Origin of the sequence: Micromonospora sp. NPDC049230 (genome assembly GCF_040647875.1) — a bacterium.
Taxonomy (GTDB): Bacteria; Actinomycetota; Actinomycetes; order Mycobacteriales; family Micromonosporaceae; genus Micromonospora.
The window spans coordinates 1-56,534 of sequence record NZ_JBEZCZ010000027.1 but is presented as its reverse complement, the minus strand read 5'-3'; the positions used below and the strand labels follow the sequence as shown (position 1 = coordinate 56,534).

The 56,534-nt window shown below is 69.8% G+C and carries 51 protein-coding genes, 1 tRNA gene and 1 pseudogene (1 of these 53 running past the window's edge); 29 read left to right on the top strand and 24 right to left on the bottom strand.

Features of this window, described 5'->3' with window-relative positions; genetic code table 11:
• Positions 1–825 carry the 5' portion of an SDR family NAD(P)-dependent oxidoreductase gene (locus tag AB0A95_RS22015; RefSeq protein WP_357557624.1) on the bottom strand. The gene continues 81 nt to the left of window position 1, outside the view, so 825 of the gene's 906 nt are visible here — the first part of the coding sequence; its start codon is at positions 823–825; its stop codon lies beyond the left edge, outside the window.
• Between the two features lie 119 nt (positions 826–944).
• On the opposite strand from AB0A95_RS22015, the gene AB0A95_RS22010 reads away from it, so the two are divergent.
• Positions 945–1,469 (top strand): DUF4190 domain-containing protein, encoded by a 525-nt coding sequence (locus AB0A95_RS22010; protein ID WP_357557623.1) that lies wholly within the window; start codon positions 945–947, stop codon positions 1,467–1,469.
• 76 nt (positions 1,470–1,545) lie between these two features.
• Here the strand turns inward: AB0A95_RS22010 and AB0A95_RS22005 are convergent, their stop codons facing one another.
• On the bottom strand, positions 1,546–2,502 hold the full coding sequence (locus AB0A95_RS22005) for a CoA ester lyase (RefSeq protein ID WP_357557622.1): 957 nt from the start codon (positions 2,500–2,502) through the stop codon (positions 1,546–1,548).
• Positions 2,503–2,627: 125 nt separating this feature from the next.
• Here AB0A95_RS22005 and AB0A95_RS22000 point away from each other — a divergent pair, with 125 nt between their 5' ends.
• Complete coding sequence (locus AB0A95_RS22000) at positions 2,628–3,452, top strand: SDR family NAD(P)-dependent oxidoreductase (protein ID WP_357557670.1); 825 nt, start codon at positions 2,628–2,630, stop codon at positions 3,450–3,452.
• A 10-nt stretch (positions 3,453–3,462) separates the two neighbouring features.
• A complete protein-coding gene (locus tag AB0A95_RS21995) occupies positions 3,463–3,738 on the top strand; it encodes a hypothetical protein (RefSeq protein WP_357557621.1) in 276 nt (91 codons plus the stop codon).
• Between the two features lie 57 nt (positions 3,739–3,795).
• Here the strand turns inward: AB0A95_RS21995 and AB0A95_RS21990 are convergent, their stop codons facing one another.
• A complete protein-coding gene (locus AB0A95_RS21990) occupies positions 3,796–4,752 on the bottom strand; it encodes a DMT family transporter (protein ID WP_357557620.1) in 957 nt (318 codons plus the stop codon).
• 105 nt (positions 4,753–4,857) lie between these two features.
• On the opposite strand from AB0A95_RS21990, the gene AB0A95_RS21985 reads away from it, so the two are divergent.
• Entirely contained in the window at positions 4,858–5,577 is a 720-nt protein-coding gene (locus AB0A95_RS21985; protein ID WP_357557619.1) for an HAD family hydrolase, read from the top strand.
• A 147-nt stretch (positions 5,578–5,724) separates the two neighbouring features.
• Here AB0A95_RS21985 and AB0A95_RS21980 read toward each other — a convergent pair whose 3' ends face one another.
• Both AB0A95_RS21980 and AB0A95_RS21975 read right to left on the bottom strand, forming a co-directional pair.
• Entirely contained in the window at positions 5,725–6,255 is a 531-nt protein-coding gene (locus AB0A95_RS21980; protein WP_357557618.1) for a hypothetical protein, read from the bottom strand.
• A gap of 12 nt (positions 6,256–6,267) precedes the next feature.
• Positions 6,268–7,137, bottom strand: coding sequence for a PhzF family phenazine biosynthesis protein (locus AB0A95_RS21975; RefSeq protein WP_357557617.1), 870 nt, complete (start codon positions 7,135–7,137; stop codon positions 6,268–6,270).
• Positions 7,138–7,170: 33 nt separating this feature from the next.
• On the opposite strand from AB0A95_RS21975, the gene AB0A95_RS21970 reads away from it, so the two are divergent.
• The 3 genes from AB0A95_RS21970 to AB0A95_RS21960 all read left to right on the top strand — a co-directional run bounded on the left by AB0A95_RS21970 (position 7,171) and on the right by AB0A95_RS21960 (position 10,325).
• Positions 7,171–8,457 carry a CBS domain-containing protein gene (locus AB0A95_RS21970; RefSeq protein WP_357557616.1) on the top strand — a complete coding sequence of 429 codons (1,287 nt, stop codon included), beginning with the start codon at positions 7,171–7,173 and terminating at the stop codon, positions 8,455–8,457.
• On the top strand, positions 8,450–9,100 hold the full coding sequence (locus AB0A95_RS21965) for a DUF1003 domain-containing protein (protein ID WP_357557615.1): 651 nt from the start codon (positions 8,450–8,452) through the stop codon (positions 9,098–9,100). Before AB0A95_RS21970 ends, AB0A95_RS21965 begins: the two co-directional genes overlap by 8 nt.
• Positions 9,101–9,176: 76 nt before the next feature.
• The gene (locus AB0A95_RS21960; RefSeq protein ID WP_357557614.1) at positions 9,177–10,325 is read left to right on the top strand and encodes an Mrp/NBP35 family ATP-binding protein; all 1,149 of its coding nucleotides are present in this window, start codon (positions 9,177–9,179) and stop codon (positions 10,323–10,325) included.
• A gap of 224 nt (positions 10,326–10,549) precedes the next feature.
• On the opposite strand, the gene AB0A95_RS21955 is transcribed toward AB0A95_RS21960, so the two are convergent.
• Positions 10,550–10,975: a preprotein translocase subunit TatB gene (locus AB0A95_RS21955; RefSeq protein WP_357557613.1), complete on the bottom strand. Its 426-nt coding sequence runs from the start codon at positions 10,973–10,975 to the stop codon at positions 10,550–10,552.
• A gap of 76 nt (positions 10,976–11,051) precedes the next feature.
• Positions 11,052–12,311: a trypsin-like peptidase domain-containing protein gene (locus AB0A95_RS21950; protein ID WP_357557612.1), complete on the bottom strand. Its 1,260-nt coding sequence runs from the start codon at positions 12,309–12,311 to the stop codon at positions 11,052–11,054.
• Positions 12,312–12,843: 532 nt separating this feature from the next.
• Between AB0A95_RS21950 and AB0A95_RS21945 the strand changes: the two genes are divergently transcribed.
• Positions 12,844–13,494 carry an O-methyltransferase gene (locus tag AB0A95_RS21945; protein ID WP_357075974.1) on the top strand — a complete coding sequence of 217 codons (651 nt, stop codon included), beginning with the start codon at positions 12,844–12,846 and terminating at the stop codon, positions 13,492–13,494.
• A gap of 110 nt (positions 13,495–13,604) precedes the next feature.
• On the opposite strand, the gene AB0A95_RS21940 is transcribed toward AB0A95_RS21945, so the two are convergent.
• A complete protein-coding gene (locus tag AB0A95_RS21940; RefSeq protein ID WP_357557611.1) occupies positions 13,605–15,077 on the bottom strand; it encodes a leucyl aminopeptidase family protein in 1,473 nt (490 codons plus the stop codon).
• Positions 15,078–15,224: 147 nt separating this feature from the next.
• Positions 15,225–15,392, bottom strand: coding sequence for a DUF3117 domain-containing protein (locus tag AB0A95_RS21935; protein ID WP_007455245.1), 168 nt, complete (start codon positions 15,390–15,392; stop codon positions 15,225–15,227).
• 190 nt (positions 15,393–15,582) lie between these two features.
• On the opposite strand from AB0A95_RS21935, the gene AB0A95_RS21930 reads away from it, so the two are divergent.
• The 4 genes from AB0A95_RS21930 to AB0A95_RS21915 are packed head-to-tail and all read left to right on the top strand — an operon-like array spanning position 15,583 to position 19,811.
• Positions 15,583–16,401: a PaaX family transcriptional regulator C-terminal domain-containing protein gene (locus tag AB0A95_RS21930; protein ID WP_357557610.1), complete on the top strand. Its 819-nt coding sequence runs from the start codon at positions 15,583–15,585 to the stop codon at positions 16,399–16,401.
• A gap of 4 nt (positions 16,402–16,405) precedes the next feature.
• Positions 16,406–17,197 (top strand): enoyl-CoA hydratase-related protein, encoded by a 792-nt coding sequence (locus tag AB0A95_RS21925; RefSeq protein ID WP_357557609.1) that lies wholly within the window; start codon positions 16,406–16,408, stop codon positions 17,195–17,197.
• A gap of 59 nt (positions 17,198–17,256) precedes the next feature.
• On the top strand, positions 17,257–18,555 hold the full coding sequence (locus AB0A95_RS21920) for a DUF1800 domain-containing protein (RefSeq protein WP_357557608.1): 1,299 nt from the start codon (positions 17,257–17,259) through the stop codon (positions 18,553–18,555).
• A gap of 14 nt (positions 18,556–18,569) precedes the next feature.
• Positions 18,570–19,811, top strand: a complete 1,242-nt coding sequence (locus AB0A95_RS21915; RefSeq protein ID WP_357557607.1) for a DUF1501 domain-containing protein — start codon at positions 18,570–18,572, stop codon at positions 19,809–19,811.
• On the opposite strand, the gene AB0A95_RS21910 is transcribed toward AB0A95_RS21915, so the two are convergent.
• The 4 genes from AB0A95_RS21910 to AB0A95_RS21895 form a co-directional block, all read right to left on the bottom strand.
• The gene (locus tag AB0A95_RS21910; RefSeq protein WP_357557606.1) at positions 19,808–20,431 is read right to left on the bottom strand and encodes a hypothetical protein; all 624 of its coding nucleotides are present in this window, start codon (positions 20,429–20,431) and stop codon (positions 19,808–19,810) included. The two genes, AB0A95_RS21915 and AB0A95_RS21910, sit on opposite strands and share 4 nt — an antisense overlap.
• 25 nt (positions 20,432–20,456) lie before the next feature.
• On the bottom strand, positions 20,457–21,026 hold the full coding sequence (locus AB0A95_RS21905; RefSeq protein WP_357557605.1) for a DNA-3-methyladenine glycosylase I: 570 nt from the start codon (positions 21,024–21,026) through the stop codon (positions 20,457–20,459).
• A 69-nt stretch (positions 21,027–21,095) separates the two neighbouring features.
• Positions 21,096–21,593: an SRPBCC family protein gene (locus AB0A95_RS21900; protein ID WP_357557604.1), complete on the bottom strand. Its 498-nt coding sequence runs from the start codon at positions 21,591–21,593 to the stop codon at positions 21,096–21,098.
• The gene (locus AB0A95_RS21895; RefSeq protein ID WP_357557603.1) at positions 21,590–22,279 is read right to left on the bottom strand and encodes a DivIVA domain-containing protein; all 690 of its coding nucleotides are present in this window, start codon (positions 22,277–22,279) and stop codon (positions 21,590–21,592) included. Before AB0A95_RS21895 ends, AB0A95_RS21900 begins: the two co-directional genes overlap by 4 nt.
• 153 nt (positions 22,280–22,432) lie before the next feature.
• Between AB0A95_RS21895 and folP the strand changes: the two genes are divergently transcribed.
• Positions 22,433–23,302 carry a dihydropteroate synthase gene (gene folP, locus AB0A95_RS21890; RefSeq protein WP_357557602.1) on the top strand — a complete coding sequence of 290 codons (870 nt, stop codon included), beginning with the start codon at positions 22,433–22,435 and terminating at the stop codon, positions 23,300–23,302.
• Positions 23,303–23,369: 67 nt separating this feature from the next.
• Here folP and ndhC read toward each other — a convergent pair whose 3' ends face one another.
• Positions 23,370–23,747, bottom strand: coding sequence for an NADH-quinone oxidoreductase subunit A (gene ndhC / locus AB0A95_RS21885; RefSeq protein WP_088986508.1), 378 nt, complete (start codon positions 23,745–23,747; stop codon positions 23,370–23,372).
• Positions 23,748–23,875: 128 nt separating this feature from the next.
• Between ndhC and AB0A95_RS21880 the strand changes: the two genes are divergently transcribed.
• From AB0A95_RS21880 to AB0A95_RS21870, 3 genes are all read left to right on the top strand, one after another.
• On the top strand, positions 23,876–25,321 hold the full coding sequence (locus AB0A95_RS21880) for a hypothetical protein (RefSeq protein WP_357557601.1): 1,446 nt from the start codon (positions 23,876–23,878) through the stop codon (positions 25,319–25,321).
• Positions 25,322–25,680: 359 nt separating this feature from the next.
• Positions 25,681–27,528 (top strand): 2-oxoacid:acceptor oxidoreductase subunit alpha, encoded by a 1,848-nt coding sequence (locus tag AB0A95_RS21875; protein ID WP_357557600.1) that lies wholly within the window; start codon positions 25,681–25,683, stop codon positions 27,526–27,528.
• Positions 27,521–28,555 (top strand): 2-oxoacid:ferredoxin oxidoreductase subunit beta, encoded by a 1,035-nt coding sequence (locus AB0A95_RS21870; protein ID WP_357557599.1) that lies wholly within the window; start codon positions 27,521–27,523, stop codon positions 28,553–28,555. Before AB0A95_RS21875 ends, AB0A95_RS21870 begins: the two co-directional genes overlap by 8 nt.
• 71 nt (positions 28,556–28,626) lie before the next feature.
• On the opposite strand, the gene AB0A95_RS21865 is transcribed toward AB0A95_RS21870, so the two are convergent.
• On the bottom strand, positions 28,627–29,271 hold the full coding sequence (locus tag AB0A95_RS21865) for an NAD(P)H-dependent oxidoreductase (protein WP_357557598.1): 645 nt from the start codon (positions 29,269–29,271) through the stop codon (positions 28,627–28,629).
• A gap of 82 nt (positions 29,272–29,353) precedes the next feature.
• On the opposite strand from AB0A95_RS21865, the gene AB0A95_RS21860 reads away from it, so the two are divergent.
• Positions 29,354–29,833: a MarR family winged helix-turn-helix transcriptional regulator gene (locus AB0A95_RS21860; RefSeq protein WP_357557597.1), complete on the top strand. Its 480-nt coding sequence runs from the start codon at positions 29,354–29,356 to the stop codon at positions 29,831–29,833.
• An 86-nt stretch (positions 29,834–29,919) separates the two neighbouring features.
• Here the strand turns inward: AB0A95_RS21860 and AB0A95_RS21855 are convergent, their stop codons facing one another.
• Positions 29,920–30,933 carry a potassium channel family protein gene (locus tag AB0A95_RS21855; protein ID WP_357075897.1) on the bottom strand — a complete coding sequence of 338 codons (1,014 nt, stop codon included), beginning with the start codon at positions 30,931–30,933 and terminating at the stop codon, positions 29,920–29,922.
• Between the two features lie 187 nt (positions 30,934–31,120).
• Here AB0A95_RS21855 and AB0A95_RS21850 point away from each other — a divergent pair, with 187 nt between their 5' ends.
• From AB0A95_RS21850 to AB0A95_RS21835, 4 genes are all read left to right on the top strand, one after another.
• Entirely contained in the window at positions 31,121–31,606 is a 486-nt protein-coding gene (locus AB0A95_RS21850; protein ID WP_357557596.1) for a helix-turn-helix domain-containing protein, read from the top strand.
• 136 nt (positions 31,607–31,742) lie between these two features.
• Entirely contained in the window at positions 31,743–32,342 is a 600-nt protein-coding gene (locus AB0A95_RS21845) for an ATP-dependent Clp protease proteolytic subunit (RefSeq protein WP_357557595.1), read from the top strand.
• An 83-nt stretch (positions 32,343–32,425) separates the two neighbouring features.
• Complete coding sequence (locus tag AB0A95_RS21840; RefSeq protein ID WP_357557594.1) at positions 32,426–33,193, top strand: hypothetical protein; 768 nt, start codon at positions 32,426–32,428, stop codon at positions 33,191–33,193.
• Positions 33,194–33,368: 175 nt separating this feature from the next.
• Positions 33,369–33,719, top strand: a complete 351-nt coding sequence (locus tag AB0A95_RS21835) for a DoxX family protein (protein ID WP_357557593.1) — start codon at positions 33,369–33,371, stop codon at positions 33,717–33,719.
• 78 nt (positions 33,720–33,797) lie between these two features.
• Here AB0A95_RS21835 and AB0A95_RS21830 read toward each other — a convergent pair whose 3' ends face one another.
• The gene (locus AB0A95_RS21830; RefSeq protein ID WP_357557592.1) at positions 33,798–34,100 is read right to left on the bottom strand and encodes a hypothetical protein; all 303 of its coding nucleotides are present in this window, start codon (positions 34,098–34,100) and stop codon (positions 33,798–33,800) included.
• Between the two features lie 127 nt (positions 34,101–34,227).
• Between AB0A95_RS21830 and AB0A95_RS21825 the strand changes: the two genes are divergently transcribed.
• Entirely contained in the window at positions 34,228–35,649 is a 1,422-nt protein-coding gene (locus AB0A95_RS21825) for an MFS transporter (RefSeq protein ID WP_357557591.1), read from the top strand.
• A complete protein-coding gene (locus tag AB0A95_RS21820; RefSeq protein ID WP_357557590.1) occupies positions 35,646–36,599 on the top strand; it encodes a sigma-70 family RNA polymerase sigma factor in 954 nt (317 codons plus the stop codon). The genes AB0A95_RS21825 and AB0A95_RS21820 overlap by 4 nt, the downstream gene beginning before the upstream one ends.
• Before the next feature lie 225 nt (positions 36,600–36,824).
• On the opposite strand, the gene AB0A95_RS21815 is transcribed toward AB0A95_RS21820, so the two are convergent.
• Positions 36,825–37,157, bottom strand: a complete 333-nt coding sequence (locus tag AB0A95_RS21815; RefSeq protein ID WP_357557589.1) for a helix-turn-helix domain-containing protein — start codon at positions 37,155–37,157, stop codon at positions 36,825–36,827.
• Positions 37,158–37,231: 74 nt separating this feature from the next.
• Here AB0A95_RS21815 and AB0A95_RS21810 point away from each other — a divergent pair, with 74 nt between their 5' ends.
• Positions 37,232–38,116: an NAD(P)-binding domain-containing protein gene (locus tag AB0A95_RS21810; RefSeq protein WP_357557588.1), complete on the top strand. Its 885-nt coding sequence runs from the start codon at positions 37,232–37,234 to the stop codon at positions 38,114–38,116.
• Between the two features lie 59 nt (positions 38,117–38,175).
• Positions 38,176–38,517 (top strand): hypothetical protein, encoded by a 342-nt coding sequence (locus tag AB0A95_RS21805; protein ID WP_357557587.1) that lies wholly within the window; start codon positions 38,176–38,178, stop codon positions 38,515–38,517.
• A gap of 735 nt (positions 38,518–39,252) precedes the next feature.
• On the opposite strand, the gene AB0A95_RS21800 is transcribed toward AB0A95_RS21805, so the two are convergent.
• Genes AB0A95_RS21800 through AB0A95_RS21785 form a run of 4 tightly spaced genes read right to left on the bottom strand, consistent with a single transcriptional unit; the run spans position 39,253 to position 47,957 of the window.
• Positions 39,253–41,985 (bottom strand): DUF3962 domain-containing protein, encoded by a 2,733-nt coding sequence (locus AB0A95_RS21800; protein ID WP_357557586.1) that lies wholly within the window; start codon positions 41,983–41,985, stop codon positions 39,253–39,255.
• Positions 41,979–45,341, bottom strand: coding sequence for a hypothetical protein (locus AB0A95_RS21795; RefSeq protein ID WP_357557585.1), 3,363 nt, complete (start codon positions 45,339–45,341; stop codon positions 41,979–41,981). The genes AB0A95_RS21800 and AB0A95_RS21795 overlap by 7 nt, the downstream gene beginning before the upstream one ends.
• Positions 45,325–46,392, bottom strand: coding sequence for a hypothetical protein (locus tag AB0A95_RS21790; RefSeq protein WP_357557584.1), 1,068 nt, complete (start codon positions 46,390–46,392; stop codon positions 45,325–45,327). Before AB0A95_RS21790 ends, AB0A95_RS21795 begins: the two co-directional genes overlap by 17 nt.
• A complete protein-coding gene (locus AB0A95_RS21785) occupies positions 46,389–47,957 on the bottom strand; it encodes a PD-(D/E)XK nuclease family protein (protein ID WP_357557583.1) in 1,569 nt (522 codons plus the stop codon). The genes AB0A95_RS21790 and AB0A95_RS21785 overlap by 4 nt, the downstream gene beginning before the upstream one ends.
• 46 nt (positions 47,958–48,003) lie before the next feature.
• Between AB0A95_RS21785 and AB0A95_RS21780 the strand changes: the two genes are divergently transcribed.
• The gene (locus tag AB0A95_RS21780) at positions 48,004–48,882 is read left to right on the top strand and encodes a serine/threonine-protein kinase (RefSeq protein WP_357557582.1); all 879 of its coding nucleotides are present in this window, start codon (positions 48,004–48,006) and stop codon (positions 48,880–48,882) included.
• Positions 48,883–48,920: 38 nt separating this feature from the next.
• On the opposite strand, the gene AB0A95_RS21775 is transcribed toward AB0A95_RS21780, so the two are convergent.
• Complete coding sequence (locus AB0A95_RS21775) at positions 48,921–51,635, bottom strand: tetratricopeptide repeat protein (RefSeq protein WP_357557581.1); 2,715 nt, start codon at positions 51,633–51,635, stop codon at positions 48,921–48,923.
• Between the two features lie 810 nt (positions 51,636–52,445).
• Positions 52,446–52,521 (bottom strand) — tRNA-Arg (locus AB0A95_RS21770).
• Positions 52,522–53,604: 1,083 nt separating this feature from the next.
• On the opposite strand from AB0A95_RS21770, the gene AB0A95_RS21765 reads away from it, so the two are divergent.
• The 3 genes and pseudogenes from AB0A95_RS21765 to AB0A95_RS21755 all read left to right on the top strand — a co-directional run.
• Positions 53,605–53,886, top strand: coding sequence for a helix-turn-helix domain-containing protein (locus AB0A95_RS21765; RefSeq protein ID WP_357557580.1), 282 nt, complete (start codon positions 53,605–53,607; stop codon positions 53,884–53,886).
• Positions 53,887–54,082: 196 nt separating this feature from the next.
• Positions 54,083–55,543 carry a site-specific integrase gene (locus tag AB0A95_RS21760; RefSeq protein WP_357557579.1) on the top strand — a complete coding sequence of 487 codons (1,461 nt, stop codon included), beginning with the start codon at positions 54,083–54,085 and terminating at the stop codon, positions 55,541–55,543.
• A gap of 104 nt (positions 55,544–55,647) precedes the next feature.
• Positions 55,648–56,301, top strand: a pseudogene (locus AB0A95_RS21755) (transposase family protein); the annotation flags it as partial.
• Positions 56,302–56,534: the final 233 nt, after the last annotated feature.

The window sequence follows — 56,534 nt, the reverse complement described above, 5'->3', positions numbered from 1 at the left end:
GCAGAGGAAGCTGATCGCGGCGGCGACCTCGTCCGGAGTGCCCGGTCGGCCCACCGGCGTGCCCAGCCCCTGCTTGATCTCGGCCATCGTGGACGCGGCGGTGTAGATGGTGCCGGGGGCCACCGCGTTGACCGTCACCCCGTCCGCGATCATCTCCATGGCCAGTGCCCGGGTCAGCCCGACCACCCCGGCCTTCGCCGCCGCGTACGCGGCCTCGGTGGGCAGGGCGTTGACCGGGCCGGCCGTGGCCGCCAGGTTGACGATGCGACCCCAGCCCCGCTCGGCCATGCCACCGATGAACGCCCGACTGCACAGGAAGGCGGTGGACAGGTTGCGGTCGATCTCGCCGCGCCACTCGTCGTAGGTCAACTGCGCGACCGGCCGCAGCACCCCCTGGCTGGCTCGGCTGGCCAGGCCGGCGTTGTTGACGAGCACCTCGACGTCGCCCAACTGCTCGGCGACCGCGTCGGCCAGCGCGCCGACCTCGGACTCGTCGGTCAGATCCGCGACGAAACCGGTAACGCCCAACTCGCCGGCCCGCTCGTGGATGCGCCGGGTGGTGGAGACGATGGCCACCCGCGCGCCCAGGTCGGCGAGACGCCGGGCGGTGGCGTACCCGATGCCGTCCGGGCTGCCCGCCCCCGTCACCAGGGCGACCCGCCCGTCGAGCCGCATGGTCACCGGGTCGGTGAGCGCGACCGGCTCATCCGGGCCGGGGCTGCCCACCGGCGTGGCCGCGCGGGCACGTCGGGCCCCGCCCGGGCGGCTGACGTCCCGTCTGGGTCGGCTGCCGGAACGGTCCGCGGCGCGCGCGTCGAATGCCATGCCAGGATCCTGCCCGTTAGGACCGGCCCGAGCAACGCGGCACCCGGTAGTGGGGGCGTCGGGTTTGGGGTGTGCTGGCTACCCTGACAGCGCATCCCGACCTGACGAAGAGAGTTCGCATGACCAATCCCCCGCCACCCGGCAACTGGTCCGATCCCACGTGGTCGGCTCAGCCGTCGAGCCCCACACCGGATCCGACCCTCGTGGCCGGTCACTCGGTGCCCACCCAGCCCGGCCCGGCCGACCCGTACGCGCCCGTCGACCCGTACGCCGGGGGCCAGCCGGCGTTCGGTGAGCCGATGAAGGGTTACGCCCCGCCCGCCTACGGCCCGCCCGGTTATCCCCCGCAGTACCCCGGCTACGGCTACCCGGCCGCACAGAAGACCAACGGGATGGCGATCGCCGCGCTGGTCCTCGCGCTTGTCGGCATCGCGTCCTGCATCACCGCGCCGGTCGGCGCGATCCTCGGGCACGTGGCGCAGAAACAGATCCGGCTCAGCGGCGAGGGCGGTGCGGGGATGGCGAAGGCCGCCATCATCGTCGGCTGGATCCTCACCGGGCTGCTCGGGCTGCTGATCCTCTTCTACGTCGGCGCGATCATCCTCGCGGTCACCACTGGCGCGAGCAACGACAGCAGCTACTGACCCGCCGGGCGGGTCGGCGTACCGCCGGGTTTCGGGCCAGGTCGACAGCCGGCGGCGGTCGTCCCGGCCCGACCGGTCACTCGGCCGGTGGGGTGAACGACGAGGTACGGCTCATCCCGGCGGCCCGGCCCTTCGCGGCGACGACGAGCGCCATCTTGCGGGAGGCCTCGTCGATCATCTCGTCGCCGAGCATCACCGCGCCGAGCTTGCCGCCGGCCTCCGAGGTGTAGTGCTCGTACGCGTCGAGGATCAACTCGGCGTGGTCGTAGTCGGCCTGCGCCGGCTGGTAGACCTCGTTGGCGGCGTCGATCTGACCCGGGTGCAGCACCCACTTGCCGTCGAAGCCCAGCGCCGCCGAGCGCTTGGCGACCGCACGGAAACCGTCGACGTCCCGGATTTGCAGGAAGGGGCCGTCGATGGCCTGAAGGGCGTGCATCCGGGCGGCCATCAGGATCCGCATCAGGATGTAGTGGTACGGGTCGCCCGGGTAGTCCGGGATCAACGCGCCGACCACCAACGACCTCATGTTGATCGACGCCATGAAGTCGGCCGGCCCGAAGATGATGGTCTCCAGCCGCGGCGAGGCGGCGGCGATGGCGTCCACGTTGACCAGACCTGCCGCGTTCTCGATCTGCGCCTCGATGCCGATCCGGCCGACCTCCAGGCCGAGCGTCTTCTCGATCTGGGTGAGCAGCAGAGCCAGCCAGTGCACCTGCTCGGCGTTCTGCACCTTCGGCAGCATGAGGCAGTCCAGGTTCGCGCCGGCGCCCTCGACGACCTCGATGACGTCCCGGTAGGTCCACGGGGTGGTCAGGTCGTTGACCCGCACGACCCGGGTCTTGCCGGCCCAGTCACCCTCGTTGAGCGCGGCCACGATGTTCTTGCGCGCGTCCGGCTTGGCCAGTGGGGCGACGGCATCCTCCAGGTCCAGGAAGACCTGGTCGGCCGGGAGCCCCTGGGCCTTGCCGAGCATCTTGACGCTGGAACCCGGCACGGCGAGGCACGACCGGCGGGGACGACCGACTGCGGCCATGGATGCGCTCCTTCCAGCGGCCGGCGGGCATGCCGACGCCACCTGACTCCGCGGGAAACTTAACGATCCCAAAGGGCGTTGTGACGTCACGGTAACCTCGCGCCATGACCGGGGTGAATGGACCTGTGGAAGATCTCACTGGGCGTCGACTGGTGGTGGTGACCGGGGCCAGCTCCGGCATCGGTCTGGCCGCCGCCGTGCACCTGGCGTGCCGGGGCGACCGGGTGGTGCTGGTCGGGCGGGACCCGGCCCGCCTCCAGGCCGCGGCCGTTCGGGTACGGGAGAATTCCGGTGCACGCCCCGAGCTGTTCCGGGCCGACTTCGCCGTCCTCGACGACGTACGCCGACTGGCCGAGCAGCTCCGGGCCGCGTACGACCGGATCGACGTGCTCGCCAACAACGCCGGTGCGATCGCGCTGCAACCACTGCGCACCGTCGACGGCTTCGAGATGTCGATCCAGGCCAACCACCTGGCCCCGTTCCTGCTGACGAACCTGCTCGCCGACCGGGTGGGCCGGATCGTGGTGACCGCCTCCGGCGCGCACCGCTTCGGCGCGCTCGACCCGGACGACCTGAACGCCCCGCTGCGCCGTTACCGCTCGATGGGCGCGTACGGCTCCAGCAAGCAGGCGAACATCCTGTTCACCGCCGAGGCGGCGCGGCGCTGGCCGGACACTGCCGCGTACAGCTTCCACCCCGGAGTGGTGCGCAGCCGGTTCGGCAACGACAGCAAACTTGTCGCGTTCGGCATGCGGGTCATGCCGTTCCGCAGCCCGGAGAAGGCCGCCGAGACCCTGGTGTGGCTGGCCGACCAGGACCGCTCCCGACTCGTCGACGGGGGCTACTACATCGACCGGCGGCTGCGTCGGCCGTACGGCAAGGCCGCCGATCCGCAGCTCGCCGCCCGGCTCTGGGCGGCCAGCGCCAAGGCCGTCGGCCTCGACGCCTAGGGCCGCCGGCATGCTGACTCTTGTCGCGCTCGTCGAGTTTCCGGTCGGGGCCGAGGCTGCCGGACAGCGTTACGAGGACGCCGTGTTGGCCCTGCTCGGGCGGCACGGCGGCCACCTGGAACGCCGGCTGCGCGGCACCGACGGGCGGACCGAGGCGCACGTGATCCGCTTCGCGGCTCGGGCCGGCTACGAGTCGTTCCTCGCCGACCCGGAGCGGGCCGCGCTGCGTGGCGCCCTCGGCGAAGCCGCTCCGACGACCCGGGTCATCGAGGTGGACGAAGTCTGAGCGCCCGCCGCAACGACGAGGTCTGAGCGCCCGCCGCGATCCGGCTGGGCCGTGCGCTCAGTCGCGCAACGGGGTCGGATCGGCGGGCAGCGCGGTCGGTGCGGCCCGGCGAGCGGCCCGACCACCGCCGAGTACCACCACCGCCACCCCGACCAGCAGCAGCGCCATCCCGACCAGCGCGTACGGGCGGGGCAGCTGACCCAGCCAGGCCCAGCCGAGCAGGGCCGCACCGGGTGCCTCCAGCAGGATCAGCACGCTCACCGTGGTCGCCGAGATCTTCCGCAGGGCGTAGTTGAACATCGAGTGCCCGAGCAGTTGGGCGCCGGCCACCAGGGCCAGGATGGCCAGCCAGGTGTGCCCGTCGAACCCGGTCAGCCGTGCGCCGCCGACCAGGCACACCACCAGCAGGATCAGTGCGCAGATCCCGTAACAGATGGTGGTGTAGGTGGTGGTGCTGATGCTGGCGCGTGCCCGTTCCCCGAAGGCGGTGTAGACGGCCGCGAACAGGCCGCCGGTCAGCGCCAACACGTCGCCGAGGACGGCCCTGCCGGAGACACCCACGTCGGTCCCGGTGGCTGTCGCCGCGCCGCCGACCGCCACCGCGATGCCGATCCACACCACCCGGGGCAGTCGACGCCTCTGGGCGCGGGCGATCAGCCCCTGCCAGACCGGCTGCGTGGCGACCAGGGCGGTGGACGTGGCGACGGAGGTGAGCTGGGCACTGGGCACCCAGGTGGCGAAGTGGCCGGCCAACGCGACCCCGGACAGGACGCAGAACAGGCCCTCCCGCCGCCGGATGCCTCGGGTCAGCCCACGGAACTCGGCGCGGCGCCGGGCCAGGGCGAAGGGGCTCAAGACGGCCACCGCGAGCAGGTTGCGCCAGAACGCGATGGCCAGCGCGGGGGCGGCCGCGTACGCGATGAGCGGCGCGGACGACGACACGGCGACCACGGCCAGGCCGACCGCGCCGGTGGTCAGCAGATCCGGGGACGGGCGGTGGGGAGGTGGGGACACGGGACGTAATCCTCACACGTATGACGGTCAGCACGGAGGGTCAGCACTCCGTTACGATCATGCGGGTCCCGCCGGCGACCATCTACCGCCCGGAGGCGTTCCCCCATGCCCAGCTACCAGGCGGTGTTGTTCGACTTCTTCGGCACCCTGACCCGTTCGGTGCGGCGTGGTGTCGCGCACGTCGGCACCGCCGAGCTGCTCGGGTGCCCCACCGACACCCTGACCGAGGTGCTGGACCGCACCTACTACGAGCGGGCCACCGGCCGGCTGGGCGACGCGGAGGCGACCCTGCGCTGGGTGTGCGCCCAGGCGGGCGTACGCCCGAGTGACACCGCGGTGCGGGCGGCGGTGGCGTCGCGGCACCGGGCGGTCCGCGCGGACACCTGGCTGCGGGCCGACGCGGTGCCCGTCCTGGCGGCCCTGCGCCAGCGCGGCCTGCACACAGGTGTGATCAGTGACTGTACGCACGAGTTGCCGGCCTTCCTGCCACAGCTCGCGGTGGCCCCACTGCTCGACGTGCGGGTCTTCTCGGTGCAGGTAGGACGGTGCAAGCCGGATCCGGTGCTGTACCTGACCGCCTGCCAACGGCTCGGGCTCACGCCCGCCGACTGCCTGTACGTCGGTGACGGCGGCAGCCAGGAGCTGACCGGCGCCGAGCGGGCCGGGATGACCGCCGTCCGACTTGCCGCGCCGGATCTGGCCACACACCTGGTGTTCAACGCCGACCTGGACTGGCGGGGGCCCACGCTCGGCACACTGGGTGAGGTGCTCACCCTCGTCGACGGCTACGTCAAGGCGGTGGGCGTCGGCGGGCGGGCCGGCTGATTCCGCCACAGGCGGCGCTCCGCGGGCCAGCTCAACCCGCGGTCCGGCGCGGGCGGGCTCAACCGACGGCCCGAGGCGGGCGGGCTCAACCCGCAGCCCGGCGCGGGCCAGGCTCAAGCGGCGGCGGCGGCGCGGGCGGGTGCGCGGTCAGCGGCGGCGGACCCGGTGCAGGCGGAACGGTTTGCGGGTGGCCCGGACCGCCGGGGTGGCCCGGGGTGGCTCGGCCTGTGCGTCGGCCGGCAGGTCCGCGCCGGCCAACGGTGTGCCGGCCGGGCTGAGTCGGTTCACCGCGCACCCGTCCGCGGCCCACCGGGCCACCAGGTCGGCGGTCGGGCCCGGCGCGTTGAGGCGCTTCGCCGCCACCAGGGGAGCGGCGGTGTCCCACGCCTCGGTGCCCGGCCGCACCCGGCTCACCCGGGCCGGCCAGGTGACGATCCGACCGCCGTGGTCACCGCGCAGGGTGACCTGCGCCTCGGTCGCGTCGGCGAGGCCCGGCGCGGCCTGCTCGCCCGGCCCGGAGACCACCAGCAGCGCGCCCTCGAGCGGGGCGCACCAGAGCGCGAGCGCCGGCCCGCCGGACACGCTGACCCAGGCCACTGCGGCCTTCTTCATCGCCTCGTCGACAAGCGGCGTGCCGCCGGGGGCGTCCTCGTCCGTCACACCCGCATCCTCCCGCATCGGTGCCTCCGCTCAACCCACGAAAGGTGGAACGCTGATCTCGCCCCGGGCCACCGGCATCACCTGGCCGGCGACCGTCGCCCCGACCGCCGCCCCGTTCGCCGCGGTGACCGTGCAGGTCAGCGCGGACGGGCGGTTCATCTCCGCACCCTGGCGGACCGCGTACTCCGACAGCCCCTCGCCGGGCAGCAGCCCGGTCGCCACCAGCCACACACCGAGGCCGAGCGCCGCCGAGCCGGTAGCCGGATCCTCCGGGACGCCCATCCCCGGCACGAACACCCGGGTGTGCGCGGTGTGCGCGGCGGCGTCCCAGGAGAAGACGCTGAGCTGCGACACCCCGTACCGCTGCGCCGCCTCGGGCTGCACCCGGGCGCGGGCCACCGACTCCGGCCGAACCGGCAGGTACGGGAACTCCAGCCCGCAGCCGGCGACGCGTGGGGCAGGCCCGACGTGGTCGTCAGCGGTCAACCCGGCGATCTCCAACAACGGCTCCGGGTCCAACTCCGGCCCGAGAGTCGGGGCGCCACCGGTCAACGTCGCCCCGGTCGGGGTCACCTCGATCGGCAGCACCCCGGCCGCACACTCCTGAGTGACCCGCCCCACAGCGAAGATGCCCCGCCGGCTCGCGGTGACCGCCGCACCGACGCTGGGGTGCCCGGCGAACGGCAACTCCTCCGCCGGGGTGAAGATCCTGGCCCGGTAGGTGGCTCCGACCTGGGTCGGCGGCAGCACGAACACCGTTTCGGAGAGGTTGAACTCCAGCGCGAGCGCCTGCATCTGCTCGGTGGCCAGCCCTTCCGCGCCGAACACCACGGCCAGCGGGTTGCCGGCGAAGGGGCGGTCGGTGAAGACGTCCACGATCTCGTAGGCCAAGGTCGACATGTTGATAAACACTAGGCGCTTAGGCTGGTGCCCGTGAGCACGCCGACCCGGGTCTACATCGCCCGTCTCGCCGGAGTCGCCGTCTTCGACCCGAACGGCGACCAGGTGGGCCGGGTTCGCGACGCCGTGGCACGACTACGGGCGACCAAACGACCGCCGGAGGTGGTCGGCCTCGTGGCCGAGATGCCGATGCGTCGTCGGATCTTCCTGTCCATCAACCGGATCACCTCCATCGACGCGGACGCCGTCGTCCTCGGCTCCGGCACCCTGAACCTGCGCCGGTTCGAGAAGCGCGGGAACGAGCTGCTGGTCCTCCAGGAACTGCTCGACCGGCGGGTGCAGCTCGACCCGGGTGGCCAGCCCGGCACGGTCGTGGACGTCGCGATGGAGTGCAGCCGGGGCGGCGAGTGGTCACTGACCCGTGTCGCGGTGCGCGAGCAGACCGGTCGGCTCAGTCGCCGCGGCCACCTGCACCAGGTCGAGTGGGACCGGGTGCGCGGCCTCAGCGGCATCGCCGACAACCGGGGTACGGCGAATCTGCTCGCCGTCCTGGAGGACATGCGACCGGCCGACCTGGCCAACGCGCTTCAGGATCTGCCCGACGCACGGCGCAACGAGGTCGCGGCGGCGTTGGACGACGAGCGGTTGGCCGACGTGCTCAGCGAGTTGCCGGAGCACGACCAGGTGGAGATCCTCGCGGCACTGGACCGGGAACGGGCCGCGGACGTGCTGGAGGAGATGGACCCGGACGACGCCGCCGACCTGCTCAACGAGCTGCCCCCACCGGAGCAGGACGTGCTGCTGGACCTGATGGAGCCGGACGAGGCCGACCCGGTGCGGCAGCTCCTGAAGTACACCCCCGGAACGGCGGGCAGTGTGATGACCTCGGAGCCGGTCATCCTGCCGCCGGACGCCACAGTCGCCGAGGCGCTGGCCCGGATCCGGGAGCCACAGCTGTCCCCCGCCGTCGCCGCGCAGGTCTTCGTGACCCGGGCACCACAGAACACGCCGACCGGCCGCTACCTGGGCATGGTGCACTTCCAGGCGCTGCTGCGCGAGCCTCCCGCCGACCTGCTGGGCAAGGTGGTGGTCAACGACATCGACCCCCTGCGCCCGACCACCCCACTGCCGGAGATCACCCGTCGGATGGCCACCTACGACCTCGTCGCCATGCCGGTGATCGACCGGAGCAACCGGCTGGTCGGCGCCGTGACGGTGGACGACGTGCTGGACCACTCCCTACCCCGGGACTGGCGGGACCGCGACGCCCTGACCGCCCCGGGCACCACCGACGCGGCGCTGGACGGCGCGGATGGCTGAGCAGCGGCGTAACGAACGGCTCGACCAGCCGCGTGAGCCCCGGGGCATCAAGCTGCCCCGGTTCGACGCGGAGGCGTTCGGCAGGTGGTCGGAGGGCATCGCCCGGGGCATGGGCACCGCGAACTTCATCGTCGTCATGACTGTGGTGATCACGATCTGGTTCGTCTGGAACACAGTGGCCCCGGCGAACCTGCGCTTCGACCCGTACACCTTCACGTTCTTGACCCTGGTGTTGTCGTTGCAGGCCAGTTACGCGGCCCCGCTGATCCTGCTGGCACAGAACCGGCAGGCGGACCGGGACCGGGTGGCCCTGGAGGAGGACCGACGGCGAGCCACCGCGCAGAAGGCGGACACCGAGTACCTGGCCCGGGAGATCGCGGCACTGCGGATCGCGCTGGGTGAGGTGGCCACCCGCGACTTCCTCCGCTCCGAGCTGGCCCGCCTGGCCGAGGAACTGGACGAGATGGGGCAGCGCCGGCAGCGGCTGGAACGCCGCCAACAGGAGAAGGACAGCCGGCAGGAGAAGCGCAGCCAACGACCGACCGACGGTGTCGGCCTGGACGAGCCACGCGACGACCTGGACGGCGACTTCGTCCGGGACGCCCGGCCGGACGGCACCGGGCCGCGCCGGTCGGACAGCTGATCGGTGGGTCATCGATTGGCTCACACCGCACCGGGCAGCGGCGGCAACGGATGCCCCGCGACGTAGCATTGCGGGCATGTCAGCACCCGTGAGCACCGTCGAGGACGCGATCCAGGCCGCGCTGGCCACCGTCAACGACCCGGAGATCCGCCGGCCCATCACCGAGCTGGGCATGGTCCGCTCCGCCACGATCGCTGCCAACGGCGTCGTCCGCGTCGAGCTGCTGCTCACCGTCGCCGGCTGCCCGCTCAAGGACAAGCTGCGTACGGACATCACCACCGCGGTCGCCGCCGTGCCCGGCGTCACCGGTGTGGAGATCGACTTCGGTGTGATGACCCCCGAGCAGCGGCAGTCGTTGCAGTCGCAGCTGCGCGGCGGCGGCGCCACCGCGGAGCCGGTGATCCCGTTCGCCCAGCCGGGCTCGCGCACCCGGGTGTACGCGGTGGCCAGTGGCAAGGGCGGTGTCGGCAAGTCCAGCGTGACTGTCAACCTGGCGGCGGCGCTCGCCGCCCGCGGGCTCTCCGTCGGCGTGGTCGACGCGGACATCTACGGCCACTCGGTGCCCCGGATGCTCGGCACGGAGGCCCGGCCCACCCGCGTCGAGGACATGATCATGCCGCCGCAGTCGCACGGCGTGAAGGTGATCTCCATCGGCATGTTCACCTCCGGCAACGCCGCGGTGGTGTGGCGCGGCCCGATGCTGCACCGGGCGTTGCAGCAGTTCCTGGCCGACGTCTACTGGGGCGACCTGGACGTGCTTCTGCTCGACCTGCCGCCGGGCACGGGTGACGTGGCCATCTCGCTGGCCCAACTGCTGCCCAACTCGGAGATCCTGATCGTCACCACCCCGCAGACCGCCGCCGCCGAGGTGGCCGAGCGGGCCGGTGCGATCGCCTTGCAGACCCACCAGCGGGTGGTCGGCGTCATCGAGAACATGTCCTGGCTGGAGCTGCCGGACGGCTCCCGGATGGAGATCTTCGGTGCCGGCGGCGGCACGGCCGTCGCCGAGTCGCTGAGCCGGACCATCGGCGCCCAGGTGCCGCTGCTCGGTCAGATCCCGCTGGACACCCGGGTCCGCGAGGCTGGCGACGCCGGCAACCCGGTGGTGCTGGCCGAGCCGGATTCCCCGGCCGCCCAGGCCCTCGGCACGATCGCCGACCGGCTCGCGCTACGCCGCGAGTCGCTGCTCGGCAAGCCGCTCGGCCTCAAGCCCGCCGGCCGCTGACCGCCGAGCGCCCCTGCCCGCCGCCGCACGCCGGCGCTGACTGGCCGCCGCCGGGCGGCGGGCTGGCCGGTGGGCGCGGGCCGATCGCCGGGCGCGGGCCGATCGCCGGGCGGCTTGATCAACTCGGATTTCAGGAAATCGGGGCATCTGGCGCCCTTGGACCGGCCGACTTCCTGAAAACCGAGTCGATCTCGGTAACACCCGCGGGTGGGGATGGCTGGCGGTCAGGTGGCGTCGTCGTAGCTGACGCGGGGCGCCGGGGCCGGGGCGCCGTTGCTGGTGGCCGTGCTGGACCCGGTGCCGTTCGACCGCAGGTCCGCGGCACTGGCCACGTCCTTCAGGTCGTCGTGCACACTGCTGACGTCCGCACGCAGGTTGTCGTAGACGCCCTGCAACGGCTTGCGGATCGCCGCCTCGTCCTCCTCGCTGAGGAGGTGCTTGCGGATGAACGCCTTCGGGTGCAGGTCCTCAAGCTGGATGTCGGTGCCCAGCTCACGACTCAGGTCGCCGGTGGCGTTACGGGCCATGTTGCGCAGGTTGCGCACCAGCCGCAGGCCGTCGTTGATGACCGTGGGCAGCTTGTCACCGAAGATCAGCAGCGCCAGGAGCAGCAGCGCACCGATCTCCCACCAGTTCAGGTTGTCGAGCATCCCGCGGGCCTCCTCTCGGCGTCAGCAGCAAGACTACGCACGCCGCCCGGCTTTGGGGCAAGGGGTGAGCCGCTGTTCACTTGGCGTCCGCGGCGAGGGTTACCGAGGTGTTCTGCCGGGCGGAGCCCCGTCGAAACTCGACAGACACCACCGAGCCGGGCGCGAACTTGCGGACCAACGCGGTCAGGTCCGTCGGCTCGGTCATCGGCCGTCCGTTGATCTTGAGGATGACGTCGCCGACCTTCAGTCCGGCGCTGTCCGCCGGGCCGGACGGCTCCACCTCCGCCAGCCGAAGACCACCCCCGGCGGCCCCGGTCGGGCCTTCCGCTCGGGCGCCGATCACCGTACGCCGGGCCTTGCCGGTGCCGATGATGTCCTGGGTCACCCGCTTGGCCTGGTTGATCGGGATGGCGAAGGCGAGCCCGATGTTGCCCGCTTCCTGGCCCTCGGCGACAAGTGACTTGATTGTCGAGTTCACCCCGACCACCCGTCCGGCGCCGTCGACAAGCGGGCCGCCCGAGTTTCCGTGGTTGACCGCGGCGTCGGTCTGGATGGCCGCGTAGTAGCGCATCGGGCCACCCGGCTCACCGGCCTGCATCGTCCGGTCCAGGGCGCTCACGATGCCGGCGGTGACCGTGTTGGCGAGCGACAGCGGCGAGCCGATGGCGAGCACCGGGTCACCGACCGCCAACGAGTCGGAATCACCGAACTCCACGGGCCGCAGCCCGGTACGACTCACCTTGATCACCGCGATGTCCGACTCCGGATCCTGACCGACGATGGTCGCCGGCGCGGTGCTGCCGTCGTTGAAGACCACCGACGCCTTACCGGTGCCACCGGCCACCACGTGATCGTTGGTGATCACATGGCCGTCGGCGGTGGCGATGAACCCGGAGCCCTCACTGGTCCCGCCGAGGCTGCTCATCCGCACGGTGACCACGCTGGGCAGGACACGTTCGGCGACACCGGCCAGCGACTCCGGCTTGCGCTGGGCCAGCGCTGGCGCCTCGGCTGGCGTGCCACCCAGGACCACCCCACCACCAACCCCGCCGCGTACCGCGAACGCGTAGCCCAACGCCCCGCCGAGGGCGCCGGCCAGCAAAGCGGTGATCACGGGAATGAGCAACAGGTGGCGTAGCCGCGGCCGACCCGGTGCGTCCGGATCGGAGACCGGCTCGGGCTCGGTGCCGGCCACCACCACCCCCGGCACCACAACGGCGGCCGGCGCCGCCGGGTCCCGCCAGGGATCGGCGAGCGCGTCCGACCACCAGGGCGACGCACCGGCCGTGCCGGTCGCGGCGGCGGTCGGCACGGGCCAGCCCGCCGAGGGCCCCACGGCCGGCACACCCCCCACCGGCGGGTATCCGTATGACGACCCGCCAGCCAACGGCACAGCCGACGCACCACCCGGCGGCACGGCGGGCGCACCACCCCGCGGCACAGCCGACCCGCCGGCCGGAGGCACAACCGGCGCACCACCCGGCGGCACAACCGACCCGCCAGCCGGAGGCACAGCAGCGGGCGTACTGCCGACGCCCGGCGTGGTCGGCGGTCCCACCGGTGGGCCCCCTGCCCCGGGCGGTCGCGCCGGAGCCGGAGTCTCACCGCCCCGGCGCCAGTCCCAGCCGTCGGTCACGTTGGTGCCTCCCAGTCCGTCCCCGGATCCCGCGTCGCGTCGCCCGGCCACGGGCCGTTTGGTCGCGACTGACGGGATACCGCTTCCAGGATTGCACGGATGCGCGTGGTGGGGTCAGCGGTTGACCCGGTGATCGCTTCAGCCGGAGGCCCGACTGCGCCCCGCGGCGGTCGCCTCTACGCTCACAGTGCCAACCCGCCCCCGCACCACGCACCGCCCCCGGAGGTGCCCCATCGCCACTGTCGCCGGTACCGGCAGTTCGACGGCCCAGGCTCAGCAGTTCGCCGAGTCTTACGTCACCGAGGATCTCGTCCTGCGCACCGCCCGCAGCCTGGCCCTGGAGGTGGGCCTCGACGCGGTCACGCCCGGCGCGGGCGCGGCGCTGCGGCTGTTGGCCGCCGCCGGCAACGCCCGCGCGGTGGTGGAGATCGGCACCGGCACCGGGGTGAGCGGTGTCTGGTTGCTCCGTGGCATGCGTGCCGACGGTGTGCTCACCACGATCGACGTGGAGGTGGAGCATCAGCGGATCGCGCGGCGGATCTTCGCCGAGGCGGGCTTCGCTGCCGGCCGCACCCGGATCATCACCGGTCGTGCGCTCGACGTGCTGCCCCGGCTGGCCGATGGCGCGTACGACCTGGTCTTCGTGGACGCGGAGGCGACCGGCTTCCACGCCTGTGTGGAGGCCGCGCTGCGGCTGTTGCGTCCGGGCGGTGTGCTCGCGCTCAACGGCGTGCTGGCCAGCGGCCGGATCGGTGACCCGGCCGCGCGGGACGCGGAGACGGTGACGGTCCGCGAGACGATCAAAGCGGTCCGCGAGTCGGAGCACTGGATCCCCGCGTTACTCCCGGTCGGTCACGGGGTGCTCGCCGCGGTGAAGTGCTGATCCGGGCCGATCCCGTCGACCTTGCGCCTTCGGTCGCCGAGACGCCTGGAATGCCCCTTGCATTCGGACAGCAAGTGCAAGATCGCGGGGGGAACCTCGACGCGCGGAGCCTAGACGCTGGATAGCCAGCGCAGCAGCCAGCGCACGCCCCAGCCGGTGGCGCCGCGGCTGACCTCGGCGTCGTCGCCGTCCGCCCAGGACGGGGCCGACATGTCCAGGTGCAGCCAGCGGTCCCGTAGTTCGCCGGTGAACTCGCGCAGGTAGAGGGCGGCCAGCACCGAGCCGGCGCCCTGCGCCGGCGCGCTGTAGAGATCGGCGATGTCGCTGCCGAGATATTCGGCGTAGTCGTTGTGCAGCGGCATCCGCCACGCGGACTCGCCGGCCGCCTCGGTAGCGGCCAGCACGTCGGCGGCCAGCTGGTCGTTCTCGCTGTAGAGGGCGGCGGTGCGCTTGCCCAGGGCGACGGCGTTGGCACCCGTGAGGGTGGCCAGGTCGAGAAGCAGGTCCGGTTTGAGCTGCTGCACCGCGTACGCCAGGGCGTCGGCGAGGACCAGACGGCCCTCGGCGTCGGAGTTTGTCGTCTCGCTTGTCGTGCCGCCGTAGTGCCGGATGACGTCGCCGGGGCGGAACGCCGAGCCGCTGACCATGTTCTCGGCGAGCGGGGCCAACGTGGTGATCCGGACCGGCAGCCGCAGCGCGGCGGCGCCGAGGGTGGCGGCGACGACCGCGGCCGCGCCGGCCATGTCCTTGCGCATCAGTTTCATCGCCGGCACCGGCTTGATCGAGATGCCGCCGGTGTCGAAGGTGATGCCCTTGCCGACAAGCACCACGTGCGTACGCGCGTCGGCGGGGTGCCAGTCCAGCTCGACGAGTCGGGGGCCGCTGGCCGAGCCACCGCCCACGGCGAGGATTCCGCCGAAGCCCTCGGCGGCCAGCTCGGCCGGGCCGCGGACCCGCAGTCGCAGGTCCGGCAGGTCGGCGGCGGCGGAGGTCACCTGATCGGCGAACCACTGCGGGGTCTTCACCGACGAGGGGGTGTTGGTCAGGTCACGGGCGAGATGGGTCATCGCCGCGGTGGTCCGGGCGGTGGCGACGGTGGCCTCGAACGCGGCCGGGTCGGCGAGCAGCAGGTCGACGCCGCTGAGCGCCGGCGGGTCGCCTGCCTCGGTCAGCCGGTACCGGTACGGGGCGAGCAGCAGCCCCTCGGCCAGCCCGCGCACCGCGGCCGGAGTGACCTCGGCCGGCAGCGCGATGGTGATATGCGTCTCACCCTTGCCGGAGCGGGCCAGGGCTGCGCCTGCCGTCCGCCAGGCCGCCTCGTCACCGTCGCCGACGCCGAGCAGCAGGAGCCGGCCCGGGGTACGACCGGGTCGAAGCTGGGTGTGGATCTCGCCGGCTCGGCCAGTCAGTCGGGCCGCCGGCACCAGCGCGGCTGCCTCCCCGGCCGTGCCGTCAGGGGGCGTCGTGACTGTCGACACGGGCTCGGCCGAGGCGTCACCTCCCGCTGCCGCATCGGCGGGACGGACAGGCAGGACGAGGACGTCGAGCCGGTCGGGCTCGGCGATCAGACGGATGGCGAGCACGCGGAACCGTACCTCCAGGGAAGTGTCGCGGAGCGGAACCGAGCCCGCCTGCCCGCGCCGATGAAGACCCTGAGCCACCGGCGATACCGGTGGCTCAGGGCCCGAAGAACGCTCCGGGCGGTGGAAGCCGCCCGGACCACTCCTTACTCAGCCGGCCGCCGCCTTCAACGCGTCACCGAGCGCGTTGGCCTCGTCGGGAGTCATCTCGACGACGAGCCGGCCACCGCCCTCCAGCGGGACCCGCATGACGATGCCCCGCCCCTCCTTGGTGACTTCCAGCGGACCGTCGCCCGTCCGCGGCTTCATCGCCGCCATGTTGTCTCCCCTCAGACCTACACCAGGGTCGGTGGGTTGCCCCACAGCCACTTCGTCACGACCACCCGCAACGGTCGCGGGGGTGTCGACAGACGATTTTCCCTGATGAACACCGCCGGACCCAAACCGGAGCAGCATTGATGTAACAGCATCTAGCTTATCTTGAGAAGGCCTGTCACAATGTGCGGTCATGCAGGCACGGTCGGCACTCTTCGACCTGTACGGCGACCACCTCCGACCGAGGGGTGGCCGCGCACCGGTTGCTGCCCTGGTCAAGCTGCTGGCGCCGCTGGGAATCGCACCGCCCGCCGTTCGCACCGCCGTGTCCCGGATGGTGCGTCAGGGCTGGCTCGAACCGCTGCGGTTGATCTCCGGGCCGGGCTATTCGATCACACCGAAAGCCGCCCGGCGACTCGACGAGGCAGCGTCGCGGATCTACCGGACCGGCCGGGTCACCTGGGACGGTCGGTTCGATCTGCTGGTGTTGGAGGCCCCCGGCTCCCGACGGGACCGGCAGCGGCTCGCCGCCAACCTGAGTTTCCTCGGCTACGGCACGCTCGACGAGCAGACCTGGGTCGCGACCCGCCCCGCCGACGACGTCGACCTGATCCTCGCCGAGGCCGGCATCCGGTTCGAGCGGTTCACCGCCTCGCACTTCTCGGGCACCCCCGGGGCGATGGGTGTGGTCCGGCGCGCATGGGACCTGACCGAGATCGGCCGCGCCTACGAGCGGTTCGTCGCGGACCAGCGCCCACTCCTCTCCGCCGTCACAGTGCGCAGCAGCGACGAGGAGGCGTACGCGACCCGGTTCCGGCTCGTGCACGCGTGGCGTACGTTCCTCTTCCGGGACCCGCAGCTGCCCCCGGCGCTGCTGCCCGAACGCTGGCCCGGCACCGCCGCGGCCAGTTTCTTCGACCGGCACGCGGCCCGCCTGCGTCCGGCCGCGGACCGGTACGTCGAACAGTGCCTCGATTCCGGTAACCGCCTCGTCCGACAGAAGGGTCGTTAGACACGTGACCGAGCCGCTGCTGGTCGACCGGACCGACGCCGTCGTCACCCTCACGCTGAACCGTCCGAACGCGATGAACGCGCTCGACGTGGCGCTGAAGGAGGCGCTGCGGGACGCCCTGGCGGAGCTGGAGACCGACAGGTCCTGCCGGGCGGTCGTGCTGGCCGGTGCCGGCAGCTCGTTCAGCGCCGGTCAGGATCTGCGCGAACACGTGTCGACACTGGAGAACTCCGCAGGTGATCCCCTGGGCACCGTGCGGGCGCACTACAACCCGATCGCCGCTCGGCTCGCCAACCTGCCCAAGCCGGTGATCGCCGCCGTTCGTGGCATGGCCGCCGGCGCGGGCGCGTCGTTGGCGTTCCTCGCCGACATCCGCATCGGTGGCCCGACCACCAGCTTCCTGATGGCCTTCGCCAAGGTGGGCCTCGCCGCCGACACCGGCGCCTCCTGGACCCTGCCCCGGCTGGTCGGCCACGCCAAGGCGGTGGAGCTGTTGCTGCTGGCCGAGCCCGTCCGCGCCGAGGAGGCCTGCCGGATCGGCCTGCTCAACCGCCTGGTGGACGACGACGAGTTGGTGTTGCCGACCGCCCAGGAGCTGGCCGCTCGCCTCGCCGCCGGACCGACCGTCGCCTACGGGGCGATCAAGCGGCAGCTCTCCATCGCCGACGCCGGCACCCTCGCCGACGCCCTCGCGGCCGAGGCGCAGGCCCAGTCGATCTGCGGCGCCACCACCGATCACCGGGCTGCCACGCTCGCCTTCGTCGCCAAGCAGAAACCGGTCTTCGAGGGACGCTGAACGCGATTCGCACGCCGCCCTTACCGTCCTCGAACACGGGCGGCCTAGCGTCGGCCGGTATGAGCGATCGTGAAGCGGTGGCGCACCTGCTGCGCCGGGCCACCTTCGGGCCGACCGCAGACGAGGTGGACGCCGCCGAGCGGGCCGGACCGGCAGCGACCCTGGACCGGCTGCTCACCCCGCCCGCGACGGACCGGGGTGCGGCGGCCACTCCGATCCCCACGCTGTCCCCCGACCCGTACGCCGGGCTGACCAAGGACTCCACCCGCGAGCAGCGGCAGCAGGCCAACGCGGAGCGTCGCAAGCAGCTCCAGCAGGTCACCGGCTGGTGGCTGGACCGGATGGTGGCCGCCGAGGACGGGCTGACCGAGAAGCTGATCTTCTTCTGGCACGGGCACTGGGCGACGAGCGCGCAGAAGGTCAAGTCGGCCCGGATGATGCAGGGCCAACTGGACACGCTGCGCCGGCACGGACGGGGGCCGCTGGGCCCACTCGTCGCCGCGATGGTGCGCGACCCCGCCCTGATCATCTGGTTGGACGGGCAGAAGAACACCCGCAAGGCGCCGAACGAGAACCTGGCCCGCGAGCTGATGGAGTTGTTCACCCTCGGCATCGGCGCCTACTCCGAGGCGGACGTGAAGGCCGGCGCGCGCGCCCTGACGGGCTGGGTTGTCGAGAGGCGTACCGGGGTGGCCCGGTTCGAGGCCAAACGGCACGACCCCGGCGCGAAGACCATCCTCGGGCAGAGCGGCCGGTTCGACGCCGAGTCGTACGCCGGGCTGCTGGCCGCCCAACCCGCGGCGGCGACCTTCGTGGCCGGGCGGCTCTGGTTCCGCTACGCCGGCACCGACGTCCCCGCACCGCAGGGCCTGGCCGGGACGGACACCATCGCGACCCTGCGGGCGATCCTCTCGGCGCCGGCCTTCGCACAGACCCGGGGCACGCTCGTCAAGCAGCCGGTGGAGTGGCTGGTCGGGGCGCTGCGGCAGTTGGGCATCCGACCCTCCGCCCTGCCCGAGCAGCAACACAAGCAACTACTGGGCGGACTGAACGCGCTGGACCAGGTGCCGCTGCGACCGCCGAGCGTGGGCGGCTGGCCGGCCGGGGCCGCCTGGCTGACCACCTCGTCGTTGCAGGCCCGGCTGCGCACGGCCGGAATGCTCGCCGCCGCGGTGGCACCGGCGGTGCTGGCCCGGCTGACCGCCGCGCCCACCGCCGGCCGGCCGGACGCGCTGGCCCGACTACTGGTGGTCGACGGCTGGAGCGCGCGCACCCGCGCCGCCCTCACCCCGCTGGCCGGCGAGCCCCGCAAGCTGTTGGCCGCCGGCCTGGTCAGCCCCGAATACACAGTCAGCTGAGCGGAGGAGTCGACATGGACACCCAGACCCGACGCAGGTTCCTGCTGACCAGCGGGGTGGTCGGCGCGGGCGCGCTGGCCGCCGGCGCCGGCGCGTACCGTCTGCGGGACCTGCTGGACACCAGCGGAGACCGCGATCCGCAGGCCCGCACGCTGGTGCTGGTGACCCTCTACGGCGGTAACGACGGGCTCAACACGGTCATCCCGTACGCCGATCCGGCCTACCGGGCGGCCCGCCCCGAGCTGGCGTACCCGGATGGGGAGGTGCTGCGGTTGGACGACGGTTTCGGCCTCAACCCGGCACTGGCCGGCCTGCACCGGCGCTGGTCCGGCGGTGGGCTGGCGATCGTGCGCGGGGTCGGCTACCCGAAGCCGGACCGCAGCCACTTCCGGTCGATGGACATCTGGCACACCGCGCAGCCGGACCGCCCGGGCAACACCGGTTGGCTGGGTCGTTGGCTGGACTCCGCCGGTGGCGACCCCCGGCTGGCGGTCTCCTTCGAGCCGGCGCTGCCGCCACTGCTGGCCGGGGAGCGGAGCGCGGGCGCGGCCGTGCCGGTGGCCGACCGGAAGGCCGCCAAGGGGCTGCCCGCCGAGACGCTGGCCGCGCTCGCCGCCGCCGAGGCGGGTGAGTCGACGGCCCGGGGCCGGGCCGCCGCCTGCTTCGCCGACCTGCGGTCGGTGGACGAGATGATCCGCCAGGTACGCGACTCCGCCGACCCGGACGCGGCGGACCCGGACGGCGAGCAGGCGCCCGCCACCGCGACCGGCGGGGCACGCACCCCACTTGACGCGCAGCTCGACCTGGTCGCGCAGTGCGTCGAGGCGGGAGTGTCCACCCGGGCCTTCTCGGTGTCGCTCGGCGGCTTCGACACCCACGCCGACGAGAAGCAGTTGCAGGCCGTCCTCCTGGGGCAGGTGGACCGGGCGTTGACCGGGCTCGCCGACCGGATGAGTCGCACCGAGGCGGGTCGGAAGGTGGTGGTGGCGGTCTACTCCGAGTTCGGCCGTCGCGTCCGGGCCAACGCCTCGGACGGCACCGACCACGGCACCGCCTCGGACGTGCTGCTGCTCGGCGCGGGTGTCCGGGGTGGCTGGCACGGCGCGCCGCCCAGCCTCACCGACCTCGACGACGGCGACCTGAAATACACCACCGACTTCCGGGACGTCTACGCCACGCTGCTGGAACGGGTGCTGGACACCGACCCGGGCCCGATCCTCGCCCACTGGCGGGGACGGGTGGACAAGCTCTTCTAGTCGTCCTCTTCCGGATCCTGGTTGGCCTGCTCGCCCAGCACGAACGCCTGCATGGCCAGCTCGTCGCCGGACGGCGAGACGAAGGTGGGCAGCTCACGCGGGCCCAACTCCTGCACGTACGACCAGAACAGCCGGACCGCCTCGGCCCGCGTGGCGGCCTCGATCGGCAGGTCGAGGCTGACCAGCCAGGTGCGCCGGGCCGGGGGCGGGCCGAGCTGGTCGGCCAGCGCCCGGAAGGCCGCCGGGTCCAGGGCGGTGACCGGCCCGTCGAGCGTCAGCAGGTCGGCCGGCACCGGCTCGTCGAAGACCCGCCGGGTGTACGCCACGACGACGGTCTCCGGCTCGACCGGCGACTGTGGGTCGTCCGGGTCGTCCCGGTGGCGCCGACCCGGCGTGCTGACCCGGCCGAGCGCGACCAGCCGTGGCGGCGCGTCGACGAGCACCGCCACCTGGTCTCCCGGCCCCGGCCGGGCGATGTCGGCCAGCCCGGTCAGCTCCAACGTGTCGTGGTGCACGAGCCGCTCGGCCTCGTACCGCTCGGCGGGCAGCAGCACCGCCCAGGCGCCCACGCCGTCGGCACGGCCGGATCCGCCGGCCCGGTACGCGGTCTCGGTCGTCATGCCTGCCATCCCATCATGTCGCCGGTCAGCGGGTGACGTGACAGCCGACGATGTGATCGTCGACCATGCCGGTGGCCTGCATCAGCGCGTACGCGGTGGTCGGGCCGACGAACCGGAAGCCGCGCTTCTTGAGTGCCTTGGCCATCGCCGTCGACTCCGCGGTGATCGGCGCCAGCTCGGCGAACGAGGTGAGGCGGGCGGGTCGGGGCGCCGGGGCGAACGACCAGAGCAGCGCGGACAGCCCTTCCGGCACCTCCAGGGCGGCGCGGGCGTTGGCGATCGCCGCCTCGATCTTGGCCCGGTTACGGACGATGCCGGCGTCGGCGAGCAGTCGGGTCAGGTCGGCGTCGGAGTAGCCGGCGACCGTCGGGATGTGGAACTCGTCGAAGGCCAGCCGGAACGCCGGGCGCTTGCGCAGGATCGTCAGCCAGGACAACCCCGACTGGAACGCCTCAAGCGTCATCCGCTCGTACAGCGCGTCGTCGCCGTGCAGCGGCCGCCCCCACTCGGTGTCGTGGTAGACGGCGTAGTCGGGGGTGCTCGACCCCCAGGCGCAACGGGGCAGCCCGTCGGCACCGATCACCAGGTCAGTCACGTCGTACACGCTAGGGCATCGCTCCGACACCCCGTCCCCGCCGCCGGGCCGGCAGGGCGCCGGGCGCGCTCAGGGCAGCCGGCCCTGCTCGACCAGACGGGCGAACCTCTTCAGCGCCTGGGTGAGGCCGAGCTTGGAGCCGGGCCAGAGCACCGGCCACGCCAGTCGACCGGCCCGGCCGCCCGGCAGGTGGAACCACTCGTGCCAGACGACCTGGGTGCGGTCGCGGCCCAACTGCGTGCAGCGCAGCACACCGGGGCCGCGCAGCAACTGGCCGTAGTGCACCACGCCGATCTCGTACGGCTCGTCGACGCGGACCACCCGCATCTCGTCGCGCAGCACGGCCCGGCCGAGCGCGGTGACGGCCTCGATCCGGCTGCCCTCGCGCCCGTCGCCCTCGACCACGCGGACGCGGGTGAACGGGATCCAGTCGGACTGACGCTCCCAGGCGAGCAGGGCGGCGAAGACCCGCTCGGCCGGAGCGTCGACGATCACTGTGGCGGTTACCTCACCGGCGCCGGGGTGGGCGGCCTCACGAAGATCGTCCGCCCCGCCCGGCCCGGTCATGCCGACTCCGACCGAACCGTCGCGCCGTGTTGCCCGGTGCCGGCGGCGGGCGTGCCGTCGGTCTGCTCACGGTCGGCCGGCTCGTCGCTCGCGGAAACGACTGCCACGCCGTCGGAATCCGCAGGTGACGAGGTGGCGGCGGGTAGCGGGCCCGTGCCGGTCGCGCCGACCGGGGTGGCCCCGGAGCCCGCCTCGTCGGTCGGCGAGGCCGCCGCGACGTCGGGCTCCGCGCCGTCGGGCTGGGCCGCGTCGGGCTGGGCCGCGTCGGGCTGGGCCGCGTCGGGCTGGGCCGCGTCGGGCTGGGCCGCGTCCGCGGACGCGGCCTTGCTGGCGGACTGTTCGCGGGCGTCACGCAGCACGTCCGCGTCGTCGGTGCGGCCCTCACGCAACGCGGCGACCTCCGCCTCCAGTACGCCGATCAGCTCCGACTTGTAGCCGATGTCGTAGGCGGCACGGCGCATCGCCTGATCGACCTGGGACATCCGGTACCCGCGCAGAGCGGTGTCGAAACGGACCGCGCCCACGTCGGACTCACGCAGTGGCCGGGTGCCGGGCAACGCCACGGCCTGCGAATCCGGCTCGGCGGGCACCAGACCGGGATCACGGCCGCTGACCAGCACCGTCACGCCGAATACGACCGCCGCGACCGTCAATGCCACGACCAGGAGGAGCAGAAGCTGACCCATGTACTGATCGTGGCACGGCAGCCGGCCGGTAGCGACCCCGCCACCCGTCCCGATCACGATCCGTACCGACGCCGCCCACGATCGCGGCCCGGCTAGCGACTAGCGTCGGGGTCGGCCGACGCGGCGGCGGCGGCAGACTCTCGGGAGGCGGGCATGGCCGGGGCGCTTCGGCTGGGCGGGCGCACGTTCGCCCCCGACGAGCTGGTGGTGATGGCGATCATCAACCGCACACCTGACTCGTTCTTCGACCGGGGGGCCACGTTCGCCGCCGACAGCGCCCTGCGCGCGGTGGAGCGGGCCGTGGACGAGGGCGCGGCGATCATCGACATCGGCGGGGTGAAGGCCGGCCCCGGCGTGGAGGTGGACGTCGTCGAGGAGATCCGCCGCACTGTGGACACCATCGCCGCCGTCCGGGCCGCGTTCCCCGAGGTGGTGATCTCGATCGACACCTGGCGTGCCGAGGTCGCGACGGAGGCCGTGGCGGCCGGCGCCGACCTGCTCAACGACACCTGGGCGGGTGCCGACCCGGCCCTGGCCCGGGTGGCAGCGCGGACCGGCGCGGGCCTGGTCTGCGCACACGCCGGTGGCCTGGTCCCCCGGACCAGGCCGCACCGCGCCGCATTCACCGACGTGGTCGCCGACGTCGTCGCGACGGTGACCGGGCTCGCCGAGCGCGCGGTGGCGGCCGGGGTACGCCCCGACGGCATCCTCATCGACCCGGCACACGACTTCGGCAAGAACACCAGGCACTCCCTGGAGATCACTCGCAGACTGGGCGAGCTGACCGGCACCGGCTGGCCGGTGCTGGTGGCGCTCTCCAACAAGGACTTCATCGGTGAGACGCTGGACCTGCCGGTGCCCGAACGGCTGGAGGGGACGCTCGCCGCGACCGCGATCTCGGCCTGGCTGGGCGCCCGGGTGTTCCGGGCCCACCAGGTCGGCCCGACGCGCAGGGTGCTGGACATGGTGGCCTCGATCCGGGGCGACCGCCCGCCGGCAGCGACCCGCCGCGGCCTGGCCTGACCTGTCGTCGCCGCGACCGACCGTCAACGGCCGGGCCGACCGGCACGATCGCCGGAGGTCGGAACGCTCAGGTCCAGCGGAGGATGTTCCGGCGCCAGGCGTAGAGGATGCCGAGTGCCAGCACCGCCACGAACACGGCCATCTCCACCACCGTCACCAGACCGAAGCCCGGCCGGTCGAAGACCACCGCCCACGGGAAGAGGAACACCGCCTCGACCGCGAACAGCACGTACAGGTACGCGTACACGTAGTAGCGGATCTGCATCTGCGCCCAGTCCGCGCCGACCGGGTCGAGCCCGCACTCGTAGCTGGCCCGCTTGCCGGGCGGATCGGCCGGACGCGCGGGGCGTAACACCCGGTTGGCCGAGAACGCCGTAACAAAGAACAGAACGCTGGCGAGCAGCAGGAGCCCGAGCGTCGCGTACGAGCCCAGGTATCCGGTCACAGTCGGGAGCTTACCGCCCGCCCGGAGCGGCCGTCCCAAACACGTTACGGATTTGTTTCCACACGGGACTAGTGCGCCGAGGCAACTGTTACGGATATTGGACCCCCACCCATGTCACCGGAGGACAGATGGCCCGCCCGAAGGCATCGCCCGGTACGCGGGCGGAGGGGCCGCGGCCCGCGTCCCTGCTGGCGGTCTCGCTCACACTCGGTCTGCTCGCGGCGCTCGCCGTCGGGCCGGCCTGGGCCAGCGCGGCGACGCCGGGCGCGAACCCGGTCGTGATGGTGACCGACCCGGTCAGCGAACCAGGGGGTGACCCCGGGGCCAGCCCGACGCAGGACCCGCCCCCGACCGAGGAGCCGAGCGGGGACCCGGTGCCGACCGACCCGGCGCCGGAGACCACCGCGCCGCCACCGGAGACGACGCCGCCGGCACCGCAGACCAGCGCGCCGGAGGTGTCGCCGGCACCGAGCAACGCCGCGCCCGCGCCGGGCGGAGCACCCACATTGGCGCCCCCGGTGTCGCCGGCTCCACCGGTCCCGCCGGTCCGCCCGCCGGCGCCGGGTCCGGAGGCACCGCCGCCGAACCCGCTCGGCGTGCAGGTCACCACCCAGGACGTCACCCTCACCGGGGCGTACTGGAACGCGGCCAGCACGGCGGCCACCCTCCAGGTGACTGTCAACAACACCGGCACGACCGCGCAACGCATCCGCCTCTCGTACACGCTGCCGGCCGGGCTGACCGACGCCGGGACGAAGGGCTGCGCCGCCGCCGGTGGCGGCGCGTACACCTGTGGGGCCTGGACGACCGGAGCCGGCGTCCGGTTCAGCGCTCTGCTCCGCCTGCGGGTCGACGGCAGCGCGTGGCAGAAGATGCCGCTCGCCGGCTCCGTCCGGGTCGTGGCGGACGCGCCCGGCGTGCCCGGGGAGGCGGTCGACGACCAGGGCTTCGCGGTGCTCTTCCCGCCCGGTCCACCGGTGCCCGGGATCACGCTGGCCGCCGACGAGGTCGCCTTCGACATCAGCGGTACCGCCAGCGCCCTCAAACTCCGGCTGGGTAACACCGGCACCGTGGACGCCGCCGGCCAGGTCGAGGTGCTCCTGCCGGCCGGGGTGACCGTCCCGACCCCGCCGCCCGGCTGTGTGGCGGTCGACGAGACCCGGACCCGGTGCGATGCGGGCCCGGTGCCGGCGGGCGGGACAGTCGAGGTGCGGCTGCCGGTGGAGGCGACGCCGCAGGCCCAGCGGGAGACGCCGTCGTCCGGTGCCGTGATCGGTCGACTCGACCCGCGCAGCGGCCCGACCCGGCAGGTGCAGATGAGTTTCCGGATCACCGCGGCGGCCGCGCTGGCCACGCCTGTGGTCTCACCGCCCGCGCCGACCGGCTCCCAGGGCGTACTCCCCGGGGGTGCCGCCGCCGACGACGGCGGGACGACCTCGGTGCGGCGCACCGCGATCCTCCTGATCGTGGTGTCCGGGCTGCTCGTGGTGCTGGCTCTCACGCTGGCCTTCACGTCGCTGCGCCGCCGGTTCTCCGGCTCGGGGCCCGAGCCCGCGCCCCACACCGCCGACTGATCGACTGGCGACCCCGACCACGCGTGCCCGGGGTCGCCGGTGTGGCCGGGTGGTGATCTGAATTACGGCGGGCGGGGCGTAAGACCGCAAACCAGGGCAATACCCGACCCGGGTCGGTCCCAGTCGGCGGACCTCCAGCAGTGGTTAGGGCCCCCTTAGACGTAGGCTCTCGGGTGAGGGTACGACAGCTGCCGGACTCGCCTGAGGCGGTGCGGTGAAACGTCGCGTCAAGGAGGTTCCGTGGCCGGGCAAGGCGAGGTCACCATCATGTTCAGCCCGCGCGCCCGCGCGCAGCGAGGCGTGAGCGCGAAAAGTGAACCGGTTTTGCCAGCCCCGCAGTCGCGAACGAAGGTGGCACAGTGACCAAGCAGATCCGTCAACTCGACCGGGTGGTCATCCGGTTCGCCGGTGACTCCGGCGACGGCATGCAGTTGACCGGCGACCGGTTCACCTCGGAGACGGCGCAGCTCGGCAACGACATCTCCACGCTGCCCAACTTCCCCGCCGAGATCCGGGCTCCCGCCGGCACCCTGCCCGGTGTGTCGAGCTTCCAGGTGCACTTCGCCGACTACGACATCCTCACCCCGGGCGACGCGCCAAACGTGCTGGTGGCGATGAACCCGGCAGCTCTCAAGGCCAACCTGGCCGACCTGCCGCGCGGCGCGGACATCATCGTCAACACCGACGAGTTCACCAAGCGCAACCTCGCCAAGGTCGGCTACCAGACCAGCCCGTTGGACGACGACTCGCTGGCCGGCTACGTGGTGCACCCGGTGGCGCTGACCTCGATGACGGTCGGGGCGCTCGCCGACCACCAGGTGTCCAAGAAGGACGCCGAGCGGTCGAAGAACATGTTCGCCCTCGGCCTGCTCTCCTGGATGTACTCGCGACCGTACGAGTCGACGCTGCGCTTCCTGGAGCGCAAGTTCGCGTCCCGCCCGGAGCTGGTCGCGGCGAACGTCGCCGCCTTCAAGGCCGGCTGGAACTTCGGCGAGACCACCGAGGACTTCGCGGTCCGCTACGAGGTCAAGCCGGCGAGGATGAAGCCGGGCACCTACCGCAACATCACCGGCAACGCGGCGCTCTCGCTGGGGCTCGTCGCCGCCGGGGTCCGCTCCGGGCTGCCGGTCTTCCTCGGGGCGTACCCGATCACCCCGGCGTCGGACATCCTGCACGAGCTGAGCAAGCACAAGCGCTTCGGCGTGCTCACCGTGCAGGCCGAAGACGAGATCGCCGCGGTCGGCGCGGCGCTTGGCGCGTCGTACGGCGGGTCGCTCGGCGTGACCACCACCAGCGGCCCGGGTGTGGCGCTCAAGAGCGAGACGATCTCGCTCGCGGTGGCGCTGGAGCTGCCGCTGGTGATCGTGGACGTGCAGCGCGCCGGCCCGTCGACCGGCATGCCGACCAAGACCGAGCAGGCCGACCTCAACATGGCGCTCTACGGTCGGCACGGTGAGGCACCGGTCGCGGTGATCGCGCCCCGGTCACCATCTGACTGCTTCTTCGCGGCGTTGGAGGCGGCGCGGATCGCGCTCACCTACCGCACGCCGGTGATCCTGCTGTCCGACAACTACGTGGCCAACGGCTCGGAGCCGTGGCTGCTGCCCGACGTGGAGTCGCTTCCCGACCTGCGTGTCGACTTCGCCACCGAGCCCAACGGCGACGACGGCACCACCTTCCTGCCCTACCTGCGTGATCCGGAGACGCTGGCCCGTCCGTGGGCGATCCCCGGCACCGCCGGGCTGGAGCACCGCATCGGCGGCCTGGAAAAGGCCGACAAGACCGGTGACATCTCCTACGACCCGGCCAACCACGACTTCATGGTGCGCACCCGGGCCGCCCGGATCGAGGCGATCCCGGTTCCGGACATCGAGGTGGAGGACCCGGACGGCGACGCCCGCGTGCTGGTCCTCGGCTGGGGCTCGACGTACGGGCCGATCGGCGCGGCCTGCCGCGGGGTGCGCCAGCGCGGCCTGTCCATCGCCCAGGCGCACCTGCGGCACCTCGCCCCGATGCCGGCCAACCTCGGTGCGGTGCTGCGCTCGTACGAAAAGGTGGTCATCCCGGAGATGAACCTGGGCCAGCTCGCCCACGTCATCCGGGCCCGCTACCTGGTCGACGCGATCAGCTACAACCAGGTCCGTGGCCTGCCGTTCACGGCCGCCGAGCTGGAGACGACGCTGGAAGAGGTCCTGAAGAATGTCTGAGCCCGTCGCCCTCAAGCTCACCGCCAAGGACTTCAAGTCCGACCAGGAGGTGCGTTGGTGCCCCGGCTGCGGTGACTACGCCATCCTGGCAGCCATCCAACAGTTCATGCCGGAGCTGAACATCCCGCGGGAACGCACCGTCTTCGTCTCCGGGATCGGCTGCTCGTCCCGCTTCCCGTACTACATGAACACGTACGGGATGCACTCGATCCACGGCCGCGCCCCGGCGATCGCGACCGGCCTGTCGGTGTCCCGGCCGGACCTGTCGGTCTGGGTGGTCACCGGTGACGGCGACGCGCTCTCCATCGGCGGCAACCACCTGATCCACGCGTTGCGGCGCAACGTCAACCTCAAGATCCTGCTGTTCAACAACCGGATCTACGGTCTGACCAAGGGTCAGTACTCGCCGACCTCCGAGGTCGGCAAGGTCACCAAGTCGACCCCGGCCGGCTCGGCGGACGCCCCGTTCAACCCGCTCTCGCTCGCCCTCGGCGCGGAGGCCAGCTTCGTCGGCCGGACCATCGACTCGGACCGCAAGCACCTACAGTCGGTGCTGCGGGCCGCCGCCGAGCACGAGGGTTCGGCGTTCGTGGAGATCTACCAGAACTGCAACATCTTCAACGACGGGGCGTTCGAGCAGCTCAAGGACCCGTCCACCCGGGACGACTACCTGATCCGCCTGGAGCACGGCCAGCCGATCACCTTCGGCGCCGACGGGCAGTTCTGCGTGGTGCACCCGCCGGGCGCCTTCGGCCTGGAGGTCCGGGAGACCAGCTCGGTCCGCCCGGAGGAGATCGTCGTGCACGACGCGACGGTGACCGACCCGGCGTACGCCTTCGCGCTGTCCCGGCTGCCCGGCCTGGACCTGCGCAACACCCCGATCGGGGTGTTCCGCTCGGTGGACCGACCGTCCTACGACAGCGTGGTGCAGGGTCAGCTCGCGGCCGCCAAGGCGACTGTCACCGAGACCCCCGAGCAGCAGCTCGCCGGCCTGTTGGCCAGCGGCGACACCTGGACCATTCTCTGACCCGTCCAACCTGACGAGAGCGGCCGTCCCCGATCCGGGGGCGGCCGCTCTCGTTCGTACCGGGCGTTGGCTCAGCGCTGGGCGGAGGCCGGCGTCCAGAGGTTGTCGATCTCCTTCTCGGCCGCCGCGAGGCTCGCCTCGTGCAGCGGGACCAGCTCGGCCATCGCCGGCACCGACGGCGCCAGGGTCAGCTCGGCGCTGATGAAGCGCGGCTGCATCCCGGTCATCGACAGGCCGTGCGGGAGCCACGGCTCGGCGTGGTCCCAGCCGTTGCGCGGGGTGCCCTCGCCGTAGCCGCCACCCCGGGTGGCCAGCACCACGAACTCGCGTCCGCCGAGCAGGCCCTCCTGCGTCGTCGGGTCGAACGCCAGCCCGGGAACGATCAGGTGGTCGACCCAGGACTTGACGCTGCTGGGCGCGCCGTAGTTGTAGAGCGGCAGGCCGAGCAGCACCACGTCGGCCTGCTTCACCTCGTCGACCAGCCGCTCGCTGAGCTCCCAGGACTCGCGCTGGGCCGGGGTGTGCTGGTCCGCGGGCGTCATCCGGGCCAGGCCGCCGGCCGCGTCCAGATGCGGCAGCGGATCCGCGCCCAGGTCACGGTAGGTCACAGTGCCGTCCGGGTGGGCCGCACGCCACGTGGCGACCGCGCGGGCGGTGAGTCGACGGCTGACCGACCAGTCACCCCGAATGCTCGAGTCGATATGCAACAGATGCATTACTTCTCCTCCAAGGATCGTCTGTGCAGCACCAACTATTTATAGCAGGCCGATGTTCCGCTGAGTCGGTAGACTGGGTCACATGTCCGCGCAGCCGCTCGACTCCGCAGAGCACCGCTCGGGCGCACTCCTGGACCATCTGGCCCGGCGGATGCGGTTGCGGTCGGAGTCGGTGCTGGCACCGCTGGGGCTACGCCCCCGGCACCTGGTCGCGCTCACCGTGCTGCGCGCCGGCGGCGGCACCGGCCAACAGGCGCTCGCCGCCATCCTGGAAATGGACAGCACCAACATCGTCGGGCTGCTCAACGACCTGGAGGCGGAGCGGCTGATCGAGCGTCGGCGCTCCCCCGAGGATCGCCGCCGGCACGTCGTCGAACTCACCGAAAGTGGGGCAAAACGGCTCAGTGAGGCCGAATGCGCCCTGGCCGGTGCCGAGGACGAGGTGCTGGGCGCCCTGGATCCCACCGAGCGGGAGACGCTCTACAAGCTGCTGAGCCGGGCCTCCAGCGGCACGTCGGTCACGTGCACCGAGGCGATCCACGGCACTGACGACACCTGCTGACCAGGCACCACCACCGGGGCCCAGCCGGCACTCGACGGCACGGCGGTCACGCCGGCCAACACGGCCCAGCGGTCACCCAGGGACGATCAGGCGGTCGTCGCCGACTGCGGGCGGTCGTCGCGTACGTGCACCAGCATGTCGCCGGTCTCGATCACCGCGCCGGCCCGGTCGGCCAGGGTGACCACCTTGCCGCGCCGCACCAGCGCGATCACCAACGATTCCAACTCGCGTGGTGAACGACCCACCTCGTCCCGCTCCGCCGAGCGCATCGCCAACGCCATGCCCTGACCCGGAGTGAGCAGATCCTCCACCACGTCGATCAGCGGCGGGGCCGAGGTGGACAGGCCGAGCAGTCGGCCCGCGGTGGCCGACGAGACGATCACGTGATGCGCGCCACTCTGCTTGAGCAGCGGCGCGTTCTCCGCCTCGCGGGCCGCCGCGATGATCCGGACCTGGCCGGCGGTGAGCTGCCGTACGGTGAGCGCGACGAGCACCGACGCGTCGTCACTGTCGGTCGCGATGATCACGGCCTTGGCGTTCTTGACGTGCGCCTCGTTCAGCACCGACGAGCGGGTGGCCGAGCCCTCGATCGCCACCAGGCCGGCGGAGGTGGCCTGCCGCAGGGCGGCCGCGCTGCGCTCCACCACAACGATCCGCGACCGGTCCAGACCGTTCTCCAGCAGGGCGGAGACCGCACTGCGCCCCTTGGTGCCGTAGCCGCAGATGATGACGTGGTCCTTCACGCTTCTCCTCCACCGCGACAGGCGACGGCCGGTCCGGTACTGCTCGGTCAGAACTTCCAGGGTGGTGCCGACCAGGATGATCAGGAAGATCACTCGGGCCGGAGTGATGAAGAGGACGTTGACCAGCCGGGCCGACGGCGCGGCCGGCGTGATGTCGCCGTAGCCGGTGGTGGAGAGCGACACGACCGCGTAGTAGAAGCAGTCCAGCAGGGTGAGGCCGTCCTCGTTGACATCGCGGTAGCCGTCCCGGCCCAGATAGACCGCGGCGACAACGGCGAAGACCAGGCCCAGGGCTGCGGCGAGCCGCAGGCTCAGCGCGCTCAGCGGGCCCCGGCGCTGCGCGGGAAAATGGATCACCGTCGAACCTGCCCCGCCGCCGTCGCCTGCACGAGCACAACATAGCGGGTACGCCGTGCCCGGCACGTCCGGGTTGCACAGCGGACCAGCGTCGTCGAGCGGCGCGGGCGCGGACGGGTCGGCCCGAACGGCCGGAGACGGGCATGATGAGGGTGTTCCCGACGACGACCGCGAAAGTGAGGCCGGCATGTCGTTGCTGCGACGAGTCATCGGCGGAGTGCTCCGCCGACTGCGGCAGAGCCAGGGCCGCACGCTGCGTGAGGTGGCCGCGTCCGCCGGTGTCTCAGTGCCCTACCTGTCCGAGGTCGAGCGCGGCCGCAAGGAGGCCTCCTCGGAGGTGCTCGCGGCGATCTGCCGGGCGCTCGGCATCCGCCTCTCCGACCTGCTGGAAGAGGCCCGCGACGACCTGCGCCGGGTGGAGCCGCGCGTCCCGGCCGGGCCACGGGCACAACTCCCCCGGCTGGAACGGGCCGAGGCGGCTCGCCACGACACGAGCCAGCACGCCCTGCGGACGAGCAGGCCGGTCCTGCACCGGGTGTCCGGGGCGAGCGGCCCGACCCTCTGCGTCGGAGCGATGGCCTCCGCTGGTGGCTCGCGCTCCGGTCCGCGTACCGCCGCTCTGCGTGGTTGTGCGCAGGCCCGGGCGGGCGCGCGGCGGGTGATCGCCGCGTAGGCCGCGCGTGTTCTGCCGTCGGCGAATCTGCCGGCGGCAGAATCACTGGGCCGACGACCACTGTCGCCGCACGCTGGAGGGGCCGGTCCATTGGGCGGTCCCACCGCTCCCCGGCACTGTGGAAGGCGGGCGGAACATGATCTCCCACGGCGTGCGGATGCTGGACGGCGCGCAGCCGTCCTTTGGCGACCAGGTGTTCGAGCGGCTGCTGCGAGAGCGGATCGTCTTCCTCGGCACCGAGGTGACCGAGGAGTCGGCCAACCAGATCTGCGCGCAGATCCTGCTGCTCGCCGCGGAGGACGCCGACCGGGACATCTTCCTCTACATCAACTCGCCGGGCGGGTCGGTGAGTGCGGGGATGGCGGTCTACGACACGATGCGCTACGTCCGCAACGACGTGGCCACCCTGGCGCTCGGGTTCGCCGGCTCGATGGGGCAGTTCCTGCTCTGCGCGGGCGCGGCCGGCAAACGGTACGCGCTGCCGCACTCGCGGATCATGATGCACCAGCCGTCAGGTGGAATGGGTGGCACCGCCTCGGACATCACCATCCAGGCGGAGAACATGCTGCACGTGAAGCGGACGATGCAGGAGCTGATCGCTCAACACAGTGGACGGACGCTTGACGAGATCCAGCGGGACTGGGACCGGGACCGGTGGTTCACCGCCGAGCAGGCTCAGGACTATGGCCTCATCGACCAGGTGCTCAGCCGAGCTGGGCAGCTGCCGACGGTCTGATCCCCCGCGACTGACCCACCCTGGCCTGCCGCGCCGCCACCACGGGCAAAACCGGGTGGCGGTCGCCCATTAGGGTCACGTCTATGCGCCGATTGATACCCACCCTTTCGATAGCCCTCGCCGTCGCCCTCGTTGGCGGCTGTGGCACCAATTCCGACAAGCCGGCGACGCCCGGTTCGTCCGCCGCCCCGGCGACGTCCAAGGCCGACCCCGTCGCCGCCGTCAAGCAGGGCATGGACCGCAGCCTCGCCGGCGCGCTCAGCATGCAGGCCTCGGTCAAGGCCGGCGCCCAGTCGATCACCCTCAGCGGAAAGATGGACCCGGCCGCCCGCGCGGTCCAGATCAGCGGTAAGGCTCCGGAGCCGATCGAGGTGCGGATGATCGGCGACGCCGCCTACCTCAAGTCGGACTCGCTCGAAGGCAAGAAGCCCTGGATGAAGATCGATCTCAGCAAACTCAAGCCGAGCAGCACGCTGCGCCAGTCGTTCGACTTCAAGTCGCAGACCGGCCTCATCGGCGGCACCGTGTCCGCCCAGGAGACCGGCGAGGGCCGGTACACCGGCGTCGCCGATCTCAACAAGGCCGCCGCGGCAGCCAGCACCGAGGCCGGAATGAAGGACGGCATCGAGGCGTCCGCCAAGTTGGCGAAGGACCCGACGGCGATCCCGTTCGAGGCGACCCTCGACGCCGACGGGCGCATGACCATGCTCTCCTACACGATCGCCACGAAGTCGCTGGGTGACCTCGTCACCGAGATGCGGATGAGCGACTTCGGCAAGCCCGTCACCGTGGAAGCTCCGCCGGCCGGCGAGACCGAGGCGGCCTCCGCCGAGATGTACGCGTTCCTCTGACCGCGGCCGACACGTCGTCGGCACAGGTGTGGGCTGTGGGTCTCCCGCAGCCCACGCTGCGTCTGACGCCCGACCCGAGCCGGCATGGCACCCGCTGTGCCGCAGGTCACCGCACCGCCGGTAACAAACCGCGACAGCGATCCGTCCCTGAGGCAGACAACCACAGGGAGGGCTCATGTTCACCGCTTACGTCACGGTCACGATTCTCGCCTCGGTCTTCACCGGCATCGCCGCCGTCACCTACCTGATCGGCCACGACTACCCGAAGGCCCAGGCCGACATGAAGCGCGTGCCACACTCGTGGCTGCCCCGGCTGGGCCTGGCGCTGGCGGCAAACTCCCTGGGACTGCTGGCCGGGTTCGCCGTGCCGCTGCTGGGCACACTCGCCGCCGTCGGCCTCGTGCTGTATTTCGTGGGAGCGCTCATCGCCCACCTGCGGGTGGGTTCCCGCCACCTCGTGGGGTGGGCGGTCTTCTTCGCCACCACGGTGGCGGCGCTGGCGGTGAACCTGACCTACCACTGGTGATCGGTGCCGGCAGACCAACCATGAGCACCGAGCCTTCTCGTGATTGCCTCGTCGTCCGCTGCCGCTCGGGCCCAGCGGTCAACTGCCGACGGTCAGCATCGCCGCGTCATACGAGCCGACAAGGGTGGCGTCGTCGCGGGTGGGGCCGGCGGCGATACGTTCGCCGAAGCTGCGCTGGAACTCCTGGAAGGCGGTCAGTTCGGGGAGGCCGTCGCCATCGACGACGTGGACGAAGGTGATGCCGTCAGCCAGCCGGAAGGAGCTGTACCGCAGGCCGGGTGGTGCCGTGGCCGCCAGTTCGGCGAAGACGTCCTCGATCAGGCGCTGGTTCTCGTCCGCCGCTTCGGGCGTGGTCTGGTAGCGGATCACTGCCGCACTCATCGGGCTCTCCTCGCTGGTTGTCGCTGTCACTGGTACTGACCGCGGGAAACCCGGAAACTCATCGCCGCGATTACTCCGGCCCTCCGCCGTGGTCAGTACCAGTGACAGCGACCTTCTGGAGGACCCCGTGAGCAGCAAGGAGCGGACGACCGTCGAGCAGCGCTGGGTGCTGGGCCTGACCTCGATCGGCTCGTTGATGGTGGCGCTCGACGTCCTGGTGGTGGCGGCAGCGCTGACCACGATCAGGCAGGACCTCGGTGCCTCGATCGAACAGCTGGAATGGACGGTTAACGCGTACAGCCTCAGCTTCGCGGTGCTGCTGATAACCGCGGCGGCGATCGGCGACCGGTGGGGGCGACGCCGGACGTTCACGGCCGGCCTCGCCTTCTTCACCATCGCCTCGGCCGCCTGCGCGTTGGCGACCTCGGTGCCCTGGCTGATCGCCGCCCGCGCCTTCCAGGGCATCGGCGCCGCCGCTGTGATGCCGCTCGCGATGGGTCTGCTCGGCGCCGCCTTCCCACCCGAACGCCGCGGCTGGGCGATCGGAATCTTCAGCGGTCTGACCGGCCTGGCCGTGCTGGGCGGCCCGATGATCGGCGGCGCTGTGACGGAGGGTCTGGCCTGGCAGTGGATCTTCTGGATCAACGTGCCGGTCGGAGCGCTCGCCATCCCGCTGGTGCTTCGCAAGATCCCCGAGAGCTGGGGAGTGACTCGCCAGGTGGACCTCCGTGGCGGAGTCCTGATCACCCTCGCCGTTCTCGGCATCGTCTGGGGCGTCGTCCGCGGCGGGGTGGCAGGCTGGACCAGCCTCCCCGTGATCGGCTCGTTCACTCTCGGAGCCCTCCTGTTGCTGGCGTTCCTGGCCTGGGAGCGTCGCGCTCCGCAACCGATGGTGCCGCTGTCCTACTTCCGTTCGAGGGCGTTCTCCGCCGGTAACGCGGCCGGCTTCTTCCTCACCGCCGCCCTCTACGGCGCGGTGTTCTTCTCGGCCCAGTTCATGCATGTCGCTTTCGGCTCTGGTCCGCTGAAGGCCGGGCTTCAGCTTCTGCCCTGGACCGCCACACTCTTCCTGGTAGCGCCGATCGCCGGGCGTCTGGTGGACCGGATCGGCGAACGCCCGCTCGTCGTGACGGGACTGGCTCTACAGGCCATCGGCATGTTCCGGATCAGCCAGGTGGCCGACGACTCGGTCCAGTACTCCGGGCTGGTGCTGCCCCTGATCGTGGCCGGTTGCGGCGTTTCCATGGCGATGCCCGCGACGCAGAGCGCCAGTGTCGGCGCGCTGCCGCGGGAAGCCGTGGGAATCGCCTCGGGCACCTACGCCATGATGCGGCAGCTCGGTGGAGTCGCCGGAGTCGCCGTCCTGGCCGCGGTGTTCGCCGCCGCCGGCGGCTACGAGTCCTTCACTTCGGGATTCACCCGGGCCTTGGCCGTGTGCGGCGTGCTGTCATTGCTCGGAGCACTTTCCGGACTCGGGATCGTCTCACGGCCCGGTCCCGGTCCGAGGGCGTTGGCTGCTCGTCAGGAGCCGGTGGAGGAGTTGCGTTGAACCTGGAGGACGAGTTCGCGCAGTTCCGGGGTGAGCTGGTGGCGCACTGCTATCGGATGCTCGGCTCACCACACGACGCGGAGGACGCGGTACAGGAGACGTACCTGCGTGCGTGGCGGGGGTTCGCCGAGTTCGAGCAACGCTCGTCAGTGCGGACCTGGCTCCACCGGATCGCTACCCGGGTCTGCCTGAGCGCGTTGCAGCACAGCAGCCGCCGGCTGGTGCCATCGGCTTTGGGTGCTCCCGGCACCGATCCCGCCTCCCTGGAGGCGCAGGCGCTGGAGGCGACCTGGCTGGAGCCGTTCCCGGATCTCCTGGGGAACGCTGACCCGGCTCTGGTCGTCGGGGCTCGGCAGAGCCTCAGGCTGGCGATGGTTGCCGCACTGCAGCACCTGCCGCCTCGGCAGCGCGCAGTGCTGATTCTGCGGGAGGTCCTGGCGTGGCAGGCATCCGAGGTAGCGGATCTACTCGAAACGACGACAGCGGCGGTGAACAGCTCGCTCCAGCGGGCGCGTGCGGAACTCGCCAAACTCGCACCGGTCGAGGACCAGTTCAGCGAACCAGACGAACCAGCCCGCCGTGCGCTGCTCGACCAGTATGCCGAAGCGTTCGAGAAAACCGATCTGGTCGCCCTGGAACGCCTGCTGACTCAGGACACCCGTTGGGAGATGCCGCCGATTCCCACCTGGTTCGATGGTCGCGAGGACGTACTGCGTCTGCTGAGGGCGAAGCTGCTGCCGAAGGAGGGCCAGCGGATCATGGTAGAGACGTCCGCGAACGGGCAGCCCGCGTTCGCCTGCTACGTGCGCGGACGGGACAACGCCTTCCACGCGCACACGCTCCAGGTGCTGACCCTGACCAAAGCCGGCGTCTCCGCAGTGCTGGCTTTCCACCGGGCCGACCTGTTCCCCCTCTTCGGCCTGCCGATCGACCGGCATCCACAAGGGTGAGGGACACGCTGGTGGCGTCGAGCTCGCGCATCGGCGGAGCCATGCGCCGCTGTGCGGCGAACCCGCCACCAGGGCCAGCGCGACATACCACCCGATGCCCGCCCTCCTGCGTCGACGCGGCCGACCTGAGCACTCCGCGTGGCCCGCGGTACCCACTTTTTTGTGGGTACTTGTCGGCGCGTCGGGTGCGGGCGAGTCTGGTTGTGGGTGGTCGCGGGGCCGGGTCTACGGGGAGGTGGGCAATGGCGCGGGAGGTCCCTCGGCCGCGGTGAGCTTCTCCAGGCGACGGTGGCCCCAGTCGGAAACGGGGCCCAACGCCTCGGCGAGGTCCCGGCCGAACGCGGTCAGGGAGTAGACGGTCTTCAGCGGCAGCACCTCGTGCACCTCCCGGTGCACAAGTCCGTCGGCCCCCATCTCCCGGAGCGCCTGAGTCAACACCTTCTCGGTGAGGCCCGGCAGTTGCCGGCGCAGCTCGCCGGGACGGTGCGGACCGGATTCCAGCAGCCAGAGCAGAGACGTCTTCCACTTGCCGTCGATCACGGCGATCGCGGCGGTCACTCCGCAAACGTTGAGGTCCTGCGCACGACTGCGCGTCATCTTCGCTGTCTTCCTACACTTCTGGGAGTTGAAGCATGCCCTCGTACTCCGAAAAGTCTGTCACGGTGCTCGGCCTGGGGCCGATGGGGCGGGCCCTGGCCGGCGCGTTCCTGGACGCCGGCCTGCCTACCACGGTCTGGAACCGGACCCCGGGCCGAGGTCGGGACCTCATCGAGCGGGGCGCCACCGCCGCCCGATCGGCCGAGGAGGCGGTCGCCGCGAGTGGGCTGACAGTGGTCTGCGTGGTCAACTACGACGCGTCGGACGCCATCCTGAGACGCGACGCGGTCACCGCCGCGCTCCAGGGGCGCACTGTGGCGAACCTGAGCGCTGACACTCCCGACCGGGCCCGGGACACCGCGCACTGGGCGGCCGGGCACGACATCGGGTACCTGGACGGCGCCATCATGACGCCGATCACCACCATCGGAACGCCGGCCGGGGTGTTCATCCACAGTGGCCCGACGGCTCTCTACCAGGAACACCGGCCGGTGCTGGACGCCCTGGGCGGCATCCACACCCACCTCGGCGAGGAGATCGGCCGGGCCGCCGCGTACGACATCGCGTTGCTCGACATCTTCTGGACCGCGATGGCAGGCTATGCGCACGCCCTGGCAGTGGCCCGGGCGGAGGGTGTGACCGCGCGGGAGTTGGCACCGTTCGCCATGGGCATCGGCGCGATCCTTCCGCCGATCTTCGAGCAGACCGCCGAGAAGGTGGACAGCGGCACCTTCTCCGGCGAGGACAACCCTCTCACCTCTGCGGTGTCGTCCATGGCCCACATCGTCCACACCTCCGAGGCGCACGGCATCGACGCCGGTGTGATGCGTGCGGCCGAGGGCATGGCCCGCCGCGCCATCGGACTGGGCCACGGCACCGACGGCTTCATCCGGGTCACCGAGGTGCTGGGGCGGCGCTGAGGTTCGGCCGGCATCCCCTCTCTGGCGGTCGCCATCCCTGCCGGCCCTAAACTCGCCGGATGGGTGTCGATGTCGAGCTGATCCGAGTCGAGCAGCAGGGCACGAGCCCACGCAGACGTCACGAGTCGCAGGTAGCGGCGATCGGTGACGTGCAGTTTCACCTCGCCACGGTGCTGGAGCGGGTCCAGCACCAGGGGAGGACGCCGATGCTGGACCGGATCGACCCCTACGGCCTGCTGGAACTCACGTCGGTGGAGATGCCGCAGTTCCTCGGTGAGCTGGCTGTCCTTGTCGAGTCGGCGGAGGGTCCGGGTGAGGAGCGGATCCTCGATGCCGTACGACGCCTGGCCGAGAGATGCCGGGACGGTGCGGCTCTGTGCCTGCGCTTCGTTGGTGACTAGATCATCGGCATTGTTTCGGCGCGCGGGTGTGGGCAGGCAGGCGGGACCTACGGCGCTTGCTTCGAGGTGCCCCCGGCAGGATTCGAACCTGCGACACACGGTTACCGAAAGCAACGATCCCAACCTTGTCATTGACTGTCAAAACTAAGCCCTGAGCTGCACAGACACGATCGAGCAATGATCGCTCGTTATCACTTCCTGTCACCCGCCGACAGGGGTTTTCGGGGGGTAAACGGGGGACGCGGACAGTATGCCGCCGGGGCCCGCTGCCCCCTTGGGCACCAGCGGCACCGGAACGACATATGCCTACTCAATCGCGACTCGCCTACCGATGGGCAGGAGTTCGTGTCCACGGCCCGAGTTGAACCCCAACTACATGATGAGAATAGCCGCCGACCTGCAGTTGACCTGATCATTGAAATTGGGTTTGGAAACCGCCATTCACAATCTGCCCGCATTTGCCTCGGCCAAGACGCCCCCGAGGCTGGAATTAATAGAGGCGGCCAAGTGCGACGGGAGGCTTCCACCGCACTTGGCCGATGATAGAATTTGGTGCACGGCCATCTCGGCCGACTGCCTTTCTTGCAGTTCCCGCATATTCCTTCGCAACCGCCTCGCGAGCATTGTCGATCTATACTTGTGCCCATGTGCCGGAAGCCGTGTTCTACGGCGACGGGAAGGAATCCAGCAATGTCAGGTCCATCGTTCTGGTGCTGTACAGGCAGCCTGCGGCGATCAGCTCACCGGAGCCGTTGGCAGCACGTACTCCTCAGCCAGTGCCGCCCAATGCAGTACAGCGGGTTGCGACAACGGCACATAGTCGTCGACGAGCCTGAGCTGATGAGCCAGCGCCGCCCAGTCAGCAGGGTCATCCGGTGCCACGTCCGCCCGGCCGCTCACGGCAAGCGCATCCTCGGAAAGGCACCCGGCAACGGTGATCTCGACGTAGCGCGGGTTCCACATCGCCTTACCCGGCGAGCGCGCCCACGCCAGCCCCGTCAGGATCTTCAACGCGGTGCGCTTGGTGGTCTTAGCGGACGCGGGCACGTCGGTAATGCTCGCGAAAACCCTGTTGCCGGGCCCGGCATCGCATTGTCGCCAGATTCCTGCGGCGAATCCCGCAGTTTCGTCGTCCGGCGCTGGGGCGTACCACTGAGGCACCTCGTCGCGACCACCCGCGTTGCGGATCAACACGAGCCTGAGGTCTGGTCCCCACGCGGCGAGTCGCTGCGGTGGATCGTCACCAAAGCCAATCATGTCTCGCACCAGTTCGCCGTTGGTGATCCACGACCACCACCAGCGGAGGTTCTCGGAGTTCGCCAGCAGCATCGTCGGCCGATTACGCAACTGGTACAGCACCGACCGCACCTGCCGCTCCACCACCGACCGCTGGTCGCGCAGCCCCTTTCGGCCTGGTGATCGCACCGCCGTCTTCTTCGGAAGCTCCACCAGGTATCGGCGGTATGGCAACCATTGCTTCTCCTCGTCATGCCACGCATCGAGGTGGTAGTGCCCGCCCCGCGGCTCCAGCCGCACCGCCACCAGTTCGCGGTGCACGTGCCGAGTGGCGCCGTCGGAACGCCGGTTGGCCATCCACAGCGCGGCGACCTGCGTTCCGTCCGGCACCCCTTGGACGCGGTGGGCGGCCGTGGTGACCGCACCGAGTTGTCGCAGCCCATCCAGCCATGACGACCTCGCGCGGATCAACAGCTCCCGGTCGACGTCATCCCGCTTGCCGATGAACTGGCTCAGCCGGCCAGAGTCGGCGCAGCCCAGCCGGATGGCTGTTTTCGGGTCGCTGTCTGCGGTGATAAACGCCTCGCGGTCGTGCAGTTCCACGAACACCAGGCCCGCCGTCGTCGCTGGATCGAGGTCGGTCTCGAACACCCCCCTCACTCGCTGGCGGCGTGCATTGATCGCCTCGGTCACCAGCCGGATCCGCTCGGTTCCGGTCGCCTTCGGCACTGACAACGCCGAGGCCCCTGCACTGTCGAACTTCCGCGCGACGATCCGGATCCTTAGGTTGTCGTCGATGTCCCAGTGCCAGTTTTCCAGGGTCTCCACGTCGGGCTCGGGAAGATCGAAGAGTTCACACATCGCGGAGACCAGCTTGTCGCGGGTGCGTTCGGTCTGCCAGAGCAGATGAACTTCCAACGAGGCACCGTCGAGTGCCGCACCAAGCGCCGCGCGCCTCGCGCGCGCGGCCTCGCGGGCGGCCTCAGCGTATGCGCTCGCCTTGCGTGCCTCGGTCGCCGCGTCGTCCCCTTCGACCTTGGCCCAGCGAGGCTTCGATCGAATCCTGGGCTTGGCGTGGTGGCCGGTGCGTTCGAGATCCGCCACCCTCCTGAACCACGGTCGGAGCCCCAGATCGACCCAGCGGTCGAGCCGCGCTCGTTCGGTGGGGCCGATGCCCGCCTTCACTTCGTGGTCGGTCAGGCCGTTGCTGTGCACGATCGCGGCGGTCAGGCCGTCGACGCCCTCGAGCCACCGGTCAGGATCGGACACGAGTTCGAGCGCGCTGGGGTACGTGCGCACGATGTCGAGTTCTGGCAGCAGCTCGATCGTGCTACCGCTGCGCCACACATGCCGGTTGCCGCGTTCGAAGTAGTCGATGAAGTTGTTCGACAGCCTTGGCGTGTGGTCATGACCCGTGGACCACGGTGGCGCGACCGCGAGGTAGGCGCCGACGCCGCGGTTGGCCGGGACATGGAACCGACCTCCGGTCACCCAGCGGCGCACACCGGTGCCGACGTGTAGGCGGAAGCGGGACGTGAACGGCACCGTCTGCACGGTCAGGGTGATAACGCAGGAGTAGTACCATTGTCTGCCCTTTTTGGTGAACGGCCGGGGCGGCCAGGAGACCAGTTCCGTGCCCTGGTCCCTGGTCACGACCCGGAAGTGCAACTCCTCGTCGCCGTCGCGGTACGGGCGGCGGGCGAGTTCGGCCGCGAGTACCTCCGGCACCAGCTGGTACAGCTGCCGATCCGGCTGAGCAGTTCCTCCCGGCGACAGGCGGGCCGCGGTCAGGTTCACAGTGCTCTCGCTCCACGAAGGCGTGGAGCCGGCGAGCGATGCTTGGACCTTGTAGACCGATTCCTCTAGCTCGGCCTGCCGTTGGGGATCCGGGTCTGGTTTGCGCGGCCCCAGCGTGGCGACCCACGTGTTTACCAGCGCGGCGATGAGGTCGGTGGGCACCTCGTTGGTCGCATACAACAAGGGCGTGCTCGCGTAGGTGGCCGCACCTCGCCCGGTCGCGATCACACCTGGGGCCGCCGCGCGGAGCAGGTTGTTGAGCTGAGCGATGGGCAACGTCAGCGGTGCGTCCGCTCCGCGCCGTGACAACGCGTACAGAGCGAGCGCCTCTTCCTTCCACTCATCACTGAACTTGATTGTCCGGAACGTCTTGAGCCAGTCATCCGTGACGGGGTCCGCCTCGTAGGCGGCGACACGGACGAGAGGGTTCACCACGGCTTTCCTCCTGTGGTCGGCTGTTGGAGGCAACGGTCGATCGCCTGCCAGAACGGGTCGTATAAAGCTTTGGTAAGGTCGCGGTCCCGGCGACGACTTTCGGCGACGTCGTCACCGAGGGAAAGGCATTCGCCGAGCACCTCGTGGATGCTCAGCAGCAGACTGGACTTCGGGGTGTCGTGATCATTGATCATGACTTGCGCCCCCGGCATCGGTTCCTTGCTCAACGCCTCGGCGGTCTTCGGCGCGAAAGCGGCGTCCACGAGCACCACGCGCGCTTCCACACCGCCACGCACGAGACGGCCGATCACTTGCCACATAAGCACGAGGAGATCCCAGGTGAGCGTCGTACGATCGGGATCGCTGAGTCGGCTCCACGCGAGGAACCTGCCGAGGACTCGGAACCACTCCCGGTAGGCACGGGACCGCACGTCCCGGCCCGCCGCACCGATCGTGGCGGCGTCGGACACCCATTTGCCGAACCCGCACTCAAGATCGTCGACGGCTCGGGTGATCCAGTCGTTGATCGCATGTATCGCGAGGCTCAGGTCGTCCGGCCGCGGATTCGGCCTAGCGAGGAAGTAGACGGTACCGATGGCCGCCTCGCCGCAGGCCATGATGTTGTGCCCGCGCTCGAGGGCGAGCAGCGGTGCCACGAGAACTCTAGCCTTCGTATCCGCAAGCCTGTCGACGTCGCCTCTGCGGAGCACTGGTGCTGACGACTCGTCGACGGCTGGGCCCCGCTCGTCGTCGGCGAGAAGTCGGAAGACACGTCCTTTCATCTTGGTGGAGTGCATGGCGTCCGCCACCACTTTGGCCTCCTCATAACTGCCGGTCAGCACCAACAGATGTCGGCGGTGTTCGCTGAGCTCGGCGAGTTCCAGCTCCAGCCGGCTCCGCTGACCTCCGTGGGGCGTTGTGAGGGCGAGTGCCATCGTGCGGAGGATCGCGGGCCGGTCTTCCTGGCGCGAACCGGAGAGTGTCAGAGGCTTGCCCTGGTGCCAGACGAACTCGAGGCGAATGCTGCTGTGTTGAGCGATTTGGTTGATCCTTTTCTGCTCCGGCTTGAGGATGAGGCTCACAGGGGTCAGAACGTGGTATCGACTCGACTTGCCCGCCCAGCTGCTGCCGGACAGCAGCAGGACGTGCGCGCCCGGCCGTCCGTCCACTTCGGCCAACCGAGGCAACGCGGTGAGCAGGCTCCTGCCCACTCCGCTGCAACGAAAGAACCGCAGCTCACCACTGCGAACTCCACCCTTGTCCGGGCTGTCGACCACGAACTCGAAGCCGAGGACGTTGCCCATGGGAGACTCGGGCACCATCGGCCCGTAGTCGAGCGGCCTGCGGTGTAGCTGGTTGAACCCGAGGTTGAGAGCTGCCTGAACTCGCGGCCACATGCTCGTCATCAACGCGAGTTTCGGCTCCAGCGCCGCCAGCAGGAGAGTGAGCTCGAACTTGTCGGTCAACTCGCCGGGCTGTGGGTACGCGGCGCGGCCGGCGGGTGCCAGCGCCAGTAGGGCATCATGCACGCGTGCACTCGTGGACTTCGATCGGCTGGTGTGCAACAGCTGGTTCGTGAACGCGACCAGCTTCCGCGTTGCGCCCCGAACCTTGTCCTGATCGTCGAACGGGTCCTTCCGGTATTCCTCCAGCACCTGGAGGAGGTCGTTCCGGTGAACCGCGTCTTGATCTGGTTCACCCTCGGCGGGGACAGGGAAGAGCTGCTCGGCCAACCGGCCGTGTAACTTCCACGCGTTGAAGTAGCTCCCGCTCACCCACTTCCGCAACTCCCAACTACTGACCAGCATCGCGTACAGGCGATCTGTGATCGTGGATGCGGTGTTCAGCGCGGTGGTCCAGTTCGCGACATCGCGATTGGACAGCTGTGTGCGTTGTCCGTTGACAAGTTCACTGATCTTGTGCTGGGCCACCTGGTCCAGCCACGATGTGGTCTCCTCGCCCGCAAGCGTGATCGCCGGAGCGAACATCTGGTCGAGCTGCATCTGCACACGGTCCGCCTCATCGATGATAATGAGATCGCTGCGTCGTGCCGCTAGTTCCAGGTATCGCAGGCGTTCGGGGTTCTGAGGCCACGGCACGGACGAGTCGAGCATCGCCTGCGGTGTAGCGACCCATATATCCGCATCCGCGAGCCGTCGTGCTCCATGGTGACGAGGACAGCGCCCCCAAAACGGGCACACGCGGCGGTCTCGCGTGTATGGCGGCAGCTCGCGATCGCGCGGCTTGCGCTTGCGCTTCGGGTTCAGCCGAGTGCACGGCGCGTCCGCGTAGGTGAGCGGAGCGTCATCGTCGTCCAGGAGACCACTCACCGCACAGGCCGTACTCAGGTAGTCGAACGCGCCGTCGTCGTGGGTGAGGAGGTTGGGCTGCTCGCGTCCGGCGAGCCTGCGGTGCAGGCGTTGTGCGTGCTGCTCGCGGTTGGATGCACCGATGATCGGTGCGACACCGCAGTCCAGCGACTGGAACAGTTCGACGAGCTTGAGCACCTCGACGACGTCGCCGACAACGATCGAGACACGCATCTTCCTGTGCTTCACGAGGTGGTACGTCAGGACGTCGCGCAGCGTGCTTTTGCCCGCGCCCACGATGCCCAGCAGGTGGGAGATGCGGTCGATGCTGAACGACTTCTTGCGTTTGAACCCACCGCTAGACGCCACGAAGAGGCGCACGGTCTTCAGCAAACCCGCCCGATCCCTGGGCGCATTCCGGTCCATCTCCACGGCAGCTGCGACGAGCGCATCCCAGCTGATCTCGATCGGGCGGCCGCCGCCTGCCAGGGGGCGATTGAGGTCGTGTGACGGGAACGTGTGCACAGGCACGTCGGGGATCTGCACGGTGATCGGGGAGCGTCCGGCGAAAAACCGATAGAAACCTTTGGTGGCGAAGGTGCACGGGCCACCGGCGAACGGCGGGGCGAGACGGAGCGCCGAACGGTACTCGTCCCTGCGATCGGAGGCCGCTGTGACGGCTTGCCGTTGTGCGACATCCGATCGGGCCGCCCAGACGTAGGCCCTCAGCCCGGATGGGAACTCTTCGTACAGGTCGAGCCCGTCTTCCCAGGCCCTCGACCGGCCGAAGTTCCACAGGGCGTAGCGGGCGACGCGGAGCAATGCCTCTCCGTCTGCGTCGACTAGTCCGCGAGCCTTTGCGAACGGGTACCCGCTGAACAGGGTCCACACGTCGGACACGGCAATGTTGGGGTCGACGGTTTCGGCCAGCAGAAAGCCCAGCTCCATCAGGCAGAGCTGCTCGGCCTCGCTCCGCTTCAACCCGTTCTGTTGCAACTCGGTGAGTACACCGGGGAGCAGCTGAAACACATCACGCACGAGGTTCACCTCCGTCAGCCTGGTGTTGGTCGCTTGATGCCACGAGTTCGGCCGGTATCAGTTCCGCCGAGCCAGGTCGCCGGTGCCGCTCGAACACCTGGCGGTAATCAGGTCTGCGTTCCATGACGTAGCCGGGAACGGCGACGCAGACACGGCTGGCGTGGTCCGGCGTCCAGTGGCGGAGCCGGCGTGCGAGCAACGCGGGTTCGGCGCTGGTGGACACCACAACGAGCCACAGGTCGTCGGACGGCCAGGTGATGCGCAGGTGGTCGACCGCATCGGGCATTAACTCGACGTGTGCTCCCGCAGCCAGGCAGGCGTTCCGGATATCGCGTTCCACCCGGCCCGAAGCCGATAACGGATGGCGCAATTCCGCCGGCAGCGCGCGGAGCGCGGTAACCGGCTCCGTCTGCTGCGCGGTGAAGCCGGGGCACACACCGCTCTCGCATCGGCTGGTCTTGTCGGGCAGCGTAACCGCAAGGCACCGGCAGGACGCGCAGCGGACGCACTGCCCGTCGCGCGCATAGGCGTGCGCGACAGGGCCGTACAGAGGCTGAACGCGCTTCCACGTCTCGGGACCACCTGGCGTGGAGTGGACAGCCCTCATGTTCTCCTGGTTCACCACGGGGTGGTCGATCAGGAAGCTGCGGCATCGTTCGTAAATCCCGGGCGACGGGCAGTTGCCCGCCAACTGACGGAGCAACTCGTTGATCGGGCCAGCCCCAGACGAAAAGGCGTCACCGGACGCCCATTCGGCACACACGTGCGTGGGTAGGCCGGTCGCCTCGTCGACCAGCACCGCGCCAGGTCCTGTGTAGTCGGACGGGACCGTGATCGGCCACTTGGACAGGTGTGCGCGGCACAGTGCCAGCAGCGCTGGGACGCTCGCGGGCGCTTCAAGGCCCTCCAGAAGGCAAACGGCCGTAATCCGGTCCAGTGCGAGCTGCGCGGCGGGAGGGTAGGGGACTGCGAGGCCCGCGTCTTGGTGAGCCTGCACGGCAAGCACCGCAGTGGCGGTTAGACGAACTAAGTCCAGAGCGTCGTGGTGGGGGGTGGTCACGAGGCCAGCTCCGTTTCAGGTTTGGCTCGGCACCAGCTCGCCACCTCGCAGCGGGTGCAGCGATCACCGGGCCGAGGGAGGAACTCGTCGTCCGCACGCCAGCGAAGGACGAGGTCGCGCACGACCGTCTCGGCATTGCGGCGCACCGACGGCGTGTATGGGTCAATCACGTAAAGGTCGACGCCGGAGGGCCTCAGCACCTCAAGCTCGACCCTGCTGCGGGTACGTGATCCGCCGAGCTCTCCGCGAGCCAACACGAGCACCGCGAGGGCGAGTTGCGGGTACTCCGTCAAGAGTTCGTTCGCCCGGCGGCCGTCCGAGCTGCTCGTCTTCACCTCGCGCCATACCCACGAGTCGTGGTCACGATAAAGCAGATCGGGCTCAACGACGACCAGCACGTTCGCGTTCTGGTCGTCCCACGTCAGCTGCGGCTCGACGCGCACGTCCCGGTCGAATTGCGTGTGCTGCAACGGGCAGACCTCGGCGTGGTGGCGCACGAGGCGCCTCCCGAGACCGATGTCGTCAGGCGAGAGGTCGAAGTCGTCGCCCGTCCAGCGGTCGCCTATCGCGGGTGAGCAGCGGTGGCCCGTACGGTGATGATCGGCGAGCAGGGCGTGCACAGCCCGCCCCCGTTGCGCGGGCCCACCGCGCTCGACCTGCGCGTCCGTGGGAAGCCGGAGCTCACGCAGGTGCGCGCGGGCAGGGCACTCGCGGTACGCTCGTCCACTCGTCACCGACCACTGCCGACGTGGTCGCCCTTTACCGTCCACTCCGAGTAGTCCGGGGGCGCGGGCGAGCGCCGGGCAGCTGGCGGCAAAGTCACACTTCACGCACGCGCCACCAGGGCGGTACTCCTGGCCTCCTGCTACCTCGGTCAGCGCGGCCCTGCCATGCTTCTCGTACGCCAAGGTCGCGTCGGCCGGTGCGCCGTCGAACAACGTGCACACCCTCCCATCCTCCACGCTGTAGTTGACGACGCGCACGTGCTCAACAGGTGGACTCCCGGCCTCCTGGTCGGCGCAGGCCAAGACGAACGCCGCGACGGCCACCTCAGCGTCGCTCCTCGTCGATGACCGGGATCGAATGTTGATCATGCGAATCTCGCGCGTGCGGCCGTCCACGGATTGGTAGCAACGGCCCCACGCACTGATCCGGTACCGGGTTCGCCTGATCTCTCGCTCGTACGTCCACCTCTGCGGCACCAGGCGCAGCGGCGAACGGTTCAGCGGGTGCACTGGGAAAGCCCGGAGGTAGTCGCGTACGGCGTGAGCCGTCCACGTCTTCAGTCCGTCGTGGAGCCGAGCGTTGCGCTCGACGTCATCGAGAGCACCCTCCACCGACCTGAAGCCTCGTTCGACCTGGTCGAGCGCGGTCATGAACGGTCCGAGAGTGAAGTGCTCGAGCTTCTCATAGCGGCGCGGACCGGAACGGAGCCGCAGAGATGGGCGTGCCTTCAACGCTTCGGCCATCGGGCACTTGTATTTTTGCGCCCTGGGCGCGGCGGCCGACACGGCGATCGTGGTGACACGGTCGGCTACCCCTTCGGGCGGGCGCCAGGTGGACATGCTTCTCCTTCGCATAAGTCAGTGGCCAGGTGAAAGAAGGAACAGAGTGCGGCTGGGTCAAACCGTGCGCGACCGCTTCATACTGCGCAAGAAACTGGGCGAGGGAAATGGCGGCCACCTTTTCGAGGCGTTTGACATGAGCCACGGGAACTCCGTGGCCGTGAAGTTCCTGAGCCCTCGAACGTTCGAAAGCGAGTCCTATTTCGATGAATTCGTGGAGGATATGGAGCGCGAGGCCGACTTGCTGAAAGAACTCAGCGAGGTGCGTGGCATTCCGGACTGGCTCGATCAGGGAGACCTGGACGGGACCTACTTCATCGTCATGCGGAAGGTCGAGGGAGACACATTAAAGGACTATGCCGAAAAGGGAAACAGCCCGATGGAGGTCTCGACAGCGGTCTCCCTCGTCGCACAGCTGAGCGAAATCCTCGCCGACATTCATGACCTCGGCTATGTCCATCGAGACGTGAAGCCCGAGAACGCCATGATCGACAGTTTCGGTAACGTTCACCTCATCGACCTCGGCGCGATGCTAAAGGTGGGTAAGGCGCCGGAAACTCAGGCCGGGACAAACAGATACGCGGCTCCTGAACAGGTACACTTGTTGCCGGTCGCGACCAGCGCCGACGTGTTTCCTCTCGGCTGCATGCTTGCCGAGATGACAACGCTCGCCCTGCCGTACCCGGAGAATTACCTGATGTTCGCGCACCGCGGCGACCCTCCTCCTGAACCGGCGCTGAGTTCGCTCGCGCCACAGCTCGCGCCCGTCGTCGCGAAAATGGCGGCATGGGATCCGGAACGGCGCCCCCAAGACGGACGGGAGGCGTTCCAGGACCTGCGGCCATTCCTGCCCGCCAAAGGTTCGCCGCAGGACTGCAAGGTGCACGGAGCTGACCCGACCGCCCGCTACCGAGCGGAGCATTAAAAGCGAGACGCTAGTTTTCTTCGCGTTGCGTGAAAGGATCATGCCAATTCCTCCAATCGCCTCGCCACGGCCTCTGCTTCTGGATCACGCAATTCGCGCAGCAACTGCAGGGCGCGAGACAACGTTTGCTGTTCCTCGCGACTGTCGCTGGCCTCGTGCTGGGCGATCGCGAGGCGCTGAAGTGTGCTCGCCTCCCTCTTGCGATACTCCAGCCGGTGGTACAACTCCACAGCCGCCTCGAAATCTGTGATCGCAGCCGTGATGTCGCCCATTGACAGCCGAATTCCAGCCAGACAGTCGAGCGTGTTCGCCTGCCCGTTCTCGTCTGTGGTCGCCTGGAACAGCTCCAGGGCTTCAGTGCAGTTTGCCAGCGCGTCGTCGTACTGGCCCCGGTCGGAGAGGGTGCAACCGATGCCGTTGAGGACACCGGCTTGGCCCACGACGTTGCCGAGCCGCCGGTAGATTGCCAGCGCCGCGCGGAACCGCTCCTCTGCGTACGCGGGATCGCCGGTCTCGCGGTGCAGGACGGCCAGCCCGTGGCAACCGTGGGCAACTCCGAGCTCGTCGTCGTCGTTTTCGGCGAGGTCGATGACGGTGGCGAGCCTGATCTTCGCGAGATCGAGCTGGCCGAGCCCTCGGTCGGTACCTGCGGTCAGACGCAGGATCATCGCCTGGTCCGCCGGCGTGGCTACGACCTCGGCGGCACGCAGCGAGATCTGCAGGGTGTACCGGGCGTCGAGGTACCGGTTGCTCCTCCACTGGAACGTCGTCAGGGTCAACGGAAGCAGCCACGCGTAGGTGCGTAGACCGTGCCGGACCGCGTGCTTGATCGCGGCCATGATCACGTCGTACTCCGCCGTGAACCACGCCATGGCCGCGCCAATGCCCTCGGGGGACACGAGCTGGAGCCCGGCGGGTGCAGTGCCGATCCGGAGGTTCCGGCCCGGCACGATCGCCTCGTCGCAGTCCCGAGCGTTGTACATGAGGTGATCCAGCAGTCGCTCGGACGTGAGGCGCCGTTCGGCGTCGCCAGCTTCCGTCGCTCTTTCCTCCGCGTACGCACGCACGAGGTCGTGGATCGCGAACCTGTTGTACGACACTTCCTCGATCAGGTGCGCGGTGCGCAGTTCGTTGAGCGCCTCCGCACCTGCGGTGGCGGACGCCACCAGGTCGATCGCGGCGTCACGGCTGATCGTCGGTCCGGGGTGTACGCCGAGGCGCCAGAAAAGGGCTGCTGCAGGGCCTGACAGCACACCGTGCGAGGTAGCCAGCACGGCGCGCAGATTTAGGTCCGCCTCCTCGTGGACAAACGTGCTGAGCTTGTCCGTCGCGGACCTCAGCTCGTTCAGCACCTCCCCGAGGGACAGCGCGGGACGAGACAGCAGCCGAGCGGCGATCACAATCACTGCGAACGGCAGGCCGGCGCAATGGCGAATGACCTCTGCGGCCGCGTCAGGCTCGGCTCGCACTCGTTGCTCGCCGATGATCGACGCGAGCAGCGCGACGCACTCGTCCAAAGGCAGGAGCGCGACAACAATCTGGTTCGCCCCGTATTTGGCAACCAGGCTCACCAGCGCGTTGCGGCTGGTCACCACCGCCGCGCTCGGACCGGGACCGGGCAGCAGCGGGAGCACCTGTGTCAGGTCACGCGCGTTGTCCAGCACGACCAGAACGGCGCGCTGCGCCAAGGTCGAGCGGTAGGCCGCGCTCAGGCCGTCGAACGTGGGGGTCTGCGGTGGGACGCCGAGCTCGTCGAGGAACCTCGCGAGCACCTGCTCCGCCTTGTGCGGCTCATGCTCGGAGAAGCCCTGCAGGTCGGTGTACAGCACTCCGCCGGGGAAGTGCTCGCGGGTGTTGTCCGCGCCGCGGAAGGCGAGCACGCTCTTGCCCACGCCCGCGGTGCCCACCAACGCCGCGATCCGACTCGGCCGCTCTCCTACAAGGACCGCGCGCAGGGTTTCGAGATCGGCAGCGCGGCCGATGATGTTCATGCGATGTGCCGGCAGTTGCTGGGGAGCGTAGGACGTGATCGCGTTCACGCCGCGATGCGCGGGCTGGGGACCGCTCTCCAGCTCATCACGTATGGCATTGAGTTCCGACCGCACATGTTCTCCGGCCTTCAGCCAGCACTCCTCGAAAGTCGAGCGGAACTTCGCGGTGCTGTCGTTTTGGTAGATGGTACGGAGGAGGAACCTGTAGAACCGCGAGTCGTCCGGCCACTTCTCGATAGCCCGCCAGCATTCTGCGATGGCGTTCGGCACTGCGCCAGCTTCGATCATGGCGTGGAGGTAGCCTTCCCAGGTCCGCTTCCACCTGTTGATCAGTGCCTTACGTTGTTCGCGGAACCACACCTCGTCGAGTGACCGGAGCGGGTCGTCCTTCCACTCTCGAAGCGCCGCACCCAGGGCGTCAGCTCTATCCTTTGCGGTAGCAGCGACCCTTACCTCCTGCAGGCGGTCCTCGTACCGGAAGAGGTCCACCGCTTCACGGGCGACAGCTATTCGATATGACCCGGAATCGGCGTCCGGAACGACAGCGCGACCAAGCGCGGTGCGCAGGTCCGAGACCTGGCGATGGAGCAACCCCCGATCGGTTCGCACGCCATGCCAAAGGTGTTCCAGGATCGTCCTTTGGCTTGCGCTCTGATCCGGTGACAGGAGGAGAAAGGCCAGTACGGCGACTGCCTTTGGTTTGAGTGCAACGGGTTTGCCGTCCCGAAGCACCGTGACCTGTCCGAGGATCCGGTACTCCACTCGCGTTCCTCTCGTGGCGGCGGCCGGCAGTTCTGCCGGCGCTGTCGAATTTCACTCCGAACGAGGTGCCGATGTCCAGTTCTAGCGCGATCAGATTGCGCTCAGAACTCGGGAAGGGGAAAGAAGCGCGATCGGTGGCACACTTGATCGGGCCATCGGAGCGAGCCGTTCCGCTGTAGCGGAACCGGTGACACCCTATTCCAGGTCGTGTGCTTCGGTGGCGGTCCTACCCCACTACGAAAGGGAAGAATGTTCACCTTCGACTACCGTTCGTCCCGCTGCGTGACGCCGGGGCTCATGTCGTACCCGCCGCGACGGCGTCGACGGCCCCGTCCCCGTCCGCCGCGGCCGGCCGCCCCGTCGTCGAGGTATCCGCTCTCGCACAGGGCCACGGCTCGCCGGATGGTCTACCGGGCCATGCGACGCCGTTGACGAGGAGGTGAGGTGAGCCGGGCGGCTCGTGTCTTCGGGCCGCCCCGCTCGCGTGAGAGGAAAACGGTCTCACACCGCGTCACCTCGTGCTCATCTGACGAGCCCGCGCCGGACGCAATAATCATGCGGCTGGTGTTCGACGGGCTGTGCGAGCGCAACGATGTCATGATGATCCTAACGGCGGTCGTGGTCACGGGACCAATGCGAAGTGCGGGCTGCGGCCGGCGTGGCTGCGGGACGGGTGCCATCGGTGACAGCAGTGGGTTCGGGGCGGTCGCCGTGCCGGCCGGCACCCTGCGGGTTTTCGGGGGGCGAATCGAAATCGCATAGACAAGTGTCGAAGCCCTGGCCAGCTTTCTGCTGGTCAGGGCCTCATTCTGGTGCCCCCGGCAGGATTCGAACCTGCGACACACGGTTTAGGAAACCGATGCTCTATCCCCTGAGCTACGGGGGCGCGAGTGGTAAGTGTAACGACCTGCGGGTCGACCCGCGCTGGCAGGGAGTGACCCGCGTTGACCTGCGTTGGCCCTGCTAACCCATCCAGCCAGCGGCACATCCCTCACCACACGGCGTGGGCGGGCAACCTTGGCGATTCACCCCGACTGACCCGCAGTGGCACCGGGTAGCTCCGGTTAGCTTCCGCTGGAGAACACACATCGTGCACACATCAGACGAGATCAACATCTGGTGTGTGACCTCGCCGCGGCTGGCCCGTGACGTCGCCGTCAGCGCGCTACGCCTCGCCGGACGCCCTGACATGACCGGAGCACCCGTCGGGAGCGTCGAGCCAACATTCGACTCACGCATCCGGACCGAGTACGCGCGAGCCGCGACCGTGGCTTCCGCAGCGACCATCGACCCACCCACTCCGGCATAGACGGCCGTCGAGCGCACGGGGTAGGCGCGCGAGACCACCTGACAGACGGGCCATGTGCCCAGGATCTAAAGAGGGAACTGGGCGCGGGAGACGGCTGCAGGGCCAGCTTTCGCTTGGTGTTGCTCTGGCCGCCCCAGCGCAACCAGGATCCCACCGACTCGAGCTCGTCGAGGATCGCCAGGCCATCAGTCTTCGAGGTGGTGAGGTTGCGCCAGCGTCCGGACTGTCGCTGCGGCGATGCCGCTCTCAGTAGCAGGGGAGCACACGCTCCTCGCTCGAAGCCAGCCTGCGGTCCTGGACCGCGGCGTCTCCCTGGGCAAGGTCATTAGCACTCTCAAGCATATGTGCACATATCAGCAGGATTGCCCGAAATCCGGCGCTTGCCGGCAGCCCTGTGGTCAAGGTGTACCTACGCCGGAAGGGCAAGGACAGGGCGCACGGAAGGCCGGAGCGTGACCACCAAACGGGGCGATTGTCGCCTGCAGCCGGAAATCATGCAGTTACTCGGAAGCCTGCACGAAGTCGACGTAGTCTGCCTCGTTCGCGTGACGCCCCCAAGGTAGAGGCTGTCCGAATGCCGAAATTCCTCTCACTCATTCCCGGCAGGCAGCCTATTTGCCTTGACGTCGCCCGCTCGTGTCTAAATTTTAAGGAGATGCCATGCGATCGCCTGAACGTGGTCACTCGACAGAGTCACGGTACCCCCATGATCCCCTGTCCGTGGACCTCACACCTATGTGGACAGCAGAGCGAATCCGCGGCCTCGGGCCCAGCACCGACCTGGCCACCGCAGCCTCAGTGCTCGACATGTCCCGTTCCACGGCCTACAAGCTGATCCGCCGCGACGCGTTCCCCGTGCCGCATTTCCGCGTCGGTACCCACTACCGAATACCCACCGTGCCACTGCTGGCGGCCCTGCACCTCAACCTTCCCGAGCCCTAAACAGAAGTCGGTCGCGACAGATACCTCCTCCACAGCCGACTCCCGCGCCGAGGCAGGACTGAACCCCTGATCCCCACTCCTGATGCCACCAACACTCGCCCACCCAAAAACCCATCGACCATCAGATCCAGAGATCCCCGCAGATTCGATCAAGAATGCCAATACAGCCTTTGACAAGCAAGGAGCAGGACCTGCCATGCCCGCCGAAAACATCTTTAAGCGCTGCGGCTGCCGCTACCTCGAAACCGGAAAACAGATGGGAAACAATTGCCCAAAGCTCCGCCGGCCGAACCACGCGTGGAGCTCCGACCATGGCTACTGGGCCTATCACCTTGAACTTCCGCCCACCATCGACGGCCGCCGACGGCAACTACGCCGCTCCGGCCTGCCCACCCGGCGGGCCGCCGCCGACGAACGCAACCACGCTCGCGAACTGCTCGCCCTCGCCCCGGCATGGGACAAGCGGTCGCGCCGCGACATCGCCGATGCCCTCCAGGCCGCCGTCCGGGCGAAGGAGCCGCTGCCCGAGATCGACCGCATCCGCCGACGACTGCGCGGCGACACTCACCTCGCCGATATTCCCACCGTCGCCGAATACCTCACCGACTGGCTGACCCATCACAACGTGGACGCGAACACCAGGGGCGGCTACGAATCCATCATCCGGGTACACCTGATCCCGCACCTCGGCGACATCCCCCTCGACAAGCTACGCGTCAGTCACGTCAGAGCAATGTTCACCGCGATCGAGCAGCGCAACGAAGAGCTCCTCGCCGCGAAGGCTAGTCCCGACTCGGCCGTCCGAAAATCCGTCGCCGGCAAGCGACCGACCGGCCCCAACACCTGCCTGAACATCCGCGCCTGCCTACGCAAGGCCCTCAACGACGCTCGCGCCGACGAACTACTGCCCGGCTACAACCCGGCCGCCCTGGTCAAGATTCGCAGCAACCGGCCCAAGCCAATCGTGTGGGAAGACGAACGAGTCCAGCAGTGGAAGAAGGGCGGGAAAATCCCAGGACCGGTGATGGTGTGGACCGACGAGCAGGTCATCCAGTTCCTCGCCTACGCCGCGATCCACTGCCCCGACCTGCATCCGATGTGGCACTACATGGCCTTCCGCGGACCCCGCCGCGGCGAAGCCTGCGGACTACGCGACAGCGAGGTCCGCCTCCACCGCCAAGAAACCACCATCAACCACCAAATCACCACCCACGGCTACACCCCCGTCGAGAAACCCCCAAAGAGCAAGGCCGGCAACCGAGAGGTCGCCCTCGATGACGACACCGTCAATATCCTCATCGCCTACAAGGAGCTGCGCGCCAAGTGGCAGCGCGCCGCCGGCCCCGCATGGCCCAACACCGGCCTGTTCTTCGTCCGCCAAGACGGCCACGCCTGGCACCCCGACTCCGTCACCCAACGCTTCAACCGACACGTCCGCAAAGCCGGACTACCACCCATCCGACTCCACGACCTACGCCACAGCGCCGCCACCATCGCCCTCAACGCCGGCGTCGACATCAAAGTCATCTCCGAACAACTCGGCCACTCCACCACCACCCTCACCCGCGACACCTACCAAAGCGTCAACAAGCAGCTCCACCAACAAGCCGCCGACGCCGTAGCCGAAAGAATCCGAAACCGGCGTCAGGCGGCCTAACCATTCCACTGTCCGCGGGCCGGCCCATCCGGTCCGCGTGTACAACGCGGTTGCCCGACGAGCTACTCCCGGGCTTCGTCGCGACGCACGGGAGGGCCGAGCCAAAGCTGGTCCGGCTGGTCGCCGAGCGTGGCGGAGACGGAGTCGCTGACGGTCGGCCGGGGCCGACAGTGGGCCCTCGACCTGGCCGACCGGGTGCTGCTGGTGGCCGTCTACTGGCGCACGAACCTGACGATGCGGCGGATCGGCCCGCTGTTCGGAGTGTCCCATTCCGCCGCGCACCGAGTCATCGACACCCTCGGCCCACTGCTGGGTCTCGCACCTGTGCGCCGCCGTCCGGTCAACCAGATCGCCATTGTCGACGGCACCCTCATCGCGAATCGGGACCACCCCCTCGCGGCGCCGAGCAAGAACTACCGGTACTCGACGAGCCTGCAGGTGGCCATCGACGCCAGCACCCGCCTGGTCATCTCCGTCGGCGACCCCCGGCCGGGCAAGCGCAACGACACAATCGTCTACCGCACCTCCGGCACCGACCAGAAGCTGGCCGGACGGCCCGTTATGGCCGACGGCGGCTACCGCGGCAATCCCGAGGTGATCACCCTTACTGCAAGAACCACGACGGCAGCCCACTACCGGTCTGGAAGCAGGACCTGAATGCCCAGCGCCGCGCCGTCCGAGCACAGGTCGAATACACCCTAGCCAGGATGAAGAACTGGAAAATATTGCGTGACTACCCCCGAGGCGCCCGCACATTGACCGCTGCCGCTTCTAGCATCGCCCAACCTCCACAACATCGCTCTGACCTGGTGATCACAGACCCAGCCCCAGCCACGCCTCCACCCAGCTACGAGACAGCCCTTAGCTTGATCTTTAACCTGTGCGGCGTGGTCGGGGGGTCTGTGGATCTAAGGGTGTTTCCGGCCTGACCTGCCGGGCGTTGTGCCTGGTGAGGAGGGTGCCGTGATGACCGCGACGCTGAACGACCAGA

Excerpts from the sequence above, each read along its gene's own strand:
- AB0A95_RS21845 (WP_357557595.1), top strand. The coding sequence starts at position 31,743 with ATGATCTCCCACGGCGTGCGGATGCTGGACGGCGCGCAGCCGTCCTTT.
- AB0A95_RS22010 (WP_357557623.1), top strand. The coding sequence starts at position 945 with ATGACCAATCCCCCGCCACCCGGCAACTGGTCCGATCCCACGTGGTCG.
- AB0A95_RS21960 (WP_357557614.1), top strand. The coding sequence starts at position 9,177 with ATGTCAGCACCCGTGAGCACCGTCGAGGACGCGATCCAGGCCGCGCTG.
- AB0A95_RS21805 (WP_357557587.1), top strand. The coding sequence starts at position 38,176 with ATGGGTGTCGATGTCGAGCTGATCCGAGTCGAGCAGCAGGGCACGAGC.
- AB0A95_RS21860 (WP_357557597.1), top strand. The coding sequence starts at position 29,354 with ATGTCCGCGCAGCCGCTCGACTCCGCAGAGCACCGCTCGGGCGCACTC.
- AB0A95_RS21880 (WP_357557601.1), top strand. The coding sequence starts at position 23,876 with ATGGCCCGCCCGAAGGCATCGCCCGGTACGCGGGCGGAGGGGCCGCGG.
- AB0A95_RS21850 (WP_357557596.1), top strand. The coding sequence starts at position 31,121 with ATGTCGTTGCTGCGACGAGTCATCGGCGGAGTGCTCCGCCGACTGCGG.
- folP (WP_357557602.1), top strand. The coding sequence starts at position 22,433 with ATGGCCGGGGCGCTTCGGCTGGGCGGGCGCACGTTCGCCCCCGACGAG.
- AB0A95_RS21760 (WP_357557579.1), top strand. The coding sequence starts at position 54,083 with ATGCCCGCCGAAAACATCTTTAAGCGCTGCGGCTGCCGCTACCTCGAA.
- AB0A95_RS21870 (WP_357557599.1), top strand. The coding sequence starts at position 27,521 with ATGTCTGAGCCCGTCGCCCTCAAGCTCACCGCCAAGGACTTCAAGTCC.
- AB0A95_RS21955 (WP_357557613.1), bottom strand. The coding sequence starts at position 10,975 with ATGCTCGACAACCTGAACTGGTGGGAGATCGGTGCGCTGCTGCTCCTG.
- AB0A95_RS21985 (WP_357557619.1), top strand. The coding sequence starts at position 4,858 with ATGCCCAGCTACCAGGCGGTGTTGTTCGACTTCTTCGGCACCCTGACC.
- AB0A95_RS21865 (WP_357557598.1), bottom strand. The coding sequence starts at position 29,271 with ATGCATCTGTTGCATATCGACTCGAGCATTCGGGGTGACTGGTCGGTC.
- AB0A95_RS21935 (WP_007455245.1), bottom strand. The coding sequence starts at position 15,392 with ATGGCGGCGATGAAGCCGCGGACGGGCGACGGTCCGCTGGAAGTCACC.
- AB0A95_RS21900 (WP_357557604.1), bottom strand. The coding sequence starts at position 21,593 with ATGACCGGGCCGGGCGGGGCGGACGATCTTCGTGAGGCCGCCCACCCC.
- AB0A95_RS21980 (WP_357557618.1), bottom strand. The coding sequence starts at position 6,255 with ATGCGGGAGGATGCGGGTGTGACGGACGAGGACGCCCCCGGCGGCACG.
- AB0A95_RS21995 (WP_357557621.1), top strand. The coding sequence starts at position 3,463 with ATGCTGACTCTTGTCGCGCTCGTCGAGTTTCCGGTCGGGGCCGAGGCT.
- AB0A95_RS21975 (WP_357557617.1), bottom strand. The coding sequence starts at position 7,137 with ATGTCGACCTTGGCCTACGAGATCGTGGACGTCTTCACCGACCGCCCC.
- AB0A95_RS21785 (WP_357557583.1), bottom strand. The coding sequence starts at position 47,957 with ATGTCCACCTGGCGCCCGCCCGAAGGGGTAGCCGACCGTGTCACCACG.
- AB0A95_RS21920 (WP_357557608.1), top strand. The coding sequence starts at position 17,257 with ATGAGCGATCGTGAAGCGGTGGCGCACCTGCTGCGCCGGGCCACCTTC.
- AB0A95_RS21930 (WP_357557610.1), top strand. The coding sequence starts at position 15,583 with ATGCAGGCACGGTCGGCACTCTTCGACCTGTACGGCGACCACCTCCGA.
- AB0A95_RS21895 (WP_357557603.1), bottom strand. The coding sequence starts at position 22,279 with ATGGGTCAGCTTCTGCTCCTCCTGGTCGTGGCATTGACGGTCGCGGCG.
- AB0A95_RS21910 (WP_357557606.1), bottom strand. The coding sequence starts at position 20,431 with ATGACGACCGAGACCGCGTACCGGGCCGGCGGATCCGGCCGTGCCGAC.
- AB0A95_RS22005 (WP_357557622.1), bottom strand. The coding sequence starts at position 2,502 with ATGGCCGCAGTCGGTCGTCCCCGCCGGTCGTGCCTCGCCGTGCCGGGT.
- AB0A95_RS21835 (WP_357557593.1), top strand. The coding sequence starts at position 33,369 with ATGTTCACCGCTTACGTCACGGTCACGATTCTCGCCTCGGTCTTCACC.
- AB0A95_RS21965 (WP_357557615.1), top strand. The coding sequence starts at position 8,450 with ATGGCTGAGCAGCGGCGTAACGAACGGCTCGACCAGCCGCGTGAGCCC.
- AB0A95_RS21840 (WP_357557594.1), top strand. The coding sequence starts at position 32,426 with ATGCGCCGATTGATACCCACCCTTTCGATAGCCCTCGCCGTCGCCCTC.
- AB0A95_RS21810 (WP_357557588.1), top strand. The coding sequence starts at position 37,232 with ATGCCCTCGTACTCCGAAAAGTCTGTCACGGTGCTCGGCCTGGGGCCG.
- AB0A95_RS21915 (WP_357557607.1), top strand. The coding sequence starts at position 18,570 with ATGGACACCCAGACCCGACGCAGGTTCCTGCTGACCAGCGGGGTGGTC.
- AB0A95_RS21765 (WP_357557580.1), top strand. The coding sequence starts at position 53,605 with ATGCGATCGCCTGAACGTGGTCACTCGACAGAGTCACGGTACCCCCAT.
- AB0A95_RS21830 (WP_357557592.1), bottom strand. The coding sequence starts at position 34,100 with ATGAGTGCGGCAGTGATCCGCTACCAGACCACGCCCGAAGCGGCGGAC.